This window comes from Pseudomonas sp. GW460-LB5 (assembly GCF_059423245.1).
On record NZ_JBWKXT010000052.1, the window covers coordinates 1 to 46607 of the forward strand.

A 46607-nucleotide genomic window follows, 5' to 3' on the forward strand; every position below is an offset into this window, starting at 1 on the left:
ACCCCCGCCTGCCCCTGAGCCTGCTCAGCCTGGGCCTGGCCCTGCATTGCCCCCATGTGCTCGCCGAAAACAGCGTGGTGCTGGCCCCGCTGCAGGTGTCCGACACCTACGGCGACGACGGCTATCGGGCACACCAGGCCGCAGTGGGCGGCTTCCAGCCCGCGCCCTTGCTTGATACCCCTGCCGCCATCAGCGTTTTCAGCCAGCAACTGCTTGAAGACCGGCAGGTGCGCCAGCTAAGCGAAGTGCTGCAAAGCGACGCCTCGGTTGGCGAAAGCTATGCCCCCATCGGCTACTACGAAAACTTCAACGTGAGGGGCTTCGAGCTTAACGCCGCCAGCAGCTACCGTATCAACGGCCAGACCATTGCCGGCGAGCAGAACGTGGCCCTGGAAAACAAACAGCAAGTCGAGTTGCTAAAGGGCCTGTCCGGGCTGCAAAGCGGCGTTTCAGAGCCGGGTGGCCTGGTCAACTACGTGACCAAGCGCGCCGAGGATGTGCGTAGCGTCACGCTGTCGACCAACACACAGGGCGAACGCTACCTGGCCACCGACCTGGGTGGCTGGTTCGGCAGCGAAAAACAGTTCGGCCTGCGTGCCAACCTGGCCCATGAGGACATCCGCTCGTATGTCGACCATGCGGATGGCAAGCGTGACTTCGCCTCGCTGGCCTTCGACTGGCAGATCAACCCGGATGCCACCCTGCAACTGGATGCCGAATACCAGCACCGCGAACAGCGCTCGGTGCCGGGTTACCAACTGCTGGGCGGCACCGCAGTGCCTCATGGCATCGACCCGGACGATCGTTTGGCGTACCAGCACTGGGCCAAACCCGTGCAGAACGACTCGCTGAACCTGGGCGGGCGCTTCGAGTACCGCTTCAACGAGGCCTGGACCGGCACCTTGAGTGCCTCGCGCAGCAAGGTGGTGATCGACGATTACAGCGCGTTTGCCTGGGGTTCGAGCGAAGGCGCGTTCTTTGCCAGCAATGGCGACTACGACATCTACGACTTCCGCAGCCCCGACGACACCCGCCGCACCGATGAAGCACAGGCCATGCTCAACGGGCACTTCGATGCGCTGGGCGTAGGGCATGAACTGACCGTGGGCACCAGCGCGCAGCGGCGCACGCTGGATCAACGGCCGTACTACAACGAGTGGCTGGGTACCGGCAACATCTACACCGGCGCCCCTGCCTTCGACCCGTCCGACAAAGCTGTCGGCGCCAGCGAACGCCGCCTGGACAGCCGTCAGTACGGCCTGTTCGTCAGCGACCGCATCAGCTTCAACGAACAGTGGCAGACCGTGCTGGGCGCCCGTGAAGTGCGCCTGGATGAAAAGACCTGGGACGAGAACGGTGTTGCCGGGCGCCATACCCGCCAATATGAGTTGCTGCCCAATGCTGCACTTATCTACAAGCCGCAGCCAGATACCACGGTATACGCCAGCTACGCCAAGGGCCTGTCTGCCGGCGGCACGGCACCCTGGTTTGCCAGCAACGCTGCCGAAATCGTCGCCCCCACAACCTCACACCAACTGGAACTGGGCCTCAAGCACGACTGGCAAGGCCTGAGCCTCAGCGCCGCGCTGTTCCAGATCCGCCAGGCCTACCAGTACGCACGCCCGGACGGTGCTGGCAACTTCACCTACGTGCAGCAAGGCCAGCAGAAAAACACCGGCCTGGAGCTGGGTGCCAGCGGCTGGGTAACCCGCAACTTGCAGGTACAGGCCAGCGCCGCAGCCATTCGTGCGCGGGTGAAAAACAGCGGTACCGATGCCTATGAAGGCCATCAGGCAATCAATGTGCCCAGGTTCCGGGCAGCACTGCACGCGCAATACACGCTGCCGGTACCGGGGCTGGCCCTGTTGGGCGGGGCGCGCTACAGCGCCAGCAAGTATGCGAGCCAGGCGGGCAATGTGGAGGTTGGCGGGTACACCGTGTTCGATGTAGGGAGCCGGTATCGTACGCGCATTGGCGGGTATGACACGGTGCTGCGCCTGACCGTGGATAACGTGTTCGACAAACGCTATTGGCGCGATGTGGGGGACTATCTGGGGGATAACTACCTGTTCCAGGGGGCGCCACGTACCGCTCGGCTTTCGGCTTCGGTCAGCTTTTAAGATCTTGGGGCCGCTTTGCGGCCCATCGCGACGCAAGGCCGCTCCCACAGGGGACCGCGTGAATCTCAGGTGAACGCGGTCCCCTGTGGGAGCGGCCTTGCGTCGCGATGGGCTGCAAAGCAGCCCCAAAGGCCCAAATACAAAAAGCCCCCGTGCTTTTCAGCGCGGGGGCTCTTCGTAGAATGTGGCGGTGAAGAAGGGATTTGAACCCTTGATACGATTTCTCGTATACACACTTTCCAGGCGTGCTCCTTCGACCACTCGGACACTTCACCGTTTCTCTTCAAGCCTTGCGGCCCGTCGAGGTGCGCTAATTTAGTGAAAGACATTCCCTTTGGCAAGCACTTTTTTCAAATTTTTCATGTATTTGCATTTGGCACGCGGTGAACGCTGACCGACCAGTCAGCCTTGCTGCTTTACCTGGCCTCTGGCGCTGGGTAACGTCGTCGCCACGCCAACAAAAGGACTCTGCCATGAGCGAGCTGATTACCTACCACGCCGAAGACGGCATCGCCACCCTGACCCTGAACAACGGCAAGGTCAACGCCATCTCGCCGGACGTCATCACCGCCTTCAACGCCGCGCTCGACCGCGCGATCGAAGCGCGCGCAGTGGTGATCATCACCGGGCAGCCAGGCATCCTGTCGGGTGGTTACGACCTCAAGGTGATGACCAGCGGCCCGCAAGAGGCAATCAGCCTCGTCACCGCCGGCTCTACCCTCGCCCGCCGCCTGCTGTCGCACCCGTTCCCGGTGGTGGTCGCCTGCCCGGGCAATGCCGTGGCCAAGGGCGCTTTCCTGCTGCTGTCGGCCGATTACCGCATTGGCGTCGAAGGCCCGTACAAGGTGTGCCTGAACGAAGTGCAGATCGGCATGACCATGCACCATGCCGGTATCGAACTGGCCCGCGACCGCCTGCGCCGCTCAGCCTTCCACCGCTCGGTGATCAATGCCGAGGTATTCGACCCACACGCGGCGGTCGATGCCGGCTTCCTCGACAAAGTGGTGCCGGCCGAGCAGTTGCAGGAAGCGGCACTGGCGGCGGCGCGTGAATTGAAGAAGCTGAACATGCTGGCGCACAAGAACACCAAGCTGAAAGTGCGTAAAGGCCTGCTGGAGGCCCTGGACAAGGCGATCGAGCTGGACCAGCAGCATATGGGCTAGGCCCACCGGCCTCTGTGGGAGCGGGCTTGCCCCGCGAAGCAGGCAACGCGTTGCACGGCACCGGCTCCGCCGGTGTTCGCGGGGCAAGCCTGCTGCCACCGTCAGCAAGGCGCAGCAACAAGGTTTGCCCGAACCAGTGCACATCCGTACACTCCCCGGCGACTGTCTGGTGTGAGTCGTACCATGCTTTATTCCTTGCGCATGCTTCTGCTGGCGCTGCATTTCCTTGTGGTTGGCGTCGTGGGCCTGGTCATCGGCCTGTGCCGCCCCTTCAACCCCGACAACAGCCGCATATTCGCCCACCTCTACAGCCGCCCGGCCACCAGACTGCTGCGCATCAAGGTCAAGGCCGAGGTCGGCCCGCTATGGGATCAGCCCCCCGGTTGCGTGATCATCGCCAACCACCAATCCAACTTCGACCTGTTCGTGCTCGGCCAGGTCGTGCCACGACGCACCGTTGCCATCGGCAAGAAAAGCCTGGGCTGGGTTCCGTTGTTCGGCCAGCTGTTCTGGCTGGGCGGCAACGTGCTGATCGACCGCAAGAACAGCTACCAGGCACGCAAGGCCCTGCAGAAAACCACCCGCGTGCTGCAGGACGATACCTCGATCTGGGTGTTCCCCGAAGGCACACGCAACCCTGGTGAACACTTGCTGGCATTCAAGAAAGGCGCTTTTCACATGGCCATCGAGGCCGGCGTGCCGATTGTGCCGGTATGCGTCAGCCGCTATGCCAAACGCATGGGCCTGAACAGCTGGCGCCAGCGCACGGTAGTCGTCCGTTCGCTGCCGCCCATTACAACCGCCGGCATGACCCAACGGGACATCCCGGCGCTGATCGAGCAGTGCCGGGTGCAGATGCAGCAATGCATCGACCGCATGGAACACGAGCTGGCCTGAAGCCGGTTGCTCTTGGGCCGGGTACGGCCCAAGCTGTACCCCGTGTTCAACCGGAATAAGCAGGCAACCATGGGTCGAGTCGTGGCATCGGCGGTGTACAGCGCCGGCAGAAAGGTCACCAACATCAGCATCGACGAAGGCAGCGAGTGGGCGCGCAAGCCGGGGCACTTTGTGTGGATTGGCCTGGAAGAGCCCAACGCCGAGGAACTGGCCAACCTGCAATGCCAGTTCAACCTGCACGAGCTGGCCATCGAAGACGCCCTGGAAAAGCACAGCCGGCCCAAACTGGAAACCTTCGGCGACGCGCTGTTCATCGTCACCTACTCGCCAGTGCGCCATGAAGGCAAGCTGGAGTTCATCGAAACGCATATCTTTGCCGGCAACGGCTACATCATCACGTGCCGCAATGGCCACTCCAAATCCTATGCCCTGGTGCGCCAGCGCTGCGAGGCGCGGCCGCTGCTGCTGGAGCACGGTGAAGATTTTGTGCTGTACGCCCTGCTCGACTTCGTCACCGAGAACTACCAGCCGGTCAGCGAGGCCATTCATGGTGAAATCGAGGAGTTGGAGCAAAGCGTGCTCGGCGGTTCGTTGCAGGAGGATGACATCCGCCGCCTGCACAGCCTGCGCCGCGACATCCTGCGCCTGCGCCGCTATGTGGCGCCGATGGTGGAAGTGAGCGAGGAGTTGCAGCGCCTGAGCTTCCCGTTTATCGACAAGAACATGCGCCCGTATTTTCGTGACGTGCAGATTCACGTGACCCGGCAGATGGAAGACCTGGCCGGCATCCGCGACATCGCCAGCCAGACCATCGAGATCGGCATGCTGCTGGAGTCGTCACGGCAGAGCATCGTGCAACGCAAGTTCGCGGCCTGGGCGGCGATTCTGGCGTTCCCTACAGCGATTGCGGGGATTTACGGGATGAACTTCCAGAACATGCCGGAGCTGGGGTGGCACTATGGATACTTCGGGGTACTGGGGGTGATCGTGCTGGGATGTACGGGGTTGTTTGCCAGCTTCAAAAAGTCTGGCTGGCTCTGAGATTGCCGGGGCCGCTTTGCGGCCCACGCCACTAGGCCGCGTTATGCTTGCTCACCGGCTGCTGGATAAAGCGCATCATCCACTCCCCCACCAGGTCGCCCTGGTGCTCGGTGGCCAGGCTGGCCACCGCCTTGTGGTACACCTCATCCCCCAGGTATTCCTGGCGGGCATCCAGCAGCGCGCGTGAATAGTCGTGCACGAACTCCGGGTGGCCCTGGAAGCACAGCACCTGGTCGCGGATATGGTACGCCGCATTCGGGCAGAAATCGCTTGAAGCAATCACCGTGGCGCCTTCCGGCAGTTCGGTCACCTGGTCCTGGTGGCTGATCAGCAAGGTCAGCTCCGACACCTCCGGGTCCATCCATGGCGCATGGGCCGCCAGCGAGTAGCGATGGATGCCCACGCCCCAGCCCTTTTCCGCCCGCTCGGCCTTGCCACCCAAGGTCAGCGCCAGCAACTGATGGCCAAAACACACCCCCAGCAGCTTCTCGCCACGCTCGTAAAGCTTCAGCAAGTAGGCCTTGAGCGTCTGGATCCAGGCATCTGTACCGAACGAATCGGCCTTGCTGCCCGTCACAAGGTAGGCATCGAACACTTCATTCTCGGCGGGATAGTCGCCGTGCATCACGTTGTAGACACGAAATTCGGCGGCAATCGGCTGACGCGAGAAAAGCTGCTCGAACATCCTGCCATAGCCCTGGTACTGCGCCGTCAACTCCGGTCGCAGGACATCGGTTTCAAGGATGCAGATGCGTAACGACATAGGGGTAGTCCTGAACGACATGGGTGGGAATCTGCTGTAGAGACTGACGCGAAAGACACGTACAAGCAAGTAGGCTGCACTGACGAACGGTCACATTTCGTCGGTACCCGCTTTGTGCTTGCGCCCCTGTCTAGTCAGAGCATGCCAGCCAGATGGCACATGGCCTCATAGCTAACTGAAATCAATGAACCACACAATTAGAACAAAGGGTTCTCAAACATGCATCACACACACCCTACTGTTGGATGTATATCCACTTTCAAGAGGCATGCAGTTCAGGCGCCAAGCGTCGCCACTGTGATCGACCCGAAGCGCGACAAGGAAGCCAACGGGTATTCAGGAATAACAACAAGAAGGCGGTCCGCCATGTTCAGACAATCAAAAATTCGCCAAGCTGGGCTCATTCTCTTTGCCACGACATTGCTGTTGATATTGCCGAACCTGACACGTTTGTTCGGCTGACCCTGGCGGTGGCGCCAACGGGCAGTGCACAGGTAACCTGCCGGCCTTGATGGTCGGAGATTACCCATGCGCCACTGCCTTGCACTGTTTGCGTTGTTCCTGAGCCTGCCGCTGTCGGCGGCGCAACTGCACCTTGAGCTGGGCGCCAGCGCGCGCCAGTGGAGCAGCGCCGAACTGCTCGGCCACCCGCAGGCCCGGGATATCAGCGTCGATCAGGATGTGTCATACAAACGCCCCATGCACTATCGGGCGGTGCCATTGGCCACGCTGCTGGAAGGCGTAAGCCCCGCGGATCACCTGCAGGCCGTGGCACGGGATGGCTTTGCCGCCGAAATGCCCGCCGCACCGCTGCTACAGCAAGGGCCGGCACGGGCCTGGTTGGCCATAGAGGACCCCGACAAACCGTGGCCGGCATTGGGCAAGGGCAAACCCAGCGCGGGGCCGTTCTACCTGGTGTGGACTCAGCCGCAAGCGAGCGGCATTCGCCCGGAGCAGTGGCCGTTCCAGATTTCCACCCTTCGTAAACTGGACGCTGTCGAGACGCGCTTCCCGGCCTTGCTGCCCGATCCGAAGTTGCCAGCCGATAGCCCGGTGCGCCAGGGCTTTGCCTTGTTTCAGCAGAACTGCATGGCGTGCCACCGCCTTAACGGTGCGGGGGATGCGCAAATGGGGCCGGATTTGAACATGCCGCACAACCCGACCGAGTATTTCCAGCCGGGTTATCTGCGCCAATTGATTCGCAACCCGCAAAGCCTAAGGCAGTGGCCGCAGGCAAAGATGCCGGGGTTTGCTGAAAACGTGCTGAGTGAACAAGACCTGGATGCGTTGCTGGCTTATCTGGGGCATATGGCTGGGCGCAAGCCTTGAGGGCTTCTTCGCGGCTTCACCCGCGAAGAAGGCAACGGAAAACCTTCAGGCAGTCTGCCGTTCGTGCTTGACTCCCCACCCTTCCACCTCCCCCCCATAAGGTGTCACCAACTGCTCGAACGCCTCTTCAAAGTCGCCAATCCCGCCATAGGTCGCATACATGACCTTGCTCAGTTCCAGGTGCCAGGCACCGTCGCCCAGCTCTTTCACCTGGGCATTGAGCGATTCGCCACGAAACTGCCCGGCGGCGCGGCGGGCACCTGCTTCATCGGGGAATACGGCATAGAACTCGATGGGGTGAATCTGGGTGAAGTCGAAACCGCCTGCCTTCATCTGGCGCAGGACGTTGCTGCTGATATCGTCGTTCTGGCTGCTCATGAATCGTCCTCCTGAATAACGCAATGGATAGACTTTCCGTGCACTACGCACCTGCCGGCAATCAATGGCCGAGCAGTTCGAGCTGATGCAAGACGCGAATTGAAACGGCGCCTACCCGCAGAATGGCAGGCACCTTTCATCATCGTAGCGCTTGAACAGGCACCACGCAAACGTGTGGGTCAGGGCGCTTCGTGAATACTGGTGATGGTCACCCCGCTATGCTCCTTGAGCCAGCGGGCGGTCGGGGAAATGGTGCGGTCCTGGAAGTCGTTGAGGTCCAGCTCGTCCATCACCGGGAACAGCTGCGAACGGATGGCCCGCGCGGCTTCCTCCTCGCTGGGACGGTGCTCGGTCCGCAGCATCAGGGTGGACGGTTCGCCTTTTTGATCGGCAAAGATGACTTCCCACTCTTTCATTGAACAAGTCCTCCCAATCCAGATACACCACGGTGTGATGCCTGATCAACTGACCTTGGGGCCGGGAGAATGTTCAGTCTGTGAGGGCCTCTTCGTGGGGCAAGCCCGCTCCCATAGAGATATCAACGGCGGGATTGCGATGATATCCCTGTGGGAGCGGGCTTGCCCCGCGAAAGGGCCGCAAAGCGGCCCCTTTTGCAGCCTTACTTCGGCGTGCCGTGCACGACACCGGCGGTGTTATCCAGCAGGCTCTTGGTCGCCGTCTGGATATACGCTTCCAGCTTTTTCAGCATTTCTGGCTGGTCCGGGCTTTCAATCAGTTCGGCCTTGAACTCGCTGCCCAACTGATAGCGGTACATGCGCGGGGTCATGTCCTTGGACTCGATCAGGATGCGGTCGCCTTGCACCAGGCCGACGATCTGCTCGCTGCCCGACGGCTTGATCATGCCCACGCCCTGGTCACCCTCAGGCAGGTTGAGCAGATCACGCCCCCAGCACTGGTGGCGGGCCTTGCCACCCAGGCGGCCCATGATGGTCGGCACGATGTCGACCTGGGTGCCCACGGTGTGGTTCACCGCACCAAACTTCTCCTGAATGCCCGGGGCAATCAGCAGCAGCGGCACGTTGAAACGGCCCAGGTCCAGTTCGGTGACTTGCTGGTGGTTGCCAAAGCCATGGTCGCCGACGATGACGAACAGGGTTTCCTTGAAGTATGGCTCTTTACGCGCCTTCTCGAAGAACTGGCCCAGCGCCCAGTCCGAATAGCGCATGGCAGTGAGGTGCTCGTCCAGGCGGCCTTGCCCGGTGACCTTCTCGACCGGCAGGTCTTTGGGCAGCGCGTATGGGGTGTGGTTGGAAAGCGTCTGCAGCAGCGCGTAGATCGGTTTCTTGCCGTCGTGCTTGGCCAGCTCCTCGTTGCCGCGGTCGAACATGTCCTGGTCGGACACGCCCCAGGTCGGGTCGGAGAACACCGGGTTGACGAAGTCGTTACGGCCAATGAAGGTGGTCATGCCCTGGTTGCCGAAGAACCCGGACTGGTTGTCCCAGGCAAAATCGCCGTTGTAGACGTACACGTCGTCGTAATCACGGGCGCTCAGCAGTGCCGGCAGGCCCGACAGCTTGTGGCCGCCTTCCGGGGTCTGCATCAGGTATTCGAAGCCTGGCAGGTTGGGGAAGCAGGCCATGGTGGCGAACATACCTTGATGGGTATGGGTGCCGTTGGAGAAGAAGCGGTCGAATAGCAGGCCTTCTTTGGCCAGCTTGTCGAAGTACGGGGTAATGTTGTTGGGGCTGCCCAGTGCGCCTACCGAGTGGCCGGCGAAGCTTTCCATCAGGATCACCACCACGTTCTTGATCGGCAGGGTGCGCTCGGCCGGCGGCACGAAGTCGCGGCGGATGGCAGCCTCGTCGGCATCGACCAGGGTGTCGTGTGCCGTCAGCAGTTGCTCGCGCACGCTTTGCGTGGCCACGTTCTGCTCCAGTACCGGCTTCCAGATGTTGGCGCGGTCTTCGCCGAAGCGGCTCTTGGCAGCGTCGATCAGGGTCAGGGTGCCGTTCAGGCCTAACTGGTTGACGAAGTTGGAGTCAGTGGTAAACGCATCACCCCAGCGCATTGGCGGGCCTTGGCGCAGGGTGCCACGGGCAGCGACCACGGCCACCAGCAGAATCACCATGAACACCGCCAGGCGGTTGTACCATGGGGCAACCCGGTGCAGGCCTTCGCCACGGGTCGCGCGGTCGATGCCCTTGAACAGCAGGCTCAGCAGCCAGGTACCGAAGGCCCAGGCCAGCAGGTAGCGCACCACCGGGAAACCGTACCAGAGCATGCTCATGACGGTTTTCGGGTCTTCCTTGATGTACTGGAACACCAGGCCGTTAAGGCGCTGGTGGAACTCGCGGTAGAAGTCCATCTCCATCAGGCCGAGGAACATTACCACGCTCGAGGCAAGGGTCAGCCAGAAGCGGAACACCCCACGCCGGGCCATTGCCCAAGGGCTTAGGATGGCCAGCAGCAGCGGGATGCTGAGGTACACCACCACGCGCAGGTCGAAGCGCAAGCCGTTGAGGAAGCCTTCGGCAACGGTGGAATACGGGGTATCACCGATCATGTCGCTGTTGTAGACCAGCAGCGCCAGGCGCACCAGGCTGAGCATCAGCATGATCACCAGCCCGCTGAGCAGCGTGTAGGCCAGGTGGGATTTCAGGGTCGGCGAAAACGACGTTCGCGCGCCCTGTTGCTTCAAGGCGTCCGTGTTAGCCATGAATGGGGAGGTCCTAGGATTGCGGTTTGCGAAGAGGCGATGGCGCTAGACCAACGCAGCATTGTGCGGGTGCGGATTCTGTTTAAACCAATGTGAAAATTTTGTCACTGGGATGTTGCGGCTTTTGTCTGTGCCGGCCTCTTCGCGGGCTTGCCCGCTCCCACAGGAGCCCCACAACTCTTGAGAGCGGCGCAGTACCTGTGGGAGCGGGCGAGCCCGCGAAAAGGCCGGCACAGGCGTTCAGATGCGCACGTTCCCCCGCGGCCCGGCAATTGCCCAGATCACCAGCCCTACCACCGGCAACAGTGCGATCAGCAAGATCCACAACACTTTGACACCCACCTCGCTGCCACTCTTGATGACATTGAGGATGGCCCAGATATCCAGCGCCAGAATGATCAGCCCGACGAGGCTGTTGAAGGTAGACCCCATGCCTAAACTCCTGTCCAGAGGCTTTGCTGCACAGCATAGCCAGCTATCGCACCAATAGAAGGGAATCCTTGGCCGTTGGCACAGGTCCCTGAGTAGACTGACTGCAATAACTGATTCGAGGTTCGCATGCCCCCCGCACACAGCCAAAGCGCCGCCCCACTTTCACTGCTGCACGCCTGGCGTCAGCAGGTGGCCCACACCCCTTGGCTCAGCGCCGGCCTGGGGCTGAGCCTGCTGGCAGTGATCGCACTGCTGGTGGCCAGCTTCTGGAACGCGGTGAACGGCGACCATGCCGATAACCTGCACCTGGCCGTGCTAGGCGGGTTGTCCGGCTTTGGCGCCACCGCGTTGGGTGCAGTGCTGGCGGTAGTGCTGCGCGATGTCAGCGCCCGCACCCAGGACGTGATGCTTGGCTTTGCCGCCGGCATGATGCTGGCGGCCAGTTCGTTTTCACTGATTCTGCCGGGCCTGGACGCCGCCCGCGAGATCACCGGCAACGGCCCGGCTGCGGCCTTTACCGTAGTGCTGGGCATGGCGCTGGGCGTATTGCTGATGCTGGGCCTGGACCGGTTCACCCCGCACGAGCACGAAAGCACCGGCCCATGCGGCCCCGAGGCCGAGCGTATCAGCCGGGTATGGCTGTTCGTGCTGGCGATCACATTGCACAACCTGCCCGAAGGCATGGCGATTGGCGTGAGCTTCGCCAATGGCGACATGAACATCGGCCTGCCGCTGACCAGCGCCATCGCCATCCAGGACATCCCTGAGGGGCTGGCCGTGGCGCTGGCCCTGCGCGCTACCGGGCTTTCGAACATGAAAGCCGCGCTGGTGGCGATAGGGTCTGGGCTGATGGAGCCGCTGGGGGCGGTGATCGGGCTGGGGATTTCGACCGGCTTTGCCCTCGCCTACCCGATCAGCATGGGGCTGGCGGCGGGGGCGATGATCTTTGTGGTGAGCCACGAGGTCATCCCCGAAACCCACCGCAATGGGCACCAGACGGCGGCAACCCTTGGGTTGATGGGTGGCTTCGGCGTGATGATGTTTCTGGATACCGCGCTGGGCTGAGGTTTTGCGGTTGCCTGTGCCGGCCTCTTCGCGGGCTTGCCCGCGAAGAGGCAAACGACGAAATCAGATGTGCACGGCGACTTTCAGGGCTTCCAGGGCCGGCTCGACCTTGATGCCCAGCGCTGCACCCAGTTCCAGCACGCGCGCCAGGTCGTTCTGCCCCACCATCACCACCTGCAGCTCGTCATCCAGCAACTGGCTGAAGTTCAGCAACACATAACCACCGGCTTCTTTGTTCAGTGCGCCCATCTGCACCTGAATGCGGTTGAGCGCGGTCAGTGGCTCGGTGCGGGCCAGTTGCTTGGGCTTGAGGGTGAACGGCACGCTGCTGTCGAACGAGTCGCTGATCTGCTGGAACAGGTCCTGATAGCTGTCAGCCTGGAACACTACGGTGTCCGGCAAGCTGCCCAGCACCACCCATTCGCCCAGCGGGATGGGGAAGCTGTCGTCGTAGTTGATGTCGGGGTTGGCGGCCAGGAAAGCGGCCGGGTCGGCGTAGGCCTGGGCGGCCTCGTCGGCGATGCGCTCGATGTCGGCCTCACGCATGCAGCCGGCGCCAATGAGGCTGATGAATTCGAGCAACTGAGTTTTCATGAAAGGGGGCCTGCGACGGGTGAAAAGTCGCCAAGGATAGCCGCAAATGCCCCCGGGCGGTTAGCCGGCCAGCGTTTGCAAGCGTGCGGCTGTGTCCACCGCGCCCATGGTTTGCGCGGCCATCAGCGCGGTGGCGCCGCGGGCATCCTGGCGAGTCGGGTCGGCGCCTTGGGCCAACAGGTACTCGAGGATTTCGCTGCGGTTGAACATGGCCGCCAGCATTAATGCGGTGCGGCCGTCCTGCGCCGCGGCATCGACTGGCACGCCGTGCTCCAGCAGCAGGCGGATCATCGCCAAATCCCCCTTGAACGCGGCACCGGCAATCGGCAACTGGCCGTTGTCGTTGGCAATCAGCGGGTCGGCGCCCTGCGCCAGGAGCACGCGCACCGCGTCGTGGTGGCCGTGGTAGCTGGCCAGCATCAGCAGGGTATCGCCTTTGTGGTTACGCAGGTTGGCCGGCAGGCCGCTGGCAAGCAGGCGACCAAGCATTTCAGCATCCCCCTGGCGGGCACGTTCGAACACTTGCTCGGCGAACGCAGCAGTTTCGTCGTCGGTCATTGTGGCTGGCGCGGTGTGGCTGGACATCGGGAACCTCCTGGCATAAATGATTGCCCAAGTGTTTGTCAGGCACGCCATTGTGGTCAAAGGTTCAGATTCTATAGGGCCAATAGCTAAAGCCGGACCCGTGCAAAATGCACTGTGCAAAATGCACGACCATGCAACCTGCACGGCACCGCTTCTTCAAATACCTATTAATTGACTGTTTTTACTGGGTTTTTTCTGAAATCAAGTTCTGGCACGGTCGCTGCAATCATCAACTCATGTCTGCCACACTAGCCAGGAGTTGATATGGACCTCATCCAGCAAAAGTTCGTCTCGGTATTTTCGGCCTATCAGGTGACCACCCAGGCACGCCCTGATGGCGGCGTACTGTTGACCCTGCGTGCCGCTGACAACAAAGTCACCCGCCGGGTGCTGACCTATGCGCAGCTGCACAACGCAGAGCAACTGTCCTGGGCGATCAGCGCCATCCGCCGTGACCTGGCTGAACAGGCCAGCGAGTTGCCAGTGATTACCATGCTGCAGAGCCAGCAACGGTTTGCCCTGCCGACCTATCGCTGAGCTTGGTGGTGTTGCTAGTGGCCCCATCGCCGGCAAGCCAGCCCCCACATTGACCACGTCGGCCTCAAGGCCTGCGCATAACCTGTGGGAGCTGGCTTGCCGGCGATAGGGCCTACCCAGCAATTAAAGCTCGTCAATCCCCATGAACGCCCGCGCAGTCACATCCCCGGTGAATCGCGCTTGCGCGCCCTGCTCGCTGCCATACAAACGCAACGCCAGGCAAAAAGGCGTCGCGCCCAGTTCTACCCAGCGCCGTGTTCCCGCCGGCACTACCAGCTGGTCACCCTTCTCGCACAGCACCGAATACACCCAGTCGCCCAGCCGCAGGCCAACCTGCGCCCGCCCGCTGACCACGGCAAACACCTCGTCGGCCTCATGCACATGCTCATCGCGCACATCGACTTGCAGCGCGTCTTCACCGTCACGGTTCAACAACACGTAGGCTTTGCTGCCGTGTGCAGTCATCAACTGGTCCAGATACTCACGGCTGAGCTCCAGTGCCTCACCGTCGGCCGTGCCAGGCCGCACCCGCAGGCCAGGCTCGCAATGGGAAAAATGCACGCCCTGCTCGGCAAGGGTCGCGGCGATATCGTCGTGGTGGGTCAGCACCTTGTTCGGCAGTTCCGGGCTGGCGGGGTGAAAAACGCTGAGAATGCTCATCAGGGGCGGGTCCTGGTCGGTTGCGAACAAAGGGCAATGATAACGGCTGCAGCCAAGGCTGCGGCACTGGCCATACCAAAGGTGAAGGTGGGGCCCAGCAGTTTCCAGCTGTAGCCCGAATATAATGCCCCCAGTGCACCGCCGGTGCCCGACAGCGCCGCGTACAACGCCTGGCCCTGGCCCTGCTGGCGGGCGCCGAAACTGGCCTGGACGAACGCGATGCTGGCAGCGTGAAAGCAACCGAAGGTGGCCGCGTGCAGCAGCTGGGCGAAGATCAGCACGGCCGGTGCCTCGGCCAGGTTGCCCAGCAGCAACCAGCGCAAAGCCGCCAGCAAAAAGCTGACCAGCAAAACGCGTTGCACACTGAAGCGCGCAAATAGCCGGCTCATCACCATGAACATCAGCACTTCGGCCACCACCCCCAGCGCCCACAGCAGGCCGATGGCACTGCGGCTGTAACCCAGGTGCTCCAGGTGCAGGGTAAGGAAGGTGTAGTACGGCCCATGGCTGAGCTGCATCAGCGCCACGCAGGCGTAGAACGCGACCACCCCCGGGGCCCGCAACTGCTGCAGGAAGCCGCCGGCGCCTTTGCGCTCGCCCTGCTCCACCGGCTGGGCGTTTGGCACCCACAGGCTGGCAGCGACAATACCGGCCATGATCGTGACCAGGGCCACCGGGTAGATGTCCAGGCTCAGCCATTCGAACAGGCGGCCCAGGCCAACCACCGCGAGGATGAAGCCGATAGAGCCCCACAGGCGCACCTGGCTGTAGCGCGACGTTTGCCCGTGCAGGTGGGCCAGGGTGATGACCTCGAACTGCGGCAGCACCGCGTGCCAGAAGAACGCGTGCAGGGCCATCACCAGCGCCAGCCACGCGTAGCTTATGCCGAAGAAGATCAGGGCGAAGGTGGCCAGGGTGGACAACGCGCCCAGGCGCACGATCAACAAGCGCTGGCCGGTACGGTCGCCCAGCCAGCCCCACAGGTTGGGGGCGATGCAGCGCATCAGCATGGGAATGGCCACCAGCTCGCCGATACGCGCCGGGGAGAAGCCCAGGTGGTCGAAGTACAGGGCCAGGAAGGGGGCGGTGGAGCCTAGCAGGGCGAAGTAGAACAGGTAGAAGCTGGACAGGCGCCAGTAGGGGATGGGTTGCATGGATTTACCGTCTGAACCGGCACCACCCTGTAGGCGCAGCCTTGTGCTGCGAAAGGGCCGATGTCGCCATAGAGATGTGTGCTAGCTGCACCGGCCCTTTCGCAGCACGAGGCTGCTGCTGCAAAGAGCGGGCCGGCGCAAGCAACACGGTCAGAGCTGGCCCAGCACCGGGGTGGTTACCTTCACATCGGCATTCTGCGCGCGGTGGCGCAGCAGGTGGTCCATCAGCGCGATGGCCATCATCGCCTCGGCGATCGGCGTGGCGCGGATGCCCACGCACGGGTCGTGGCGGCCTTTGGTGATGACGTCCACCGGGTTGCCGTCGATGTCGATCGAGCGACCCGGGGTGGTGATGCTGGAAGTCGGCTTCAGCGCCAGGTGGGCAACGATCGGCTGGCCCGAGGAAATGCCGCCCAGGATGCCGCCTGCGTTATTGCTGAGGAAGCCTTGCGGGGTCAGCTCGTCACGGTGCTCGGTACCGCGCTGGGCCACGCTGGCGAAGCCGGCGCCGATTTCCACGCCTTTGACCGCGTTGATGCTCATCAGCGCATGGGCCAGCTCGGCATCGAGGCGGTCGAAGATCGGCTCGCCCAGGCCAGGCATCACACCCTCGGCGACCACTGTGATCTTGGCACCTACAGAGTCCTGGTCACGGCGCAGTTGGTCCATGTAGGCCTCCAGCTCCGGCACCTTGTCCGGGTCGGGGCTGAAGAAGGCGTTCTGCTCCACCGATTCCCAGGTCTTGAACGGGATTTCAATCGGACCCAGCTGGCTCATGTAGCCACGTACGGTGATGCCCTGGGTGGCCAGGTACTTCTTGGCAATGGCACCAGCGGCCACGCGCATGGCGGTTTCGCGGGCCGAGCTGCGGCCACCGCCGCGGTAGTCGCGGATGCCGTATTTGTGATGGTAGGTGTAGTCGGCGTGGGCCGGGCGGAACAGGTCCTTGATGGCCGAGTAGTCCTTGGACTTCTGGTCGGTGTTGCGGATCAGCAAGCCGATCGAGCAGCCAGTGGTGCGGCCTTCGAACACGCCGGAGAGGATTTCCACCTCATCGGCTTCCTGGCGCTGGGTGGTGTGCCGGCTGGTGCCAGGCTTGCGCCGGTCGAGGTCGTGCTGCAGGTCGGCCAGGGAAATTTCAAGGCCCGGTGGGCATCCATCGACAATGGCGACCAACGCCGGGCCATGGCTTTCGCCAGCGGTGGTGACAGTGAACAGCTTGCCGTAGGTATTGCCGGACATGGGCGCTCCGCGAGTTCTGCCTGAAATGGACGAAAGCGGCAGTATACAGATGGATTGGTTGTCTGTACTGGCCCTATCGCCGGCAAGCCAGCGATGGGGCCGATCCTGCAACACACTACCCGAGAACCTTCCCGCAAACATTGGGTCAAAGCTGCATCTCCCCATGTAGTACCGCATGATGTCGCGCCTCGTCGCCTTGCTCTTACTGCTGTGCACCGGCCTGGCCCAGGCCGCTGCCCCCACCGTGCTGCAACGCCCGATCGACCTGGACACCGGCCAAGGCGTGCTGCACGGCAGCCTGCTGCTGCCACAACAGGCCTCCCCGCCGCCGGTGGTACTGATTATCGCCGGCTCCGGCCCCACCGACCGCGACGGCAACAACCCGGCGTCGGGCCGGGTCGACAACCTCAAACGCCTGGCTTTGCTACTGGCCAACGAGCACATTGCAAGCGTGCGCTACGACAAGCGTGGAGTGGCTGCCAGCCAGCCGGCCACGCCTGATGAGCGCAACCTCAGCGTGGAGCGCTACGTGGCCGATGTGGTCGCCTGGAGCCACAAGCTCAAGGCTGACCCGCGCTTCGGCCCGCTGATCCTGGTTGGGCATAGCGAAGGTGCGCTGATTGCAAGCCTGGCTGCAGAACAGGCCGGCGCCAGCGCGGTGATCACCCTGGCCGGCAGTGGCCGGCCGCTGGCCGACGTGCTGCGCGAGCAACTGGCCAAGCGGCTGCCACCGGCGCAACTGGCCAGTGGCAGCGCCCTGCTCGACCGCCTGCAGGCCGGGCAAACCAGCCTGGAAGTACCCGCGCCGCTGCGCCAGGTGTTCCGCCCCAGCGTTCAGCCCTACCTGATCTCGCTGTTCCAGCAGAACCCGGCGGCAGCCTTTGCCCGCCTGCCCATGCCCGCATTGATCGTGCAGGGGCGCAACGACGTGCAGGTGGACGTGGCCGACGCCGAACGGCTCAAGGCGGCCAAGCCGGATGCACAGCTTGTGCTGATCGACGGCATGAACCACATGCTGCGCATCAGCCCCAGGGACATGAGCCAGCAGCGCGACAGCTACCTCAACCCCGAGCTGCCGCTGGCGCGCGAGCTGGGTGAGCGCATTGTGACGTTCATCCAGCATTTGCCTTCGGCATGAGGTAAACGAGCTCAGGTCCGCGGCAAGCCTGCCGATACAGCAGGCATAGCCGAGGACAAGCCTGATGACTACCGCCCCCGCCGCCGCAGAGCCGGCCGAAGAATCCCAGGAAAACCCTGCCCTGCCTTGGGCAGAACTGGCCACAGAACACTTCCAGCTGCTGCGCCTGGCCGCGCTGCCCACCGACCGCAGCACCGGCGCACGGCCGCTACGCTTTGTGCAGTTCGGCTATGCCGAGCGCCACGACAAGGCCCACAGCTTGCTACGCATGGAAATCCAGCTGCCTGGGCAAAAGGTGCACAAAGAGCAGAACCGCCTGGACATCCGCGTAGACCATACCGAGCGCCTTGTGCGCATTGGCAGTGAACACGGCCTGCAACTGGAACCGGTAAACCGTGGCATTGGCCGCTTCATGCTCGCCCAGGCCGCGCAATGGCTGCAGCGCAAGTGGCCGCACTACCGGGTGCCAGGCATGGCGCTGCCGAGCAAGGACGCTCTGAGCGAGGACTCACGCCTGCGCCGTGACCAATGCTTGCGCGGGGTGGGGATCGAAGTGGAGTACGAGGACGGCCAGCACCTGAAGGGCCGGACCGTGGACATGACCGTAGGCCAGCTGAAGGCCGCTTGGAGCAACGAGCGCCTGCAGCGAGTGGAGATTCTGGACGCCGCCAACCTGCTGCAGCAGGCGGACCAGCAGTTGCAAGAGATGGAGGGGCAACTGCGCGAGCGCGATGAACGGGTGGCCAAGTACCACCGCGAGGACAGCGGGCTGCGCTTCACCATCACCTGCCTGGTGGCGTTTGCGGTGTTTCAGGCGGGGTTGTTGATCTGGATAGCAACCCGCTGACACCGCGCCAGCGGGTGGATATTAGGGCCGCTTTGCGGCCCATCGCGACACAAGGCCGCTCCCACAAGGTATCGCGATCAATCTGTGGGAGCGGCCTTGTGTCGCGATGGGCTGCAAAGCAGCCCCAAATAGCCTAAACGCGGGCTTTGAACAACTCCTGATGCTGGCGGCACTGCTCGGCGGTGAGCATGAACACCCCATGCCCGCCACGCTCGAACTCCAGCCAGGCAAAGTCCACTTCTGGGTACAACGCCTCGACATGCACCTGGCTGTTGCCCACTTCAACAATCAGCAGGCCCTTGTCGGTCAGGTGGTCTGCCGCTTCGGCCAGCATGCGCCGTACCAGGTCCAGGCCGTCGTTGCCGCAGGCCAGGCCCAGTTCGGGCTCGTGGTGATACTCGGCCGGCATGTCGTCGAAGTCTTCGGCATCGACGTACGGCGGGTTGGACAGGATCAGGTCGAAACGCTGCCCCGGCAAGCCGCCAAAACCATCGCCCTGCACGGTATACACGCGGCCATCCAGGCCATGGCGCTCGATATTCTGGTTGGCCACTTCAAGGGCCTCGAACGACAGGTCGGCCAGCACCACCTCTGCCTCGGGGAACACGTCGGCGGCGACGATACCAATACAGCCCGACCCCGTGCACAGGTCAAGAATGCGTGCCGGCTCGCTCGCCAGCCACGGTTCGAAGCGTTTTTCGATCAGCTCGCCAATGGGCGAGCGCGGCACCAGCACGCGCTCGTCAACGATGAACGCCATGCCGCAGAACCACGCTTCGCCCAACAGGTAGGCAGCCGGCACCCGCTCTTCGATCCGGCGTTTGAGCAAATGCTGCAGGCGTACCCGCTCGTCGTCCTCGAGCATGCAGTCCAGGTAGCTGTCGGCCACCTCCCATGGCAGGTGCACAGCACCCAGCACCAGCATGCGGGCCTCGTCCCAAGCGTTGTCGGCACCGTGGCCGAAGAACAGGTCGTGCTCGTGGAAGCGGCTGACCGCCCAGCGGATGTAGTCGCGCAGCGTGCGCAGACGGGATGTGATCACGGGGTACTCCTATTTCAGACCGGCCAAAAGTCTAACAGCCCCACCCGCACATTTGTTCGTTTGCCGTGACCAGTGGCTAGCCAGAGGCCAGTAACCACGCCGCTTGCGTTGTCAACCATTCCCATTGGCGTCAAGGCAGGGGACAATAGGTATACAAAAGCCCTTCCAAGGAGCCCTTGATGTCCGTTCCAACCACGATGTTCCGCCTCACTGGCCGCGACTACCCGCCGGCCAAGCTGAGCCACGCCAGCCTGATCATCATCGATGCACAAAAGGAGTACCTCAGTGGACCCCTGCAGCTGTCGGGCATGGACGAGGCCGTGGCCAACATCGCCAGGTTGCTCGACGCCGCCCGTAAAAGCGGCCGTCCGATCATCCATGTTCGCCACCTGGGCACTGTCGGTGGCCGCTTCGACCCACAGGGGCCTGCCGGCCAGTTCATTCCGGGGCTGGAGCCGCTCGAAGGCGAAATCGTCATCGAAAAACGCATGCCCAACGCATTCAAGAACACCCAACTGCACGAAACGCTGCAGGCGCTGGGCCACCTGGACCTGATCGTCTGTGGTTTCATGAGCCATTCCAGCGTCAGCACCACCGTGCGCCGCGCCAAGGACTATGGTTACCGGTGCACCCTGGTGGAAGACGCCTCGGCAACCCGTGACCTGGCCTTCAAGGATGGCGTCATCCCGGCCGCGCAGATTCACCAGTGCGAAATGGCCGTGATGGCTGACAACTTCGCTTGCGTGGCCCCCACCGCCAGCCTGATCTGAGCGGCTGGGCACTACCGCCCGGCAGCCGGGCGGAACCCGATGGGCGGCGGCAGGTCGAATTCCGGATATCCACAGAGGAGAGCGGAATGAAGCTTAAAGGCAGTTTCGACGCCAAGCGCCTGCGCCCGCGCCAGCCGCGCAATTGGGGCGCCCGCCTGGCGGCCGGCCTGTCGGCGCTGCTGGCGACCCTGGGCGTGCTGCTGGCCATGGCCGGCGTCGCCGGTTTGCTGGGCAACTACCCTGCCCTGCAAGAACTCAACACCAACAAGCCGCTGTCCAGCATCCTTACCGTGGCTGGCTTGTTGCTGCTGTGGCTGGGGGTGCGCTTCTGGCGGCGCAGCCGTATTCGCTTGCGTCGCGGGCGGGAATTGAACCTGTCGCCGCACCTGATGAAAAAGCACGACTGAATCCTGCACTGGCCCTATCGCCGGCAAGCCAGCTCTCACAGGATTACCACAGGCCTGAGTGTTGTGCAGTACCTGTGGGCGCTGGCTTGCCGGCGATAGGGCCCGCACAGGCTGCACACGGCCCCACAGTCGCGTAAACTACGCCGCCCACGTGGAGGCATCATGCAAGACGACGATTTTTCCCTGTTCAAGGCCGAAGTGCGTGGCGTGAAGCCAATCCGCCACGACCGCGCCGAAGTCGGCAAGCCCAAGGCCGACCGCCAGAAGCTGGCCGGTCTGCGCCAGGCAGCGACCGTGCGCAGTGACAAGGCCTTGGTAATCGACGGTATGTCCGACCTGTTCGTCATCGACGTTGGCGCCGAAGACGAGCTTATGTGGCGCCGCGACGGCGTTCAGGAAGGCCAGTTGCGCAAGCTGAAGCTGGGCCAGATCCCGTTCGAGGGCAGCCTCGACCTGCACGGCATGACCGTGGAAAAGGCCCGCGAAACCCTGTGGGACTTCATCGCCGAAGCCACCGGACTGGAAGTGCGCTGCGTAAGGGTTACCCACGGCAAGGCGGCACGTCTGGACGGCAAGCGCCCGATGATCAAAAGCCACGTCAACACCTGGCTGCGCCAGCACCCGCAAGTGCTCGGTTTTGCCTCGTGCAGCGCCCGCCACGGCGGCACCGGCGCGGTGTATGTCATGCTCAAGCGAACCATGCTCGAAGGCCGCGACGAGTAACGCCGCGCTTGCAGCGCCGCCCTCACCGCCGTAACCTTCGTTTTTGCGATTTTTTCCCACAGGTAGATCCATGTCCCTGGAACAGAACTACACCGAGATCCTCAGCCAGATTGGCGAGGACGTCTCCCGTGAGGGCCTGCTCGACACGCCCAAGCGGGCTGCAAAGGCGATGAAGTACCTTTGCCGCGGTTATGAGCAAACACTGGAAGAAGTCACCAACAACGCGCTGTTCAGCTCTGACAACAGCGAAATGGTGCTGGTCCGGGACATCGAGCTGTATTCGATGTGCGAACACCACATGCTGCCGTTCATCGGCAAGGCACACGTGGCCTACCTGCCCAAGGGCAAGGTACTGGGCCTGTCGAAAGTAGCGCGCATCGTCGACATGTATGCCCGCCGCCTGCAGATCCAGGAAAACCTCAGCCGCCAGATCGCCGAAGCCGTGCAGCAGGTCACCGGTGCCGCCGGTGTGGCCGTGGTGGTCGAGGCCAAGCACATGTGCATGATGATGCGCGGTGTCGAAAAGCAGAACTCGACCATGATCACCTCGGTGATGCTGGGTGAGTTCCGCGACAACGCCGCCACCCGCAGCGAGTTCCTCAGCCTGATCAAGTGATTGGCTGCTGACCCCAAGCCGACCCAGCCGGGTCGGCTTTTGCATTTCAGGAGTTGCCCATGATCGTCAAAGCCCTGCGGGTTGGCCTCGGCCAGCTCATCGTGTTCGGTGACTGGATCAGCCGCCCAGCCAAGCGCAAGCGCGACGCCGCTGCCCAGGCCCGCGTCGAGCAAGCGGCCAAGGGCCTGGCGCTGTACCAGTTCCATGCCTGCCCGTTCTGCGTAAAGACCCGCCGCACCCTGCACCGGCTGAATGTGCCGGTGGCGCTGCGCGATGCAAAGAATGACCCGGTGCACCGCCAGGCCCTGCAGGAAGGTGGCGGCCGGGTGAAGGTGCCGTGCCTGCGCATTGAAGAAGCCGGCAAGGTGACCTGGATGTATGAGTCCAAGGCCATCGTTGCCTACCTGGATGAGCGTTTTGCCTCGGCCTGATAGCGTCTAGTCATCCCGTATCGGCCCTATCGCCGGCAAGCCAGCTCCCACAGGTTAATCACAGGGCTGAATATTGTGGGGTCCCTGTGGGAGCTGGCTTGCCGGCGATAGGGCCAGCACAGGCTGACAATCAACCCACCATCGGCACATGCCGCGGGTGGCTGCTGACCCGCTCCAGCCAGGCCTGTACCGCCGGGTAATCGGCCAGGTCGAACCCGCCCTGCTGCGCCACATGGGTGTAGGCGTACAGCGCCACATCGGCAATGGAGTACTGCTCACCCACCAGGTAAGGCGTCATCTGCAGCTGTCGCTCCATCACCCTCAGTGCCTTGTAGCCGCCCTTGTGCAGCTTGCGGTACTCATCCACCCGTTCATCCGGCAGCCCCAGGTAGAACTGGATGAAGCGCGCCACGGCAATGTACGGCTCATGGCTGTACTGCTCGAAGAACTGCCACTGCAACACCTGCGTGCGCAGGCGCGGTTCGCTGGGCAGGAACTCGCTGCCATCGGCCAGGAAGTTGAGAATGGCATTGGATTCCCACAGGTAGCTGCCGTCTTCCAGCTCCAGCACGGGCACCTTGCCGTTGGGGTTCATCGCCAGAAACTCAGGCGTTTCGGTCTCGCCCTTGAGGATGTCCACCGGGTGCCATTCATACGGCCGGCCCAGCAGGCTCAACATCAGCTTGACCTTGTAGCAGTTGCCCGACTGGTAGTCGCCATAGACCTTGTACATCGCCCCTCCCCTTCCAAGCAGTTTTGCAATTGCGCCCAATAGTTGGTGACTGTACGGCTAAAAGCAATGGCCGCTGTATGGCAAGGATCAATCTTGCTCGCTGTAGTCTGAAAAAACTGCTTACACCTTTACAAGGACTTTGTTCATGACCGATGCCACTTCCGCACGCCTGCGGCCCCTGGCAGACACTTCCCCGTCGGCGGTGGTCGCCGGCTTCATCGCCATGCTCACCGGCTATACCAGTTCGCTGGTATTGATGTTCCAGGCCGGCCAGGCAGCCGGGCTGACCACCGCGCAGATCTCCTCTTGGATCTGGGCGCTGTCGATCGGCATGGCGGTCTGCAGCATCGGCCTGTCGCTGCGCTACCGCACCCCGATCACCATTGCCTGGTCTACCCCCGGTGCCGCCTTGCTGATCACCAGCCTGGGCGGTGTGAGCTATGGCGAGGCCATTGGTGCCTACATCACCTGTGCCGTGCTGGTACTCCTCTGCGGCCTCACCGGCAGCTTCGAGCGCCTGGTCAAACGGATTCCGGCTTCGCTGGCCTCGGCGTTGCTGGCGGGTATCCTGTTCAAGATCGGTAGCGAAATTTTTGTTGCGGCGCAGCATCGCACATTGCTGGTGCTGGGCATGTTCTTCAGCTACCTGCTGGTCAAGCGCCTGTCGCCGCGTTACTGCGTGCTGGCGGCGTTGCTGGTGGGCACGGCATTGTCCGGCGCCCTGGGCCTGCTGGACTTCAGCGGCTTCCACCTGGAGGTGGCCAAGCCGGTGTGGACCACACCAAGCTTCTCGCTGGCGGCGACCATCAGCATTGGCATTCCGCTGTTCGTGGTGGCCATGACCTCGCAGAACATGCCCGGCGTCGCCGTGCTGCGTGCCGACGGCTATCAGGTACCGGCCTCGCCGCTGATTTCAGCCACCGGCTTTGCCTCACTGTTGCTGGCGCCATTCGGTTCGCACGGGGTCAACCTGGCGGCGATCAGCGCGGCGATCTGCACCGGGCCACACGCCCATGAAGACCCAGGCAAACGCTACACCGCAGCGGTATGGTGCGGGATTTTCTACGGCATCGCCGGGGTGTTCGGGGCGACCTTGGCGGCGCTGTTTGCAGCGTTGCCGAAAGAGCTGGTGCTGTCGATTGCCGCCCTGGCGCTGTTCGGCTCGATCATGAACGGGCTGACCGTGGCCATGAGCGAGGCGCGCGAGCGGGAGGCGGCAGTGATTACCTTCATGGTCACGGCTTCAGGACTTACGTTGTTCTCGATTGGCTCGGCGTTCTGGGGGATTGTGGCGGGGGTGCTGGCCTTGATGATCCTCAACCCGCGCAAGGCCTGACTGCAACTAAATGTGGGAGCGGCCCTTTCGCGACACAAGGCCGCTCCCACAAAGACCGTATTCACAAAGCCTGCTGAATCACAACCTGAAATGCCCCACCATCCCCTTCAAATCAATGCCTAACTGCGCCAGTTCCACACTCGACCGGGCATTGTCCTGCATTGCCAGCGCCGCCTGATCCGCACTGCCGCGAATCTGCGTGACACTGCGGCTGATCTCTTCCGCCACCGAGCTCTGCTGCTCGGCCGCCGCAGCAATCTGCTGGTTCATCTGCTGGATCAACGAAACCGCAGCAGCAATGCTGCCCAACGCGCTCTCGGTGTGCAGCGCATCGGCCACCGCCAACCGCACCAGCTCGGTGCTGCCACGGATCTGCGCCACCGACTGCTGGGCATTGCCGCGCAGGCTGGCAACCAGTGCCTCGATCTGCTCGGTAGACTGCCGCGTACGCCGCGCCAACGCACGCACCTCATCGGCCACCACGGCAAAACCACGCCCCTGCTCGCCAGCGCGGGCGGCCTCGATGGCGGCATTCAGCGCCAGCAGGTTGGTCTGCTCGGCCACGCTTTTGATCACTTCGAGCACGTCGCCGATGGTGTGGATTTCGGCACTGAGGCTGTCGATGCCGGCGCTGGCCGTTTCCGCTGCCGACGCCAACTGCTCGATGCGCTGCATGCTCTGACGCACCACCTGCTGCCCCGAGCCGACCTTGTCGTCCGCCGCCTGGGCGGCCTGCGCCGCTTGCTCGGCATTGCGCGCCACATCGTGCACAGTGGCCGTCATCTGCTGCATGGCGGTGGCCACCTGCTCGGTTTCCTCCTTCTGGCTGCCCACCTCACGGTTGGTCTGCTCGGTCACGGCCGACAACGCCTGGGCGCTGCCAGCCAGTTGTTCGATACCTTGCTGCAACCCACTGACAATGCCCGACAGGCCCGCCGCCATCTGCTGCATGGCCTGCATCAACTGCCCCACCTCGTCGCGCCGCGGTGGCTGGGCGTCAAAGCCAAGCTCGCCAGCCGCAATGCGCTGGGCGCGGCCGATGACATGCTTGAGCGGGCCGACGACCGCGCGAGTGATCAGCCAGGCAGCCAGTACACCCACCAGCAGCGCCAAGGCAGTGGCCAAGGCAATGGCCACAGCATTGCGTTGCAGCTCGGCCTGCAGGGCCTGCTGCTGGGTCAGGTAGGCCTGGTCGACCCTCCCGGTGACCTGCTCGGCACTGGCCTGCAACTGGGCTTTGAGCCCCTGCTCACGGGCCAGCTGGTCGGTATATTCATTGAGTTTTTCCGAGAAGCTGCCAATGTGCCCCGCCACTTCGCCCAGCACGCTCTGGTAGCCGGCATCACTGACCGTGCCCTGCAACTGACCAACCAGGCTGGCAGCCTCCACTGTCTGGGCAATGCGCGCCTGGCTCACGCCCTCTTCGCCCTTGCGGCTTTTTTCCAGGCGTACGCGCGCTTCGTCCATGGCCTGCAACATCAGCCGCGATACCTGTGCCACCTGCGCAGCCTGCTCAAGAAACTCGCCCCCCTGCTGGCCCTGGGACTGCTTGAGGGTATAGACGCCGTCATCGGCCAGGCCGGCCTGCAGCACATCAAGGTTATTGGCAACGCTGGACACCGACCAGCTGGCCATGTCCAGCGCCAGCTCCTTGGCCTGCACCGCGGCTACGAAAGCCTCGAACGCCTGGCCGTAGGCCGCCAGGTCAGTTTCTGCGGCCACCAACGCCGGCAGGCCACGGGCGCGCTCGGCCAAGCCCTGCAGGCCACTGCGCAAGGCCTCGGCCTGCTGAATATCGGAGCGCAGGGCAAATGCCTGCTCATGCTGACGCAAGCGCAGCAGGTCGGTATTGAACTGTGCCAGTTGGCGCAAACTGTCGAAGCGCTGGCCAACGCTGGCCAGCGCGGCGATGCCGATGGCCGCCACCGCCAGGGTCAGCACCAGCACCAAGGCAAAGCCCAGGCCGAGTTTGCGGGCCATGCCCAGGTTGGCCAGCACACCGTGCTTGCTCGCGCCCATCGCCGATTCCCCTTCTGCGTGCGAGGTGATCCCGAAGGCCAAGGGTGGCAACGTTGCCCGCCGATGAACAAGGGCCTGGCGTCAGAATAGTGTCAAATAGCCATGAGCGTGTCGTTTTCAGCTTGGCAGAGGTCGCCCTGCATACCGGTTAAAGGCCTGGACCCGCGAATACTGCCCAGAGGCGACATGGGTGCGCACCTGGCTCAGATCGCCGTAGCCCCACCATCCACCGTCAGGCAATGCCCGGTGGTAAACGCTGCGCCGTCGCTGCACAGGTACAGCACGGCGCTGGCAATTTCCTCGACCTTGCCAATGCGACCTACCGGGTGCATGGCGGCGGCGAACTCGGCTTTGCGTGGGTCTGCCTCGTAGGCGCGGCGGAACATGTCGGTATCGATTACCGCCGGGCACACGGCATTCACACGGATGCCCTTCTTGGCGTATTCGATGGCCGCCGACTTGGTCAGGCCTATCACTGCGTGCTTGGAGGCGCTGTAAATACTCATCTTTGGCGCCGCACCCAGCCCCGCCACCGACGCGGTATTGACGATCGCCCCACCGCCTTGGGCCAGCAGCAAGGGCAGCTGGTACTTCATGCACAGCCACACGCCCTTCAGGTTAACGCCCATGATGGCATCGAACTCCGCCTCACTGCCTTCGGCCAGGCGGTGTTGCTCAATCTCGATGCCGGCGTTGTTGTAGGCATAGTCCAGCCGGCCGAATGCAGCGATCAGGCGCTCGTGCAACTGGCGCACCTCGGCGTCGCGGGTAACGTCACAGGCGATGAACAAGGCCTCGCCACCTGCGGCGTGAATCTGCGCCACCGTCGCCTCGCCACCCAGCGGGTCGAGGTCGGCCACCACCACCTTCAGGCCCTCATGGGCGAACGCCAGGGCCGTCGCCCGGCCTATGCCGGCAGCGCCGCCGGTGACCAGCGCTACCTGGCCGGAAAAGGTCATGCTCATTGCGTGCTCCTCAGGGGATGGTGGGTTTCAGAGCATAGTCAGACACCGCCAGGCCGGGCAGCATCATCACACCAACGGTTGAGCTACCATGCTTGTCAGTGATGTTAGGGACCTGCCTACATCAACAAGGTAGATTGAACACCTATCATCTTCCATTGCCCACAAGGACCCCGCCATGACCCAGACCAACCGCCGCTTCCTGCTTGCCAAACGCCCGGTCGGCGCAGTGCGCCGTGACGACTTCACCTTCGAAAGCGTACCCGCCGAACAACCTGGCGAAGGCCAGGTGCTCGTGCGCAACCTGTACCTGTCGCTGGACCCCGCCATGCGCGGCTGGATGAACGAAGGCAAGTCCTACATCCCCCCCGTGGCCCTGGGTCAGGTCATGCGTGCGCTGGGCGTGGGCGAAGTGGTTGCGTCCAACCACCCGGCGTTCAAGCCGGGCGATCACGTCAGTGGCGCCCTTGGCGTGCAAGACTACTTCACCGGCGAGCCCCAGGGCCTGCACAAGATCGACCCCAACCTGGCGCCCCTGCCCCGCTACCTGTCGGCACTGGGCATGACCGGCATGACCGCCTACTTCGCCCTGCTGGAAGTTGGCCAACCCAAGGCCGGCGAAACCGTGGTCATCTCCGGCGCTGCCGGTGCGGTGGGCAGCATTGTCGGGCAAATTGCCAAGGTCAAAGGCTGCCGCGTGGTCGGCATTGCCGGCGGGGCCGAGAAGTGCCAGTACCTGAAAGATGAACTGGGCTTTGACGGGGTGATCGACTACAAGGCCGAAGACGTGCTGGCCGGCTTGAAGCGCGAATGCCCCAAAGGTGTGGACGTTTACTTTGACAACGTGGGCGGCGACATCCTCGATGCCGTGCTGACGCGCATCAACTTCAAGGCCCGCATCGTGATTTGCGGTGCGATCAGCCAGTACAACAACAAGGAAGCGGTAAAAGGCCCGGCCAACTACCTGTCGCTGCTGGTGAACCGTGCACGCATGGAAGGCTTTGTGGTGATGGACCATGCCAAGGACTACGGCAAGGCCGCGCTGGAGATGGCCGGCTGGCTGGCCAGTGGGCAGGTGAAGAGCAAGGAGGATGTGGTGGAGGGGCTGGAGACGTTCCCTGAGACGTTGCTGAAGCTGTTCAGTGGGGAGAATTTTGGCAAGTTGGTGCTGAAGGTGTGACGTTGTGAGTTGCGTTTGGGGCTGAAAGCGCATGCCTTGAGGGGTTTAGCGCCTGTGAGATCGAGCGCCGCGCGGGCGGCGCTCGATCTCACAGGCAAAGAAAATGCCCTGCCGGACCTTCCAGCCATCACACCTCATCCAGCCCGAAAAAAAAGCCAGCACACGCGTGCTGGCCTTTTTCATTACCGGGGGCTATTTACCCACGAATCTGCGCCACCACCGCAGCCAGCGCCTGGGCCGGGTCTGTGGCCTGGCTGATCGGTCGGCCGATCACCAGGTAATCCGAACCCGCATCCAGCGCCTGGCGCGGGGTAAGGATACGGCGCTGGTCATCCTGCGCGCTGCCCGCAGGGCGAATGCCCGGGGTTACCAGCTGCAGCGACGGGTGCGCCGCCTTCAACGCCGGGGCCTCCAGCGCCGAACACACCAAACCGTCCATGCCCGCCTTTTGCGCCAGCGCCGCCAGGCGCAATACCTGCTCTTGCGGGTCGACATCCAGGCCAATACCGGCCAGGTCTTCGCGCTCCATGCTGGTCAGCACGGTCACGCCAATCAGCAATGGCTGCTGGCCGCTGCGCTTGTCCAGCACTTCACGGCAGGCGGCCATCATGCGCAGGCCACCGGAGCAATGCACGTTCACCATCCACACACCCATCTCGGCAGCAGCTTTTACAGCCATTGCCGTGGTGTTGGGGATGTCGTGGAACTTGAGGTCCAGGAACACTTCGAAGCCCTTGTCGCACAGGGTTTCGACAATGCCCGAAGCGCTGCTGGTGAACAGCTCCTTGCCAACCTTCACCCGGCACAGCGCGGGGTCAAGCTGGTCAGCCAGCTTCAGGGCGGCCTCACGGGTAGGGTAATCCAGGGCGACGATCAGGGGCGTCTGGCAGGCGGACATGGGCAGGGTCTCTTGGCAAGTCGAAAACGGCGCGCATTGTAAACGAAGTGACGCAGGCTTTGGGGCCCATGGATCACGGAATTGGCCCAGCGGCGGCTGGCTTCTATAATTGAACCAACGGAACGGGTTAATGCTCAAATTTCGTACAAGCACTGCACACCCCCCCGCTTAAGGAGTATGACAATGCCCTGGTATGCCTGGCTGATCCTCATCATAGCCCTCGGCTCCATCGTCGGCGGGCTGATGATGCTGCGCGATACGGCAAAAAAACTGCCACTCACTGACGAGCAACTGCGCAAGGTGCATGAGCGCAATGCCGAAGCGGACGCAAAGGACAACCAAGACCGCTGACGCACCAGGCGCTTGATTGAGGGCCAGGGCGACAAGCCCCAGCCCCTCTCCCCTTACTCCACCATCACTTTGTCCCGGTTACGCTCCAGCAACGCGTTTCCGATCCCCTTGATCTCCAGCAATTCATCCACCGAAGCGAACGGCCCATTAGCCTCACGGTAGGCGACGATGGCCTCGGCCTTGGCTTTCCCTATCCCGTTCAACTCCTTCTGCAACGTCAGCGCATCAGCCTTGTTCAGGTCAAGCCGTGGCGCCTGCTGGGTCGGCATTTGGGCCACCACCGGTACCGGCTCGGGCACCGCCGTGGCGCTGGCAGGCGCCGCGCTAAGGGAGAAAGACAGGCTGGCGAACAGCGGCAGCAGCAGGTACGACAGAACGTTGTTGCGCATTGAAGAACACTCCTTGGGTTGGTCATTTTCCAGCAGCCGTTTTCCTTCGGCTGCGCAACAAACCCTAGTGCCTGCCCCCGCGGCAAAACAGCCCCCAACAGTGGCGAATGGTTACAGAAACTGTCTGCAATGGGCTCAACGTCATCTACCCAAAAAAGCCGTCAGCACGCCCACACCAGCCGCGCCCCATTTTTTATAGGCGTTTCGCTAAATTTACAGCCAGATTCTCGTTGGTCAGATACGGGCTGCCGACCTGCACCAGGCCATTCTCCTACAGCACCCGCCGCTCATGGCCCGCCTCTCAGCAACCTGTCGCCGGCCCGCAAATCTCCTCGGCATGGCTGGCACCCTGCCGGCCTGCTGCTAGATTTGTTCAACACGGAAAACCGGTTTGCTTAAAGGACCCAAGCCTGGTCGTTGCCTTCGCGCAGTAGATCATCGTGCGAGATGGCGGGAGGGGCGAAGTGAAGTGCGGGTACAGAACATAATGAGGGTCTTGCAGATGGTATTGATTACAGGCCACCAGCAAGAGAACTTTGGTGATGGCTTTGACCGCATTTGCCAGGCCCTGGTGCATACCGCGCGGCGTTCCCTGAGGTAAACATGGTGTACCCGATGCACCTTAACCCTAACGTACGTGAGCCGGTATAGCGGTTGCTCGCGGACGTGGGCAACATCCACCTGATCGAGCCGCTGGACTGCTTGCCGTTCGTTTACCTCCAACCATGAAGCAGACTACGTCGCAACTATCTCCCGCCCATCGTAGCGAATTGTAAAAAAGTGTACGGAATAAGGCAGAGAAATGTATCATTGGATCCATTAGGCTGATGGCATTTTGATTCCATAAGGATGTGACGTGGTAGGCGATCCCCGGGTTTGGCAAAACGAGTACCCCCATGTTGTGCGTTATCGTGATGCCACCCTGCATTTTCAAACCGTCCTCCCCAGCCATACCCGGCAAGCTATCGAGCAGTTGGTGGAACAGACGCCAACCGCCAAACGCGTGAGTGCGCCGCTCCCGTGTAGCGCCAGCAAGCTTTTTGCCAAACGCGAAAAGCTCGACTCACTGAAAAAAAAATGGCGCATGCAACGTGGTAACCCAAAGCGCAACGGGATGTACGACTGGCCCATTGAAGAGCTGATTAACACGCGTGAAGCCGCCAAGCGAGGCGCCCGGGTACCGGGGCTGATCGGTTATGGATACACCAGCTCGAAGCTTGGGCTGATGCAGGACTTTTTCCTGATTACCGAGTTGCTGCACGATCACGTCGACGGGTTGAGCAAAGCCCGTGAGGCGCCCGCAGCAGTGAGCGCCGTGATAGAGGCTACCTTCGAGCTGCTGCATGCATTGCACCGCCGAGGCATTACGCATATGGACCTGTGGGTTGCCAATGTCATGCTGCCCCAACAGGGTAAAGCTCGCGCCATCGACCTGGAAAACTGCTTCTTCGGCCAAACGGATTACCCGGATGAAATCCTGGGCTTCCAGTTTGGTTTTATCTACTTCCGGGAGATTTATCGGTACATCACCGAAGCGGACTATGACAGCGCGGTAGAGCAGGCGCTGGCCACGTATTTCCCGGACATTGGCCGCGCGGGTTTCGACCGCATTTATGCATTGGCCAAGCATCAGGAGGTGGGGCGCCTGGAGCGGCGTGACATCTTCAACAACGGCGTACTGCAGAGCCGTTGGTAGGGCCAAAGCGGGTTTAAGCTGTAACGACGAACTTGCCCCAGGGGCAGCGGTTAATCAATCAAGGCGGTTATGCGGCCATCGCCGGCAAGCGGGCCGCATTAGCTGCCGCCCTATCGGTCCAACAGCCCTTGGCGCCGCTGCAGATACACCCAATCCACAATTTCTCCCTGAGGCGAGTAACCACTGACCAGTTCTCGCAACAACTGCCGCACACGGGTGAAGTCATCGTCGGCAACCGCAGCCAGCAACTGGGTCAGCCGCTCACGCAGAAAATCCCACGCCAGGAAATCTTCGTTGGCGGCCATGATCATCGGGTGGGCTGTGGGCGATACGTCATCGCCGATAAGCAACTCTTCGTAGAGCTTTTCACCGGGGCGTAGCCCCGTGAAGTCGATGGCGATATCGCCCTGCGGGTTGCCCTGGCTGCGCACACTCAGCCCCGAGAGGTGGATCATTTTTTCGGCCAGCTCGACAATGCGTACTGGCTCACCCATATCCAGCACGAACACATCGCCGCCCTGCCCCATGGCACCTGCCTGCACCACCAGTTGGGCAGCTTCGGGGATGGTCATGAAGTAACGGGTAATTTTCGGGTGAGTTACCGTCAACGGCCCACCCGCCTTGATCTGCTTGTGAAACAGCGGAATCACCGACCCGGAAGAGCCCAGAACGTTGCCAAAGCGCACCATGGTGAACCGGGTCTTGTTCACCCGGGCAATCTTGCTGCTGTCTCCATACATCACCGGTGCCGCCTCGCGGCTCAGCGCCTGCAGGATGAGCTCGGACAACCGCTTGGTGCTGCCCATGACATTAGTCGGCCGCACGGCTTTGTCAGTGGAAATGAGCACGAAGTTGGCGACACCGGTCTGCAGTGCTGCCTGGGCAGTACACAACGTGCCATAAACATTGTTGAGAATACCTTCGGCGATGTTGTGCTCGACCATCGGCACATGCTTGTAGGCTGCCGCATGGTAGACCGTATCGACGCGCCAGGTGGCCATTACATCAACCAGGTGCTGCTGATTGCGAACCGAGCCCAGAATCGGCAACAGCCTGACCGATAGCGACTCACGCAAGATGCGCTGTTCCAACTCACTCAAAATGCTGTAAAGGTTGAATTCACTGTGATCGAACAACAGTAGCGTGGTAGGCCCCAGCCCGATGATCTGGCGGCACAGCTCGGCACCTATGGAGCCCCCCGCCCCGGTGACCAACACGGTTTGCTTGTAGATGCAGCGCTCAAGCAGCCCTTCCTGGGCGGGAACCGGGTCACGCCCCAGCAGATCGGCGATGTCTACGTCCTGAATGTCATCCACTTTTACCCGGCCACTGGCCAGGTCGGCGAAAGCTGGCACGCTCCGTACGTGCAATGGGTAGGGTTCGAGCAAGGCGAGGATGTCCCTGCGCCGTGCTCGCGAAGCGGATGGTAGCGCCAAGAGAATTTCCTGGGCGCCGGTTTCTTTGATCAACTGGTCGAGGTGCTTGGGTTTGTACACCTGCAAGCCTGAAATCACACGGCTGGCAAGATCGCTGTCATCGTCAATGAAGGCCACAGGGCGCATGACCCGGCCCATACGCAGGGCTGCCAACAGCTGGTTGCCAGCGGTACCTGCACCATAAATGGCGACCTTGATAAGGTCGTCGTCGCGGTTGGCGAATGGTATCTGATGAGACCCGGTAAACCAGTCCCCCAGGAAGTACTGGCGCATGATCAGGCGCAGGCCCCCGATGATGACCATGCTCAACCACCAGTAGTTGAAAATGATCGACCGCGGCACGACAACTTGATGGTTGCTGTACCAGTACACCACCACCGCCAGAATCAGTGACGACAATGTTACGGCCTTGATGATGGTCACCAGCGCATCATTGCCGAAATAGCGCATGACCGCCCGGTACATGCCAAAGCGGATAAACAACGGTATGGCAACTACCGGTGCGGCGAGGAACAGCCAGCCATGCTCGACGATAGGGTTGTACATTTCATCGACGCCCAGGCGCACGATAAAGGACAGCCACAACGCAAACCAGATGAGCACAATGTCGGTGCACACTTGTACCAGGCGTTTCTCCCGCCGGGACAAGCTGACAAGGTACTCACGCATTTTTTTATTTTTTGCGTCGCTCATCCAGTTATCCTCTGCGCATCGGGGCTTCGATTGACTGACCAGAGCGCTTCTGAGCAGAACCGAAGGTTCAGCAGCGCGATACGACGCCTTCCTTGTTCGACCATCCTATTCCTGTTTCCCTGCCTGATAGATCAGCGCCAACACTATAAGAGGCGCATACGCCACCGTCGTTCCCAGCGCACCATCGAGTTTCAACAACACCACCGCCATGGCCACAGGCAACAGCCAGCCAAGGTTGATGGCCGCCACTGCCAGGCTGACCGGGCGGTGGCCGGCGTAGCGACGCGAGGCATACTGGTAGGCATGGCTGCGGTGCGCCTGGTAAACCTTGTCGCCGCGCAGCAGGCGCCGTGCAAGGGTGAACGTGGCGTCCACCACGAACACCCCCAAAAGTATTAACCACCCCCAGAATAATAGCGGGTTTATCCAGCCTGCCATTAATGCGAGCAGGCCCAGGACAATACCCAGAAAACCACTGCCGGCATCGCCCATGAAGATGCGTGCAGGAGGCAAGTTCCAAACCAGGAAGCCGGCCACCGTGGCCGCCAGCAACATTGGCAACAAGGCCTCCTGGGCATGGCCGGTCAGCCAGTACAGCAGGCTGCCCCCAAGGCATACGCAGATAGCCTCGATGCTGGCGATACCATCGATGCCGTCCATGAAATTGTACAGATTGAGCAACCACACCAGGTACAGCAGCCCGATGATGATGCTGAGCCAGGCTGCATATAACGGCACGCCAAAAATCATCATCGGTGGCAAGCCGCCGATCCAGAAAAGCCCCCAGCCGGCCGCAATGAAATGCCCCAGCAAGCGCCAGCGCGCGGCGATGTGGCCATGGTCGTCCATGAAGCCGACCAGCGCTACCACACCACCCGCACCCACTATTGCAAACACAGTCTCATTGGCGAGTGCGCCAGACCAGCGAAGCGCCACCAGGCCTAGAAGGAAGGCAAATACGAACGATAGGCCGCCCCCACGAGGCGTGGGCAAGGAATGAGAGCTTCGCGCATTGGGGATATCCAGAATACTGCGTGCCAAGGCATAACGGCGCAATGCGGCAGTCATCAGTAGCGAAGCCAATCCCGCCACAACAAGAAGGAGCCAAATCATCAATATCGGTGTTCCAGAAATGAGCGGGCGGTTATCTGCAGGCCTTGGTCGAGCGTCAAAGGCGGCGTCCACGCAAGCAGGTCGCGATTTTTTCGAATGTCCACTTGCAACGATCCCAGCAGCCGCAAAGCCAGGTCACCTCGCCCGACCATGCCCGCTGCAAACTTCAAAGCCACCACAGGCACAGGCACAAGCCGCACCGGCCGACCCAAAGCATGGCCCAATCCACGCAACAAGCGAGGCAACGAAACATCGTCACCATCGCTGGCGATAAATACTTGATTGGCCGCGGCGGGATGCTCGATACAGGTAACGATCAAATCGACCAGATTGTCTAGCGATACCAGGCTGCGCCGGTTATCGACTGCCCCAAAGGGTAACGGGACGCCCCGCTGCACCCAACACATCATGCTGTGGAAATTGGCTTTTACACCCGGCCCGTAGACCAGCACAGGGCGAATCACCACGACTTCGAGGCCGCAGCTGGCTGCCAGTTCGAACAAACCCTTCTCGGCTTCCTGCTTGGAAATACCATAGGCATCCACGGGCGCTGGTACATCGTCTGCGTGCAATGGACGACCAGGCTGACTGGTTTCGCCATTGACCTTGACGGAGCTGATGTAGATAAAGCGCCGCACCCCCGCAGCAGCCGCTTGCCTGGCAAGGTTCAGGGTACCTTCCACATTAACCAGGCGAAATGCCGCCAAACTATCGGCAGCAGTTTCGTTCATCACGTGCACACGCGCAGCGGCATGCACCAGCACATCAACACCTGCCAGCGCCGCAGCCCAGTCGGTAGAGGCATTCAGATCGCTGACAGTAGCAGCCTGGACGCCAGGTGGAAGCGGTGTGCCGGCCACTCGCACCGCCCCTCTGGTGGCAAAGGCACCGTGCGTGCTCAACGTATGGCAAAGCGCGCGCCCTACGAAGCCACTGGCACCAGTGACAAGAATCGTGCGTCTATCCATGAAAGCTGTCTCGGGAACCTGCTGCTTGCAACGCCTCGTTGGCGTTATCGCCAATGAGGATTAAACGCGGCAGTATACATCTCAGGCCTACATCGCTCGACACCGATTCTGTAGGAAGAAAGCCAAGCGCATCCGGCGCCCGACTTGGGGCTGCCTGGCAAGGCAGCCTCCACATATCATAGTGAACAGCCTCTGCATGCCCGTGCATTGCCCATCTACTCAGGTGCGCGCATCCAGGCTTGCCACATCGCCACCCGGCAGGGTGGTCTCAGGCACCGGACTAAGCCACACATTTACGTTGTCGACACTCTCCTGGTTCAACTCGCCCGCCCATCGACTGAGCAGGAACAGGTTGGTGATGAAGTCATACTGAGACTTGAGCAGATCGCGGCGTGCCTTGAACTCGTTCTGCACGGCAGTTAACACATCGACCGCATTCACGACACCAAAGGTAAATGCCTTCTGCGCCGCCACGCTCGACTTTTGTGCCGAAGACAACGCATTGCGGTTGGCGCGTATTTTCTCGACGCTGGATTGCGCTGTCAGGTAGGCCGTGGTGGTTTCCTTCACCACCTGCCTGCGAATACCCTCCGCTTGCACCTCCGCCGCCAGCTGCTGGTCATACAAACCCCGCACGCGAGCCGAGGTGGAGCCACCGCTATAGATCGGGATCTTCAACCCCAGGCTGGCGACATAGCTATCGCTACGCGGCGCCTGGGTGTTGTCATAACCCTGGTCGCTCTGTTGGGCACTCACGCTCAGGGCGAGTTGTGGGTAATGCTCCCCCTTGCCTTCACGCACCGCAGCATTCGCCGCTTCGGCGTTGCTTTGGGAAGCCTTGAGCATCGGGTTTGTTTCAACTGCCTGGGTAATCCAGCTTTGCAGCGGCCGCGTCGGCGCCTGCAGGGTTACATCGTTGCGCACCCGGCTGAGCGGCTCATGGATAGGCCGCCCGACAATTTCGGCCAGCGCCTCGCGACTAACCTGCACCTGGTTGCGCGCATCCACCTCCTGGGCGGCCAATGTATCAACCCGCGCCTGCATGTCGAGCTTGTCGGTAATTTTTGCCATCTGCCGGTCGAACATCATGCTGACACGGTCCAGGTTTTTTTGCGTGGCACGGCGCTCCGCCTGAACCAGCGCCAACTCGTCATCGGCAGCCAAGGCGACGAAATAGCGCTTGGCCAGGTCCACCGTCGCCTCAGCCAGGGTGTCCTCGGCCTGCTGCCCTTTCTGCGCCTTGACACTCTTGGACTTCTGATAACGCTCCCAAGCCGGTTTGTTGTACAGGTACTGCGTGAGGCTAAGGGAATAGGTTTCGTTGTTGTAGATGTCGCGGGTGGCCTCGTTCTTGCGCAGTACGCGGCTGGAATTGGCATTGGCCGACACCTGCGGCAGCAACTGGCCAAGGGCCTCGCGCTGCTGCTCGGTGGCGGTGCGAGCGTTGGCGTAGGCCGCCAGCACACGCGGGTCTTCAAGGCGCGCTTCGCGGTACAGGCCAGCAAGGTCCAGGGCATAGGTTGATGCCGACACACCCATGGTCGGCTCGGTGGCCAGGTTTTTCGACTCGACGGCCATTGCCTGTAAGGCCGTCATGCAAATGAGTACACCAGGTAGCAGACGCAGCACGATCAGTCCTCAATCAGCGATTGAGCGAACATGTTGCTCGCCGGTTTCAGCAGGTATTCCAGCATCGTGCGCTCGCCTGCGTTGATCAACACCTCAGCTGGCATGCCCGGTTGCAGCTTGCGGTTGCCGAGCTTCTTCATGCCGTCTTCCGACACTTTCACTCGCACCAGGTAATAAGGGTCGCCGGAGTGCTCATCAGTAAGGCGGTCGGCCGAAATGCGCACCAGGTTGCCTTCGATAACCGGCGTGGTGGCAGCACTGAACGCACTGAAGCGGATATCTGCCGTTTTACCCAGCTTGAGCCGATCGATGTCCTTGGGGTCTACCTTGGCTTCGACAACCAGTTCCGACGCTTCCGGAACGATGTCCAGCAAGGGCGTGGCCGCGCTGACCACACCGCCAATGGTGTGCACCTTCATGTCCAGCACCATGCCGCTTTCAGGGGCACGGATTACCACGCGCGACAACCGGTCGCGCAATGCCGCTTCTTTCTCCTGAAGGTCGAACACCTTGGCCTGCACGTCGGACAGTTCGTTGGCCACATCAGAGTCAAACTTTTTCTTCAGTTGCACGATCTGAAGTTCGGTCTCGCCGATTTGCAGCTTGGTCTTGCTGATGGTCGACTCATGGTCGGCCACTTCGGTCTTGAGCATGTCAAGGCGGCGCTCTTGCTCCAACAAGCGCTGGTTATCGACGAAGCCTTCGGCCAACAGCTCTCGCAATTGCTTGATTTCGCCGCTGTATGACTTCTCCAGGCCTCGCTTGGTGCGGATCATTTCGTTAAGGCCAACAATCTGCTGCTTCATCTGCTCGATGCGTTCGCGGTTTACCGAGATCTCACCCTGCAACGAATTGTGACGGGCAGTGAAAACCTGCAGCTCACCGTTCAGCGCCTCACCGGCACGGGGCGAATCGGTGCCCTCCATCTCAACTGCCGGAATCGCATCCAGGCCGTCGCGCTCGGCGCGCAGCCTTGCTTCTTTATAACGGGCCACGATCAGTTGGTTGCGTGTGGACTCGTACTCGGCGCTCAGCTGGCTTTCATCCAGCACGATCAGCGGGTCGCCTTTTTTTACCAAGTCACCATCACGGGCATGCAGCTCTTTGACGATGCCGCCTTCAAGGTGCTGCACGGTTTTGCGGTAGTTTTGCACGGTGACCACACCCGACCCGTGCACTGCGTTGCTCAAGGGTGCAAACGCAGCCCATGTACCAAAAATGCCGAAGGTGACAAACACAATGGTAAGGCCAAGACGACGTATGCCCCGGTCGGATGTGGGCATGTCATCAAAATTGTGGTCGAACGTGCTGATAGCTTTACTGCTCATCTGAAAGTCCTTTTACGCGCCAGTACTGGTCGGTACGACCGGCGCTGCGGCAGCAGGCGCTGGGGAAGCTGGGTTGGGTGTAGCGGCGGTAGGGGCCTGCGCTGCGGCGGCCTGGCCGACACGCTGCTGGCCCTTGGCTTGCTGCGCGGCCAACTCGGCGATAACACGGTCACGCTCGCCATACAGCGAAATGGCCCCACCAGCCATGACCAAAATGCGGTCCAACCGGGTCAGGATATTGGGGCGGTGCGAGACGATGAACACCGTAGCGCCGGTTTCCTTGAGTTTTTGCAAGGCAACCCCCAAGGCGCGCTCGCCGACATCGTCCAGATTGGAGTTAGGCTCGTCGAGTACGATCAAGCGAGGGGTACCGTAGATAGCCCGCGCCAGGCCGACACGCTGGCGCTGGCCGCCGGACAGGTTGACACCGTCGCTACCGATCACGGTGTCGTAGCCATCCGGCAGCATCAGGATCATTTCGTGCACGCCAGCCATTTGTGCAGCCTGCACCACTTTTTCCGGGTCGATCTTGTCAAAGCGGGCGATGTTTTCGCTGATGCTACCTTCGAACAACTCGATATCTTGCGGCAGGTAGCCCACATACTGACCCAGCGCTTGTTTGTCCCAGCTGGCGATATCGGCGCCGTCCAGACGCACCACACCATGCTGCGGCGGCCAGATGCCCATCAACGCTCGTACCAGGGTGGACTTGCCCGCCGCACTTGGCCCAACGATACCGACGATGGAACCGGAGGGCACCACGAAACTCATGTTACGAATCACGGGGGCCTTGGCGCCTGGCGGCGCAACAACCAGGTTTTCTACCTGGATCTGGCCTTCGGGTGCCGGCAGCGGCATACGCTCTGGCTCCTTGCTCAGGTCGTCTAAAACCTTGCTTAAGCGGTCGTATTGCACTTTGGCCGCGACGAAGCCTTTCCAGCTGCCGATCATCTGATCGATGGGCCCCAATGCCCGGCCAAGCAGCAACGAGCCTGCCATCAGCAAGCCTGGGTTAATTTCGTGGGTAACCACCAAGTAAGCACCAATGGCCAGCATGATCGACTGCGACCAGGTGCGGAAGGTTTTCGAGATGGTGCTGACGATCCCCCCCTTATCACTGGCCTCCGACTGCATCAGCATGATGCGGCGCTGGCGCTTGGCCCAACGGTTCATGAGCGTTTCGAGCATGCCCATCGACTCGATGACTTCCGCATTACGCAGCGTCTTGGTAGTGACAATATTAGAAGCGACGTTCTCTTTGTTGGCATTTGCCAAGGCATTGGCAGTCAGCCGGTGATTGACCACGGCCAAGCCAGCGAGGACAAGCCCGCACGCTAATGTCATGTAACCGAACCAAGGGTGGAACAGGAACATCACGACGGTATAGATAGGGAACCATGGCGCATCGAAGAAAGCGAACAAACCCGAACCGGTAAAGAACTGGCGCAGCGCCGTAAGGTCGTTCAGCGACTGCGCCGTGGCATCCGCACCACCGCTGGAGAGCGCGCGCTTGAAGCTTGCGCGATAGACATCGCGGCTTAGCATCACATCCAAACGGTTGCTGATACGCACCATGATTCGCGAACGCACCCACTCCAGGGCGCCCATCGTTGCGACTAACACAGTCAGGATCAACGTCAACATCAACAGGGTCGAGGTGCTGCTGGATGGGACCACCCGCCCCGATATCTGGATCATGTAAAAAGTGGGCACCAGCATCAGTGCGTTGACGAAGAAGCTGAAGAAGCCAACCGACAGGAAGCTGCTTTTGCAGGCTTTGAGAGCGGCTTGCAGGTTGTTGTCAGATAGAGAACTCATGGTATCCATACTGAGAAAGGCGAAAACGGCCGGCAGTGTACCACCCACTTCCAACGAGTAGGGCGCCGGTTGGCGACTTGGCGTCCACCTGTGCCTCTCGCCTGAAAATTTGTGAATACATAGTGAATAGCGTCAAAACGCCACAATTCAATCCCGAACCGCCGTGGAACCTCGAATCGGCACCTCCGACTTAAAGCTGTCACATCAGCGAGGCGACAGACGGCACCCCTTGTATCGCAACCACTCTTGACCTGTCGAAAATCCGCCACAACGCTGTCAAGCGTTATCTGATAAATCTTTAAATCATTGATTAATATGGATTTTCTTGTAGCATCACAAGGCCGACCAACTCACTAGGTTATCGAGCAAGCCAACCCGCAGACTGCTAAGAGGATGATTTTGTTCAATTTCTTGATGAAATTTTTTTTACCTTTGTGAGTTGACAACTTTTCCCATGCATTGCATCTTCGCACCTTCGCAGGGAGCCATCACTGGCCGTTTTGTGTGCATGCACGGGTCTGAGCAAGTTAGCTACCAGTGTTTTGTTTAAAAGGAGCTAAACAACGCCATGTCTATGCCTTCGCAACCCCTTGACGGCCTGAGGATAAGCACCCGGGTCACGTTGCTTGAGCCCGGCATGTTCATTTTCCGGTTCGCCTCGCAACCGCCTGCCGACAAGCCCGTCTGCATTGCACTTCAGCAAGCGCCCCTAGGTAAAGGCTCCATCGACTTTTTCCCTGCCGAAGGCGTCAGCAAAAACATGCTGACTAAGCTTGGCGATACCATTGTGGCGCGCGTCAAAGGTGGTGTGACCACTGTTTTGATCACCGAATACCATATGTTCGAAGACGTGATCGAGCCCGTCGACCTGCGTATCGACCGCATCGACACCTCACCTGCCATCATGCGCACCTTCGCCGTGGTTGCCACCGACCCCTCTCTCGCACCGCCCAGTACCGCCCCCCTCCCTTTCGAGCTTACCGCCCACTTCAATCGGGGTGGTGAGGTGGTATCGACCGAAGGGTGGGTAGGCTCGCCAGGCAGCGACGATTTCATCGAATGCTTCGCCATCGACTGGCCGAACAAGCCCACCGGCGTCGACCTGCTGTACACCTGCATGGTTGCCGGGTCCGGCCCAAGCCGGAACGTGTCCACCGGCACCTTCGTCGGCTTGCGTGGTGAAGGCCTGCCGTTGATCTGCGCAGGCTTCAGCCTGGTCGGCCCACAGCGCAAACACTATGAACTTACAGGCCACATTGTGTTCGGCAACGCCGAACCGCAGTGCCTGGTGACCAATCAGATGATGCATGGCCCTACCGGCACCGAGCCGTTGGTGGCGCTGCATATCGCCATTACTCCCGTTACGAAGACGAACGCTGCCCGCTCTAAGTCTCCGTGGGAAAACTCTGCCTATCAGCAGAAAATCAGTACCGCAAGCCAACTGGCTTGAAGTAACAGGAATACACCATGCAATACGATAACCCCGTATCGTCCACACAGCTGCAAGCGCACCTGGACAGCTCCACCCTGTCGGACAGCACTGTAGCCGCCATCAGCTCCCTGCTGGGCTTGGGCGAAGGCACCACTGTCAATGTGGCTAGCTTCGACGGCGTGAACCTGCAGGTTCCGACCTCCGGCGCTGTCGACGTGGTAACCGGCGTTGTAGCCGGTAACAAAGGCGACCAAGTTACCCTCGACCTGTCCAAAGCTGAAGCCGCTGGCGCCAGCACCTACATCCTGGAAAGCGACGCTAACCTGGTTGTCAACCTGCAGGGCAACTCCGCTGCCCCAGCCGTTCAGGCCTTCGCTGCCCTGGCTGCCGATGTTGCCGTCACCGCTGACGACTCCGCCATCCAACTGGTAGTCACCACCGGCAACGGCGATGACGTGATCACTGTCAAAGGCGACCAGAACACCCACATCGACGCAGGTGACGGCAACGACACCATCGTTACCGGCAACGGCAACAACACCGTTATCGCTGGCGCTGGCAACAACAACGTGACCACCGGTTCGGGTAACGACACCGTCGTCCTGAGCGGCGTTAACCACGCTGACGTAGTCGACACCGGTGCAGGCTTCGACGTTGTCCAGCTGGACGGCGCGCGCGATGCCTACAACTTCGCAGTTGGCAACAACTTCAACGTCAACCTGACCGCTGCTCCAGGTGCTGGCCAAACCGCTTCGATCACTAACGCTGAGTTCCTGACCTTCGTTAATGGCGAAACCGTTGAAACCGTAGCCCTGGCTCACAGCCAAGACGAAGCTGCTGCCCTGCGCCTGTATGAAGGCATCCTGGGCCGTGACGCTGACGCACAAGGCGCCAAAGACTTTGTTGGTGCAGTGAACGCTGGCGTTTCGCTGACCGACATCGCCAACATCTTCCTGAACTCCAACGAGTTCGCCGGTGCTGTCAACGCTACCGACATCAACGAACTGTACCAAGCTCTGCTGGGTCGTGATGCTGACGCCGACGGCGCTGCTGCCTGGGCTGGCCAGCTGGCCAACGGTTCGCAGTCCCTGGCCGACATCGCTGCCGCCATCGCTACTTCGCAAGAAGCGATCGCTGCCGACCAGTCGAACGGTGACTTCGTCCGTGACCTGTACGAAAACGTACTGGGCCGCCCTGCCGAGGAAGAAGGCCTGAACGCTTGGGTAGGCCAGCTGTTCAACGGCGCAAGCCGTGCCGACGTGGCTGCTGCCATCGTTGGTTCCGCTGAAGCTCAGACCAAGTCTGACAGCGACTTCATCGAAGGCCTGTACCAGTCCGCGCTGGGCCGTGCTTCGGATGCAGACGGTAAAGCTGATTGGCTGGCTCTGCTGGCTAACGGCGGCACCCACGCAGACGTGGCGCTGGGCATCGTTGGTTCCGACGAAGCTGTTGCTCACATCGACAACGTCGTTGTGCTGCACGGCCAAGTCTAACTAGCCCTGCTGTAGCGAAGCGTATGCCCGGCCGCAAGGCTGGGCATATGCCAAAGGGGGCGACTTTCGGGTCGCCCCTCTTTTTATTTTTTGTAGCCAAGCCAAGCTTATGTCCAGACAACTCGACCATGGGCGAGAAACGCTCATGGACATTTTCCACCGTCACCGCCAAGCCAACGAGCTTGGCCCGGCGGCAGCGGCACTCGAGCGCGCCCTGCATACCGGCGAGTACCGGCCGGAAGCGCTGGTTTGGAAAGGCATCGCGGCATTGCCGCAAACGCCCGAGCTGGCCTTTGTTTATTTCGCCAATGCCGCCCAGGCCCTGCCTGAGCGTGCAGACATCCATGCACTGGTCGGGCGCAGCCTACTGGCGCAAACACATTTCGAACTCGCCACCCGTTACCTGACAACGGCGTGGCAGACACAACCCAACGACCTGGCCCTGCGCCTGACGCTTTGGCAGACCCGCAGCCAATCGGAGCCCCCTGCCGAGCTGCACCGCATGATTTTGGCCCACCTGCCAGACATTCATACCGGCCAGGAACTGGCCCATGTGCTCAAGCTGCTGGCAGGACTGCCCGATGCCCCGACCACAGTAGGCGTGGCGCGCTACATACCTGAACAGCAGGTAATCCAGGGCTGGGCGATCGACTTGCGCAACCTCCAGGCGCCCGTCGCACTCAAGGTGCAGGCCAACGGCATACAAGCCGATACGTCTGCCAGCGCAGCGCACCCACTGCTTAGTGCCGCGGGCTTGCCTGGTAGCCATGGCGGCTTCCGGATCAGCGTGACAAACCCAACCGCCGCAGTGCATCTGTGCTTTGCCAATGGCACACCGCTGCTGGGCAGCCCGGTATTCGCAATGCCAGCCTTTGCCCCCCCTCCACCAGCAGGCGGCGGCGGCCAGCAACAGCCTGTGGACGTGCTGATTCCGGTGTACAACGGCCTGAGCGAGACATTGGAGTGCATAAACAGCGCACTGGATGCCCGCAAGCGCAACCGAACCCCCCACCGCCTGGTGGTGATAGACGATGCTTCCCCAGTGCCCGCACTGTCCAAAGCACTGAAAGTACTGGCAGCCAAAGGCAAGATCACCTTGGTGACAAATGCCGTGAACCTGGGCTTTATCCGCACCATGAACCGCGCCATGGCCTTGAGCCCGAACAAGGATGTGGTGTGGCTGAACGCCGATACCCGGGTGCATGGCAACTGGCTGGACAGATTACGCCAGGTGGCTTACAGCGATGCCACTATCGCCTCGGTCACCCCTTTTACCAACAATGGCGAACTGATGAGCTTTCCGCAAAGCCGGGTCAGCCATGCCATGCCCACCGCACAAGAGCAGGCCGAACTCGATACCCTGGCGCAAAGCTGCGACAGCGTGCCGGTGGAGATCGAAACCGGCTGCGGCTTCTGCCTTTATATAAAGCGTGCAGCACTGGATGAGGCGGGGTACCTGGACGAAGCGCAACTGGCCCGCGGCTACGGCGAAGAAACCGACTGGTGTCTGCGTGCCCGTACTCTGGGGTGGCGACACATGGGCGCGACCAATGTGTTCGTGGCGCATCAAGGGGGTATTTCGTTCGGCGCGGAAAAAACCCTGCGTGTAGCACACAACAATGCCATTTTGCGTAAACGCTACCCGGATGCCCCAGCCCGCTACAACAGGTTTTGCTTGCGCGACCCTATCAAGCCTGCCCGCCAAGCCTTGCAACGCGCCCGGCTGGCTAAACTTGCCAGCCTACCTCACGCTACCCGCAAGGCCCAGTGGCCCAAGCAAAGCCAGCGGGTTTTGCACCTGCACGCTGGCTCGCATAGCGATGCTCAATTCAACCTGGCCTGGCACCATGACAGCCATCGCACCTGGGTAACGTTGCAAGCCCCACTGCCACCCCTGGCACTGCAATTGGACTTCGAACTGCCTGGCGAATTCGACACGCTGGTCGACACCCTGCGCAGCTTGCCCCTGGAGAGGCTGGCATATGAACAACTGGCACGCTGCCCAACTGCTTTGTGCGATTTACCCAATTTGCTGGGCGTGCCTTACCACATCATTTGCCGCGACGACCGCCTGCTGGGCGAAACTGAAGACTATGATTGGCGCTGTTTTGTCCAAGAAGCAGCCACTGTGCAGTTACCCTGGCAAGCCCTGCTGGGCAATTACTCAAATAGCTACCCCACAGCTGACTGGTCAACGCTGGCGACCAAGCAGCACCCGACAAAAGCGCCCAAAGCACCCCGCGTGTTGCTGATTGGCGACACCCTGATCAACTCAATCATTGCCCAACGCTGGCTTGCACTGGCCAGACACATAGCCCGCCAAGGCCTACCGTTGGTATTACTGGCCAAGGATGACACCCCTTGGCTCAAGGTACTTCAGGCAACCGGCAGCATCCACCGGCTGCCCGCCCCAGCGGGCTTCAGCCTTGCAGAGCGTGCCCGCGCGGCAGGCTGCGACGGGGTTTTGAGCCTGGATGATGCCCCAGGGGCAGGTTGGCTGGCCCCCCCCCTGGCCGACGAAC

Annotated in this window: 43 protein-coding genes, 1 tRNA gene and 2 pseudogenes; 22 read left to right on the plus strand and 24 right to left on the minus strand. The window is 61.5% G+C overall.

Going from position 1 to position 46607, the window contains the following annotated elements:
- The coding region (locus tag AC07XM_RS24410) for a TonB-dependent siderophore receptor (protein WP_102690347.1) at positions 1 to 2120 on the plus strand (2120 nt) is incomplete at its 5' end.
- Positions 2121 to 2305: 185 nt separating this feature from the next.
- On the opposite strand, the gene AC07XM_RS24415 is transcribed toward AC07XM_RS24410, so the two are convergent.
- Positions 2306 to 2395, minus strand: a tRNA-Ser gene (locus AC07XM_RS24415).
- Between the two features lie 198 nt (positions 2396 to 2593).
- Between AC07XM_RS24415 and AC07XM_RS24420 the strand changes: the two genes are divergently transcribed.
- The 3 genes from AC07XM_RS24420 to AC07XM_RS24430 all read left to right on the plus strand — a co-directional run bounded on the left by AC07XM_RS24420 (position 2594) and on the right by AC07XM_RS24430 (position 5221).
- A complete protein-coding gene (locus AC07XM_RS24420; protein ID WP_016485430.1) occupies positions 2594 to 3283 on the plus strand; it encodes a crotonase/enoyl-CoA hydratase family protein in 690 nt (229 codons plus the stop codon).
- Positions 3284 to 3466: 183 nt separating this feature from the next.
- Positions 3467 to 4180 (plus strand): lysophospholipid acyltransferase family protein, encoded by a 714-nt coding sequence (locus AC07XM_RS24425; RefSeq protein ID WP_016485429.1) that lies wholly within the window; start codon positions 3467 to 3469, stop codon positions 4178 to 4180.
- Between the two features lie 69 nt (positions 4181 to 4249).
- On the plus strand, positions 4250 to 5221 hold the full coding sequence (locus tag AC07XM_RS24430; RefSeq protein WP_024717731.1) for a magnesium and cobalt transport protein CorA: 972 nt from the start codon (positions 4250 to 4252) through the stop codon (positions 5219 to 5221).
- Positions 5222 to 5252: 31 nt separating this feature from the next.
- Here the strand turns inward: AC07XM_RS24430 and AC07XM_RS24435 are convergent, their stop codons facing one another.
- Positions 5253 to 5984 carry an amidotransferase gene (locus tag AC07XM_RS24435; RefSeq protein WP_102667991.1) on the minus strand — a complete coding sequence of 244 codons (732 nt, stop codon included), beginning with the start codon at positions 5982 to 5984 and terminating at the stop codon, positions 5253 to 5255.
- Between the two features lie 528 nt (positions 5985 to 6512).
- Between AC07XM_RS24435 and AC07XM_RS24440 the strand changes: the two genes are divergently transcribed.
- Positions 6513 to 7313, plus strand: a complete 801-nt coding sequence (locus tag AC07XM_RS24440; RefSeq protein WP_102689859.1) for a cytochrome c — start codon at positions 6513 to 6515, stop codon at positions 7311 to 7313.
- 45 nt (positions 7314 to 7358) lie between these two features.
- Here AC07XM_RS24440 and AC07XM_RS24445 read toward each other — a convergent pair whose 3' ends face one another.
- The 4 genes from AC07XM_RS24445 to AC07XM_RS24460 form a co-directional block, all read right to left on the minus strand.
- Positions 7359 to 7691: a ribonuclease E inhibitor RraB gene (locus tag AC07XM_RS24445; RefSeq protein ID WP_016485425.1), complete on the minus strand. Its 333-nt coding sequence runs from the start codon at positions 7689 to 7691 to the stop codon at positions 7359 to 7361.
- A gap of 179 nt (positions 7692 to 7870) precedes the next feature.
- On the minus strand, positions 7871 to 8107 hold the full coding sequence (locus tag AC07XM_RS24450) for a hypothetical protein (protein ID WP_016485424.1): 237 nt from the start codon (positions 8105 to 8107) through the stop codon (positions 7871 to 7873).
- Between the two features lie 203 nt (positions 8108 to 8310).
- On the minus strand, positions 8311 to 10368 hold the full coding sequence (locus AC07XM_RS24455; protein WP_016485423.1) for an LTA synthase family protein: 2058 nt from the start codon (positions 10366 to 10368) through the stop codon (positions 8311 to 8313).
- Between the two features lie 240 nt (positions 10369 to 10608).
- A complete protein-coding gene (locus AC07XM_RS24460; RefSeq protein ID WP_016485422.1) occupies positions 10609 to 10800 on the minus strand; it encodes a PLDc N-terminal domain-containing protein in 192 nt (63 codons plus the stop codon).
- Between the two features lie 126 nt (positions 10801 to 10926).
- Here AC07XM_RS24460 and AC07XM_RS24465 point away from each other — a divergent pair, with 126 nt between their 5' ends.
- A complete protein-coding gene (locus AC07XM_RS24465; protein ID WP_016485421.1) occupies positions 10927 to 11865 on the plus strand; it encodes a ZIP family metal transporter in 939 nt (312 codons plus the stop codon).
- A gap of 63 nt (positions 11866 to 11928) precedes the next feature.
- On the opposite strand, the gene AC07XM_RS24470 is transcribed toward AC07XM_RS24465, so the two are convergent.
- On the minus strand, positions 11929 to 12459 hold the full coding sequence (locus AC07XM_RS24470) for a hypothetical protein (RefSeq protein WP_016485420.1): 531 nt from the start codon (positions 12457 to 12459) through the stop codon (positions 11929 to 11931).
- Positions 12460 to 12519: 60 nt separating this feature from the next.
- A complete protein-coding gene (locus tag AC07XM_RS24475) occupies positions 12520 to 13044 on the minus strand; it encodes an ankyrin repeat domain-containing protein (RefSeq protein WP_016485419.1) in 525 nt (174 codons plus the stop codon).
- A 264-nt stretch (positions 13045 to 13308) separates the two neighbouring features.
- Between AC07XM_RS24475 and AC07XM_RS24480 the strand changes: the two genes are divergently transcribed.
- A complete protein-coding gene (locus tag AC07XM_RS24480; RefSeq protein WP_016485418.1) occupies positions 13309 to 13581 on the plus strand; it encodes a DUF3509 domain-containing protein in 273 nt (90 codons plus the stop codon).
- A 123-nt stretch (positions 13582 to 13704) separates the two neighbouring features.
- On the opposite strand, the gene AC07XM_RS24485 is transcribed toward AC07XM_RS24480, so the two are convergent.
- The 3 genes from AC07XM_RS24485 to aroC form a co-directional block, all read right to left on the minus strand.
- Positions 13705 to 14241, minus strand: a complete 537-nt coding sequence (locus tag AC07XM_RS24485) for an oxidase (protein ID WP_023047702.1) — start codon at positions 14239 to 14241, stop codon at positions 13705 to 13707.
- Positions 14241 to 15395, minus strand: coding sequence for an MFS transporter (locus AC07XM_RS24490; RefSeq protein ID WP_102689858.1), 1155 nt, complete (start codon positions 15393 to 15395; stop codon positions 14241 to 14243). Before AC07XM_RS24490 ends, AC07XM_RS24485 begins: the two co-directional genes overlap by 1 nt.
- Positions 15396 to 15545: 150 nt before the next feature.
- Positions 15546 to 16637 carry a chorismate synthase gene (gene aroC / locus AC07XM_RS24495; protein WP_016485415.1) on the minus strand — a complete coding sequence of 364 codons (1092 nt, stop codon included), beginning with the start codon at positions 16635 to 16637 and terminating at the stop codon, positions 15546 to 15548.
- 175 nt (positions 16638 to 16812) lie between these two features.
- On the opposite strand from aroC, the gene AC07XM_RS24500 reads away from it, so the two are divergent.
- Both AC07XM_RS24500 and AC07XM_RS24505 read left to right on the plus strand, forming a co-directional pair.
- Positions 16813 to 17775 (plus strand): alpha/beta hydrolase, encoded by a 963-nt coding sequence (locus AC07XM_RS24500; protein ID WP_016485414.1) that lies wholly within the window; start codon positions 16813 to 16815, stop codon positions 17773 to 17775.
- Between the two features lie 64 nt (positions 17776 to 17839).
- Positions 17840 to 18622: a hypothetical protein gene (locus AC07XM_RS24505; RefSeq protein ID WP_016485413.1), complete on the plus strand. Its 783-nt coding sequence runs from the start codon at positions 17840 to 17842 to the stop codon at positions 18620 to 18622.
- A gap of 133 nt (positions 18623 to 18755) precedes the next feature.
- Here AC07XM_RS24505 and prmB read toward each other — a convergent pair whose 3' ends face one another.
- Positions 18756 to 19664: a 50S ribosomal protein L3 N(5)-glutamine methyltransferase gene (gene prmB, locus AC07XM_RS24510; RefSeq protein ID WP_016485412.1), complete on the minus strand. Its 909-nt coding sequence runs from the start codon at positions 19662 to 19664 to the stop codon at positions 18756 to 18758.
- Between the two features lie 179 nt (positions 19665 to 19843).
- Here prmB and AC07XM_RS24515 point away from each other — a divergent pair, with 179 nt between their 5' ends.
- The 5 genes from AC07XM_RS24515 to AC07XM_RS24535 all read left to right on the plus strand — a co-directional run bounded on the left by AC07XM_RS24515 (position 19844) and on the right by AC07XM_RS24535 (position 22611).
- Positions 19844 to 20434: a cysteine hydrolase family protein gene (locus AC07XM_RS24515; RefSeq protein WP_012271080.1), complete on the plus strand. Its 591-nt coding sequence runs from the start codon at positions 19844 to 19846 to the stop codon at positions 20432 to 20434.
- An 86-nt stretch (positions 20435 to 20520) separates the two neighbouring features.
- Complete coding sequence (locus AC07XM_RS24520) at positions 20521 to 20841, plus strand: hypothetical protein (RefSeq protein ID WP_016485411.1); 321 nt, start codon at positions 20521 to 20523, stop codon at positions 20839 to 20841.
- Positions 20842 to 21003: 162 nt separating this feature from the next.
- The gene (locus AC07XM_RS24525) at positions 21004 to 21564 is read left to right on the plus strand and encodes a Smr/MutS family protein (RefSeq protein WP_102689857.1); all 561 of its coding nucleotides are present in this window, start codon (positions 21004 to 21006) and stop codon (positions 21562 to 21564) included.
- Positions 21565 to 21634: 70 nt separating this feature from the next.
- Positions 21635 to 22180: a GTP cyclohydrolase I FolE gene (gene folE / locus AC07XM_RS24530; RefSeq protein ID WP_003252789.1), complete on the plus strand. Its 546-nt coding sequence runs from the start codon at positions 21635 to 21637 to the stop codon at positions 22178 to 22180.
- A 59-nt stretch (positions 22181 to 22239) separates the two neighbouring features.
- Positions 22240 to 22611, plus strand: coding sequence for a glutaredoxin (locus AC07XM_RS24535; RefSeq protein WP_016485409.1), 372 nt, complete (start codon positions 22240 to 22242; stop codon positions 22609 to 22611).
- A gap of 130 nt (positions 22612 to 22741) precedes the next feature.
- On the opposite strand, the gene AC07XM_RS24540 is transcribed toward AC07XM_RS24535, so the two are convergent.
- Positions 22742 to 23344, minus strand: coding sequence for a glutathione S-transferase family protein (locus AC07XM_RS24540; protein WP_016485408.1), 603 nt, complete (start codon positions 23342 to 23344; stop codon positions 22742 to 22744).
- A gap of 145 nt (positions 23345 to 23489) precedes the next feature.
- Here AC07XM_RS24540 and AC07XM_RS24545 point away from each other — a divergent pair, with 145 nt between their 5' ends.
- Positions 23490 to 24680, plus strand: coding sequence for a benzoate/H(+) symporter BenE family transporter (locus AC07XM_RS24545; RefSeq protein ID WP_016485407.1), 1191 nt, complete (start codon positions 23490 to 23492; stop codon positions 24678 to 24680).
- A gap of 78 nt (positions 24681 to 24758) precedes the next feature.
- Here AC07XM_RS24545 and AC07XM_RS24550 read toward each other — a convergent pair whose 3' ends face one another.
- From AC07XM_RS24550 to AC07XM_RS24560, 3 genes and pseudogenes are all read right to left on the minus strand, one after another.
- The gene (locus AC07XM_RS24550) at positions 24759 to 25640 is read right to left on the minus strand and encodes a methyl-accepting chemotaxis protein (RefSeq protein WP_371262313.1); all 882 of its coding nucleotides are present in this window, start codon (positions 25638 to 25640) and stop codon (positions 24759 to 24761) included.
- Between the two features lie 27 nt (positions 25641 to 25667).
- Positions 25668 to 26699 (minus strand): annotated as a pseudogene (locus tag AC07XM_RS24555) (methyl-accepting chemotaxis protein); the annotation flags it as partial.
- A 203-nt stretch (positions 26700 to 26902) separates the two neighbouring features.
- Positions 26903 to 27664, minus strand: a complete 762-nt coding sequence (locus tag AC07XM_RS24560; RefSeq protein ID WP_102689856.1) for an SDR family oxidoreductase — start codon at positions 27662 to 27664, stop codon at positions 26903 to 26905.
- A 175-nt stretch (positions 27665 to 27839) separates the two neighbouring features.
- On the opposite strand from AC07XM_RS24560, the gene AC07XM_RS24565 reads away from it, so the two are divergent.
- Positions 27840 to 28841 (plus strand): NADP-dependent oxidoreductase, encoded by a 1002-nt coding sequence (locus AC07XM_RS24565; protein WP_023047774.1) that lies wholly within the window; start codon positions 27840 to 27842, stop codon positions 28839 to 28841.
- A 196-nt stretch (positions 28842 to 29037) separates the two neighbouring features.
- Here AC07XM_RS24565 and pyrF read toward each other — a convergent pair whose 3' ends face one another.
- Entirely contained in the window at positions 29038 to 29739 is a 702-nt protein-coding gene (gene pyrF / locus AC07XM_RS24570) for an orotidine-5'-phosphate decarboxylase (protein WP_016485403.1), read from the minus strand.
- Between the two features lie 183 nt (positions 29740 to 29922).
- On the opposite strand from pyrF, the gene AC07XM_RS24575 reads away from it, so the two are divergent.
- Positions 29923 to 30090 carry a DUF2897 family protein gene (locus AC07XM_RS24575; protein ID WP_016485402.1) on the plus strand — a complete coding sequence of 56 codons (168 nt, stop codon included), beginning with the start codon at positions 29923 to 29925 and terminating at the stop codon, positions 30088 to 30090.
- Between the two features lie 53 nt (positions 30091 to 30143).
- Here AC07XM_RS24575 and AC07XM_RS24580 read toward each other — a convergent pair whose 3' ends face one another.
- Positions 30144 to 30479 carry a ComEA family DNA-binding protein gene (locus tag AC07XM_RS24580; RefSeq protein WP_016485401.1) on the minus strand — a complete coding sequence of 112 codons (336 nt, stop codon included), beginning with the start codon at positions 30477 to 30479 and terminating at the stop codon, positions 30144 to 30146.
- Between the two features lie 499 nt (positions 30480 to 30978).
- Here AC07XM_RS24580 and AC07XM_RS24585 point away from each other — a divergent pair.
- Positions 30979 to 31199: pseudogene (locus AC07XM_RS24585) on the plus strand (UDP-N-acetylglucosamine 2-epimerase); the annotation flags it as partial.
- A gap of 181 nt (positions 31200 to 31380) precedes the next feature.
- A complete protein-coding gene (locus AC07XM_RS24590) occupies positions 31381 to 32175 on the plus strand; it encodes a lipopolysaccharide kinase InaA family protein (RefSeq protein WP_256596967.1) in 795 nt (264 codons plus the stop codon).
- Positions 32176 to 32285: 110 nt separating this feature from the next.
- Here AC07XM_RS24590 and AC07XM_RS24595 read toward each other — a convergent pair whose 3' ends face one another.
- From AC07XM_RS24595 to AC07XM_RS24620, 6 genes are all read right to left on the minus strand, one after another.
- The gene (locus AC07XM_RS24595; RefSeq protein WP_060518624.1) at positions 32286 to 34304 is read right to left on the minus strand and encodes a polysaccharide biosynthesis protein; all 2019 of its coding nucleotides are present in this window, start codon (positions 34302 to 34304) and stop codon (positions 32286 to 32288) included.
- A 105-nt stretch (positions 34305 to 34409) separates the two neighbouring features.
- Positions 34410 to 35417, minus strand: coding sequence for an MraY family glycosyltransferase (locus AC07XM_RS24600; RefSeq protein ID WP_102689855.1), 1008 nt, complete (start codon positions 35415 to 35417; stop codon positions 34410 to 34412).
- Positions 35417 to 36385, minus strand: coding sequence for a UDP-glucose 4-epimerase family protein (locus AC07XM_RS24605; RefSeq protein WP_102689854.1), 969 nt, complete (start codon positions 36383 to 36385; stop codon positions 35417 to 35419). The genes AC07XM_RS24600 and AC07XM_RS24605 overlap by 1 nt, the downstream gene beginning before the upstream one ends.
- A 219-nt stretch (positions 36386 to 36604) precedes the next feature.
- Positions 36605 to 38020 carry a TolC family outer membrane protein gene (locus AC07XM_RS24610; RefSeq protein ID WP_060518630.1) on the minus strand — a complete coding sequence of 472 codons (1416 nt, stop codon included), beginning with the start codon at positions 38018 to 38020 and terminating at the stop codon, positions 36605 to 36607.
- On the minus strand, positions 38017 to 39342 hold the full coding sequence (locus AC07XM_RS24615; RefSeq protein ID WP_102689853.1) for an HlyD family type I secretion periplasmic adaptor subunit: 1326 nt from the start codon (positions 39340 to 39342) through the stop codon (positions 38017 to 38019). Before AC07XM_RS24615 ends, AC07XM_RS24610 begins: the two co-directional genes overlap by 4 nt.
- A gap of 12 nt (positions 39343 to 39354) precedes the next feature.
- The gene (locus AC07XM_RS24620; RefSeq protein WP_060518688.1) at positions 39355 to 41160 is read right to left on the minus strand and encodes a type I secretion system permease/ATPase; all 1806 of its coding nucleotides are present in this window, start codon (positions 41158 to 41160) and stop codon (positions 39355 to 39357) included.
- 574 nt (positions 41161 to 41734) lie between these two features.
- Between AC07XM_RS24620 and AC07XM_RS24625 the strand changes: the two genes are divergently transcribed.
- The 3 genes from AC07XM_RS24625 to AC07XM_RS24635 all read left to right on the plus strand — a co-directional run.
- The gene (locus AC07XM_RS24625) at positions 41735 to 42610 is read left to right on the plus strand and encodes a hypothetical protein (RefSeq protein WP_060518634.1); all 876 of its coding nucleotides are present in this window, start codon (positions 41735 to 41737) and stop codon (positions 42608 to 42610) included.
- 17 nt (positions 42611 to 42627) lie between these two features.
- A complete protein-coding gene (locus AC07XM_RS24630; RefSeq protein ID WP_060518636.1) occupies positions 42628 to 44085 on the plus strand; it encodes a DUF4214 domain-containing protein in 1458 nt (485 codons plus the stop codon).
- A 145-nt stretch (positions 44086 to 44230) separates the two neighbouring features.
- On the plus strand, positions 44231 to 46607 hold a 2377-nt coding region (locus tag AC07XM_RS24635; RefSeq protein WP_102690348.1), incomplete at its 3' end, for a glycosyltransferase family 2 protein.

What these genes read in the sequence shown, in the direction of transcription:
- AC07XM_RS24605 (WP_102689854.1), bottom strand. Translation starts at nt 36,385, where the DNA reads ATGGATAGACGCACGATTCTTGTCACTGGTGCCAGTGGCTTCGTAGGG.
- AC07XM_RS24540 (WP_016485408.1), bottom strand. Translation starts at nt 23,344, where the DNA reads ATGTACAAGGTCTATGGCGACTACCAGTCGGGCAACTGCTACAAGGTC.
- pyrF (WP_016485403.1), bottom strand. Translation starts at nt 29,739, where the DNA reads ATGTCCGCCTGCCAGACGCCCCTGATCGTCGCCCTGGATTACCCTACC.
- AC07XM_RS24520 (WP_016485411.1), top strand. Translation starts at nt 20,521, where the DNA reads ATGAAGCTTAAAGGCAGTTTCGACGCCAAGCGCCTGCGCCCGCGCCAG.
- folE (WP_003252789.1), top strand. Translation starts at nt 21,635, where the DNA reads ATGTCCCTGGAACAGAACTACACCGAGATCCTCAGCCAGATTGGCGAG.
- AC07XM_RS24625 (WP_060518634.1), top strand. Translation starts at nt 41,735, where the DNA reads ATGCCTTCGCAACCCCTTGACGGCCTGAGGATAAGCACCCGGGTCACG.
- AC07XM_RS24435 (WP_102667991.1), bottom strand. Translation starts at nt 5,984, where the DNA reads ATGTCGTTACGCATCTGCATCCTTGAAACCGATGTCCTGCGACCGGAG.
- AC07XM_RS24630 (WP_060518636.1), top strand. Translation starts at nt 42,628, where the DNA reads ATGCAATACGATAACCCCGTATCGTCCACACAGCTGCAAGCGCACCTG.
- AC07XM_RS24480 (WP_016485418.1), top strand. Translation starts at nt 13,309, where the DNA reads ATGGACCTCATCCAGCAAAAGTTCGTCTCGGTATTTTCGGCCTATCAG.
- AC07XM_RS24580 (WP_016485401.1), bottom strand. Translation starts at nt 30,479, where the DNA reads ATGCGCAACAACGTTCTGTCGTACCTGCTGCTGCCGCTGTTCGCCAGC.
- AC07XM_RS24575 (WP_016485402.1), top strand. Translation starts at nt 29,923, where the DNA reads ATGCCCTGGTATGCCTGGCTGATCCTCATCATAGCCCTCGGCTCCATC.
- AC07XM_RS24595 (WP_060518624.1), bottom strand. Translation starts at nt 34,304, where the DNA reads ATGAGCGACGCAAAAAATAAAAAAATGCGTGAGTACCTTGTCAGCTTG.
- AC07XM_RS24565 (WP_023047774.1), top strand. Translation starts at nt 27,840, where the DNA reads ATGACCCAGACCAACCGCCGCTTCCTGCTTGCCAAACGCCCGGTCGGC.
- AC07XM_RS24525 (WP_102689857.1), top strand. Translation starts at nt 21,004, where the DNA reads ATGCAAGACGACGATTTTTCCCTGTTCAAGGCCGAAGTGCGTGGCGTG.
- AC07XM_RS24470 (WP_016485420.1), bottom strand. Translation starts at nt 12,459, where the DNA reads ATGAAAACTCAGTTGCTCGAATTCATCAGCCTCATTGGCGCCGGCTGC.
- AC07XM_RS24485 (WP_023047702.1), bottom strand. Translation starts at nt 14,241, where the DNA reads ATGAGCATTCTCAGCGTTTTTCACCCCGCCAGCCCGGAACTGCCGAAC.
- AC07XM_RS24515 (WP_012271080.1), top strand. Translation starts at nt 19,844, where the DNA reads ATGTCCGTTCCAACCACGATGTTCCGCCTCACTGGCCGCGACTACCCG.
- AC07XM_RS24560 (WP_102689856.1), bottom strand. Translation starts at nt 27,664, where the DNA reads ATGAGCATGACCTTTTCCGGCCAGGTAGCGCTGGTCACCGGCGGCGCT.
- AC07XM_RS24455 (WP_016485423.1), bottom strand. Translation starts at nt 10,368, where the DNA reads ATGGCTAACACGGACGCCTTGAAGCAACAGGGCGCGCGAACGTCGTTT.
- AC07XM_RS24505 (WP_016485413.1), top strand. Translation starts at nt 17,840, where the DNA reads ATGACTACCGCCCCCGCCGCCGCAGAGCCGGCCGAAGAATCCCAGGAA.
- AC07XM_RS24500 (WP_016485414.1), top strand. Translation starts at nt 16,813, where the DNA reads ATGATGTCGCGCCTCGTCGCCTTGCTCTTACTGCTGTGCACCGGCCTG.
- AC07XM_RS24535 (WP_016485409.1), top strand. Translation starts at nt 22,240, where the DNA reads ATGATCGTCAAAGCCCTGCGGGTTGGCCTCGGCCAGCTCATCGTGTTC.
- AC07XM_RS24460 (WP_016485422.1), bottom strand. Translation starts at nt 10,800, where the DNA reads ATGGGGTCTACCTTCAACAGCCTCGTCGGGCTGATCATTCTGGCGCTG.
- AC07XM_RS24600 (WP_102689855.1), bottom strand. Translation starts at nt 35,417, where the DNA reads ATGATTTGGCTCCTTCTTGTTGTGGCGGGATTGGCTTCGCTACTGATG.
- AC07XM_RS24465 (WP_016485421.1), top strand. Translation starts at nt 10,927, where the DNA reads ATGCCCCCCGCACACAGCCAAAGCGCCGCCCCACTTTCACTGCTGCAC.
- AC07XM_RS24420 (WP_016485430.1), top strand. Translation starts at nt 2,594, where the DNA reads ATGAGCGAGCTGATTACCTACCACGCCGAAGACGGCATCGCCACCCTG.
- aroC (WP_016485415.1), bottom strand. Translation starts at nt 16,637, where the DNA reads ATGTCCGGCAATACCTACGGCAAGCTGTTCACTGTCACCACCGCTGGC.
- AC07XM_RS24545 (WP_016485407.1), top strand. Translation starts at nt 23,490, where the DNA reads ATGACCGATGCCACTTCCGCACGCCTGCGGCCCCTGGCAGACACTTCC.
- AC07XM_RS24450 (WP_016485424.1), bottom strand. Translation starts at nt 8,107, where the DNA reads ATGAAAGAGTGGGAAGTCATCTTTGCCGATCAAAAAGGCGAACCGTCC.
- AC07XM_RS24425 (WP_016485429.1), top strand. Translation starts at nt 3,467, where the DNA reads ATGCTTTATTCCTTGCGCATGCTTCTGCTGGCGCTGCATTTCCTTGTG.
- AC07XM_RS24440 (WP_102689859.1), top strand. Translation starts at nt 6,513, where the DNA reads ATGCGCCACTGCCTTGCACTGTTTGCGTTGTTCCTGAGCCTGCCGCTG.
- AC07XM_RS24620 (WP_060518688.1), bottom strand. Translation starts at nt 41,160, where the DNA reads ATGAGTTCTCTATCTGACAACAACCTGCAAGCCGCTCTCAAAGCCTGC.
- AC07XM_RS24550 (WP_371262313.1), bottom strand. Translation starts at nt 25,640, where the DNA reads ATGCAGGCCATGCAGCAGATGGCGGCGGGCCTGTCGGGCATTGTCAGT.
- AC07XM_RS24490 (WP_102689858.1), bottom strand. Translation starts at nt 15,395, where the DNA reads ATGCAACCCATCCCCTACTGGCGCCTGTCCAGCTTCTACCTGTTCTAC.
- AC07XM_RS24615 (WP_102689853.1), bottom strand. Translation starts at nt 39,342, where the DNA reads ATGAGCAGTAAAGCTATCAGCACGTTCGACCACAATTTTGATGACATG.
- AC07XM_RS24430 (WP_024717731.1), top strand. Translation starts at nt 4,250, where the DNA reads ATGGGTCGAGTCGTGGCATCGGCGGTGTACAGCGCCGGCAGAAAGGTC.
- AC07XM_RS24475 (WP_016485419.1), bottom strand. Translation starts at nt 13,044, where the DNA reads ATGTCCAGCCACACCGCGCCAGCCACAATGACCGACGACGAAACTGCT.
- AC07XM_RS24445 (WP_016485425.1), bottom strand. Translation starts at nt 7,691, where the DNA reads ATGAGCAGCCAGAACGACGATATCAGCAGCAACGTCCTGCGCCAGATG.